Source organism: Aquicoccus porphyridii, from assembly GCF_008369105.1.
Taxonomy (GTDB): Bacteria; Pseudomonadota; Alphaproteobacteria; order Rhodobacterales; family Rhodobacteraceae; genus Aquicoccus; species Aquicoccus porphyridii.
Window position 1 is genome coordinate 171570 of sequence record NZ_VINQ01000005.1, and the last position, 42667, is coordinate 214236.

47 protein-coding genes, 1 tRNA gene and 1 riboswitch (1 of these 49 running past the window's edge) are annotated in these 42667 nt (G+C 64.6%); of the genes, 22 read left to right on the forward strand and 26 right to left on the reverse strand.

Annotated elements, in window-relative coordinates; translation table 11 throughout:
• Positions 1–663: the final stretch of a penicillin acylase family protein gene (locus FLO80_RS09535; protein ID WP_111366063.1), read on the forward strand. It extends 1662 nt beyond the left edge of the window; the window shows 663 of its 2325 coding nt (coding positions 1663–2325); the start codon falls outside the window, past its left edge; the stop codon is at positions 661–663.
• Positions 664–667: 4 nt separating this feature from the next.
• On the opposite strand, the gene FLO80_RS09540 is transcribed toward FLO80_RS09535, so the two are convergent.
• Complete coding sequence (locus FLO80_RS09540; RefSeq protein WP_111366060.1) at positions 668–1321, reverse strand: flavin reductase family protein; 654 nt, start codon at positions 1319–1321, stop codon at positions 668–670.
• A 1-nt stretch (position 1322) separates the two neighbouring features.
• A complete protein-coding gene (gene hutU / locus FLO80_RS09545; RefSeq protein WP_111366058.1) occupies positions 1323–2996 on the reverse strand; it encodes a urocanate hydratase in 1674 nt (557 codons plus the stop codon).
• Between the two features lie 241 nt (positions 2997–3237).
• Here hutU and FLO80_RS09550 point away from each other — a divergent pair, with 241 nt between their 5' ends.
• A complete protein-coding gene (locus FLO80_RS09550; protein ID WP_111366055.1) occupies positions 3238–3930 on the forward strand; it encodes an NAD-dependent deacylase in 693 nt (230 codons plus the stop codon).
• Positions 3931–3979: 49 nt separating this feature from the next.
• Here FLO80_RS09550 and FLO80_RS09555 read toward each other — a convergent pair whose 3' ends face one another.
• Positions 3980–4465, reverse strand: coding sequence for a copper chaperone PCu(A)C (locus FLO80_RS09555; protein ID WP_111366052.1), 486 nt, complete (start codon positions 4463–4465; stop codon positions 3980–3982).
• Positions 4466–4525: 60 nt separating this feature from the next.
• The gene (locus FLO80_RS09560) at positions 4526–4846 is read right to left on the reverse strand and encodes a hypothetical protein (RefSeq protein WP_111366050.1); all 321 of its coding nucleotides are present in this window, start codon (positions 4844–4846) and stop codon (positions 4526–4528) included.
• A 348-nt stretch (positions 4847–5194) separates the two neighbouring features.
• On the opposite strand from FLO80_RS09560, the gene FLO80_RS09565 reads away from it, so the two are divergent.
• The gene (locus FLO80_RS09565; RefSeq protein WP_111366047.1) at positions 5195–6019 is read left to right on the forward strand and encodes a DUF4198 domain-containing protein; all 825 of its coding nucleotides are present in this window, start codon (positions 5195–5197) and stop codon (positions 6017–6019) included.
• Here the strand turns inward: FLO80_RS09565 and gspD are convergent.
• Genes gspD through gspG form a run of 5 tightly spaced genes read right to left on the reverse strand, consistent with a single transcriptional unit; the run spans position 6013 to position 10141 of the window.
• Entirely contained in the window at positions 6013–7926 is a 1914-nt protein-coding gene (gene gspD / locus FLO80_RS09570; RefSeq protein ID WP_111366419.1) for a type II secretion system secretin GspD, read from the reverse strand. The two genes, FLO80_RS09565 and gspD, sit on opposite strands and share 7 nt — an antisense overlap.
• A gap of 20 nt (positions 7927–7946) precedes the next feature.
• Positions 7947–8831, reverse strand: coding sequence for a type II secretion system protein N (locus FLO80_RS09575; RefSeq protein ID WP_111366044.1), 885 nt, complete (start codon positions 8829–8831; stop codon positions 7947–7949).
• Positions 8828–9205 (reverse strand): type II secretion system minor pseudopilin GspI, encoded by a 378-nt coding sequence (gene gspI / locus FLO80_RS09580; protein ID WP_111366041.1) that lies wholly within the window; start codon positions 9203–9205, stop codon positions 8828–8830. Before gspI ends, FLO80_RS09575 begins: the two co-directional genes overlap by 4 nt.
• Positions 9202–9672: a prepilin-type N-terminal cleavage/methylation domain-containing protein gene (locus FLO80_RS09585; RefSeq protein ID WP_188078253.1), complete on the reverse strand. Its 471-nt coding sequence runs from the start codon at positions 9670–9672 to the stop codon at positions 9202–9204. Before FLO80_RS09585 ends, gspI begins: the two co-directional genes overlap by 4 nt.
• Positions 9665–10141 (reverse strand): type II secretion system major pseudopilin GspG, encoded by a 477-nt coding sequence (gspG, locus tag FLO80_RS09590; RefSeq protein ID WP_111366035.1) that lies wholly within the window; start codon positions 10139–10141, stop codon positions 9665–9667. The genes FLO80_RS09585 and gspG overlap by 8 nt, the downstream gene beginning before the upstream one ends.
• 143 nt (positions 10142–10284) lie before the next feature.
• Here gspG and gspL point away from each other — a divergent pair, with 143 nt between their 5' ends.
• The 4 genes from gspL to FLO80_RS09610 are packed head-to-tail and all read left to right on the forward strand — an operon-like array spanning position 10285 to position 14541.
• A complete protein-coding gene (gene gspL / locus FLO80_RS09595) occupies positions 10285–11400 on the forward strand; it encodes a type II secretion system protein GspL (RefSeq protein WP_188078254.1) in 1116 nt (371 codons plus the stop codon).
• Positions 11397–11855 carry a type II secretion system protein M gene (locus tag FLO80_RS09600; RefSeq protein ID WP_111366030.1) on the forward strand — a complete coding sequence of 153 codons (459 nt, stop codon included), beginning with the start codon at positions 11397–11399 and terminating at the stop codon, positions 11853–11855. The genes gspL and FLO80_RS09600 overlap by 4 nt, the downstream gene beginning before the upstream one ends.
• Entirely contained in the window at positions 11852–13336 is a 1485-nt protein-coding gene (locus FLO80_RS09605; protein WP_111366027.1) for a GspE/PulE family protein, read from the forward strand. Before FLO80_RS09600 ends, FLO80_RS09605 begins: the two co-directional genes overlap by 4 nt.
• A gap of 14 nt (positions 13337–13350) precedes the next feature.
• A complete protein-coding gene (locus FLO80_RS09610) occupies positions 13351–14541 on the forward strand; it encodes a type II secretion system F family protein (RefSeq protein WP_246156635.1) in 1191 nt (396 codons plus the stop codon).
• On the opposite strand, the gene gspN is transcribed toward FLO80_RS09610, so the two are convergent.
• Positions 14542–15186: a type II secretion system protein N gene (gene gspN / locus FLO80_RS09615; RefSeq protein WP_149187069.1), complete on the reverse strand. Its 645-nt coding sequence runs from the start codon at positions 15184–15186 to the stop codon at positions 14542–14544.
• Between the two features lie 56 nt (positions 15187–15242).
• Between gspN and FLO80_RS09620 the strand changes: the two genes are divergently transcribed.
• From FLO80_RS09620 to FLO80_RS09630, 3 genes are read left to right on the forward strand one after another with little or no spacing between them, the layout of a single operon-like run.
• Positions 15243–16304, forward strand: a complete 1062-nt coding sequence (locus FLO80_RS09620) for a penicillin-binding protein activator (RefSeq protein WP_281286986.1) — start codon at positions 15243–15245, stop codon at positions 16302–16304.
• Positions 16301–16852 carry a PulJ/GspJ family protein gene (locus FLO80_RS09625; RefSeq protein WP_111366018.1) on the forward strand — a complete coding sequence of 184 codons (552 nt, stop codon included), beginning with the start codon at positions 16301–16303 and terminating at the stop codon, positions 16850–16852. Before FLO80_RS09620 ends, FLO80_RS09625 begins: the two co-directional genes overlap by 4 nt.
• Positions 16849–17709, forward strand: coding sequence for a type II secretion system protein GspK (locus FLO80_RS09630; RefSeq protein WP_111366016.1), 861 nt, complete (start codon positions 16849–16851; stop codon positions 17707–17709). The genes FLO80_RS09625 and FLO80_RS09630 overlap by 4 nt, the downstream gene beginning before the upstream one ends.
• A gap of 99 nt (positions 17710–17808) precedes the next feature.
• Here the strand turns inward: FLO80_RS09630 and FLO80_RS09635 are convergent, their stop codons facing one another.
• Positions 17809–18015, reverse strand: coding sequence for a hypothetical protein (locus tag FLO80_RS09635; RefSeq protein ID WP_111366014.1), 207 nt, complete (start codon positions 18013–18015; stop codon positions 17809–17811).
• A 10-nt stretch (positions 18016–18025) separates the two neighbouring features.
• Positions 18026–19516: a DUF4331 domain-containing protein gene (locus FLO80_RS09640; protein WP_246156637.1), complete on the reverse strand. Its 1491-nt coding sequence runs from the start codon at positions 19514–19516 to the stop codon at positions 18026–18028.
• A gap of 221 nt (positions 19517–19737) precedes the next feature.
• Between FLO80_RS09640 and FLO80_RS09645 the strand changes: the two genes are divergently transcribed.
• Positions 19738–20196 (forward strand): prepilin peptidase, encoded by a 459-nt coding sequence (locus FLO80_RS09645; protein WP_111366009.1) that lies wholly within the window; start codon positions 19738–19740, stop codon positions 20194–20196.
• Positions 20197–20267: 71 nt separating this feature from the next.
• Here FLO80_RS09645 and FLO80_RS09650 read toward each other — a convergent pair whose 3' ends face one another.
• On the reverse strand, positions 20268–21452 hold the full coding sequence (locus tag FLO80_RS09650) for a HupE/UreJ family protein (protein ID WP_111366006.1): 1185 nt from the start codon (positions 21450–21452) through the stop codon (positions 20268–20270).
• A gap of 426 nt (positions 21453–21878) precedes the next feature.
• Between FLO80_RS09650 and FLO80_RS09655 the strand changes: the two genes are divergently transcribed.
• From FLO80_RS09655 to FLO80_RS09680, 6 genes are read left to right on the forward strand one after another with little or no spacing between them, the layout of a single operon-like run.
• The gene (locus FLO80_RS09655; protein WP_146611037.1) at positions 21879–22433 is read left to right on the forward strand and encodes a hypothetical protein; all 555 of its coding nucleotides are present in this window, start codon (positions 21879–21881) and stop codon (positions 22431–22433) included.
• Positions 22430–23104: an ABC transporter ATP-binding protein gene (locus tag FLO80_RS09660; protein WP_111366001.1), complete on the forward strand. Its 675-nt coding sequence runs from the start codon at positions 22430–22432 to the stop codon at positions 23102–23104. Before FLO80_RS09655 ends, FLO80_RS09660 begins: the two co-directional genes overlap by 4 nt.
• Positions 23101–24258: an ABC transporter permease gene (locus FLO80_RS09665; protein WP_111365998.1), complete on the forward strand. Its 1158-nt coding sequence runs from the start codon at positions 23101–23103 to the stop codon at positions 24256–24258. Before FLO80_RS09660 ends, FLO80_RS09665 begins: the two co-directional genes overlap by 4 nt.
• 28 nt (positions 24259–24286) lie before the next feature.
• Positions 24287–25054, forward strand: a complete 768-nt coding sequence (locus FLO80_RS09670) for a DUF4198 domain-containing protein (RefSeq protein WP_111365995.1) — start codon at positions 24287–24289, stop codon at positions 25052–25054.
• The gene (locus tag FLO80_RS09675) at positions 25054–25389 is read left to right on the forward strand and encodes a DM13 domain-containing protein (protein WP_111365993.1); all 336 of its coding nucleotides are present in this window, start codon (positions 25054–25056) and stop codon (positions 25387–25389) included. The genes FLO80_RS09670 and FLO80_RS09675 overlap by 1 nt, the downstream gene beginning before the upstream one ends.
• A gap of 3 nt (positions 25390–25392) precedes the next feature.
• Positions 25393–26298, forward strand: coding sequence for a metal ABC transporter substrate-binding protein (locus FLO80_RS09680; protein ID WP_111365990.1), 906 nt, complete (start codon positions 25393–25395; stop codon positions 26296–26298).
• A 96-nt stretch (positions 26299–26394) separates the two neighbouring features.
• Here FLO80_RS09680 and rpmB read toward each other — a convergent pair whose 3' ends face one another.
• Positions 26395–26682: a 50S ribosomal protein L28 gene (gene rpmB, locus FLO80_RS09685; protein ID WP_111365987.1), complete on the reverse strand. Its 288-nt coding sequence runs from the start codon at positions 26680–26682 to the stop codon at positions 26395–26397.
• Positions 26683–26810: 128 nt separating this feature from the next.
• Complete coding sequence (gene kce, locus FLO80_RS09690) at positions 26811–27737, reverse strand: 3,5-dioxohexanoate:acetyl-CoA acetone transferase (RefSeq protein WP_111365984.1); 927 nt, start codon at positions 27735–27737, stop codon at positions 26811–26813.
• An 80-nt stretch (positions 27738–27817) separates the two neighbouring features.
• Between kce and FLO80_RS09695 the strand changes: the two genes are divergently transcribed.
• The gene (locus FLO80_RS09695; protein WP_223145476.1) at positions 27818–28315 is read left to right on the forward strand and encodes a GNAT family N-acetyltransferase; all 498 of its coding nucleotides are present in this window, start codon (positions 27818–27820) and stop codon (positions 28313–28315) included.
• 8 nt (positions 28316–28323) lie between these two features.
• Here FLO80_RS09695 and FLO80_RS09700 read toward each other — a convergent pair whose 3' ends face one another.
• From FLO80_RS09700 to FLO80_RS09715, 4 genes are all read right to left on the reverse strand, one after another.
• A complete protein-coding gene (locus FLO80_RS09700) occupies positions 28324–30159 on the reverse strand; it encodes an ABC transporter ATP-binding protein (RefSeq protein WP_111365981.1) in 1836 nt (611 codons plus the stop codon).
• 491 nt (positions 30160–30650) lie between these two features.
• On the reverse strand, positions 30651–32450 hold the full coding sequence (locus tag FLO80_RS09705; RefSeq protein WP_111365979.1) for an ABC transporter transmembrane domain-containing protein: 1800 nt from the start codon (positions 32448–32450) through the stop codon (positions 30651–30653).
• A 95-nt stretch (positions 32451–32545) separates the two neighbouring features.
• Positions 32546–32619: transfer RNA gene (locus tag FLO80_RS09710), tRNA-Gly, on the reverse strand.
• 55 nt (positions 32620–32674) lie between these two features.
• Positions 32675–33013: a RidA family protein gene (locus FLO80_RS09715; RefSeq protein ID WP_111365977.1), complete on the reverse strand. Its 339-nt coding sequence runs from the start codon at positions 33011–33013 to the stop codon at positions 32675–32677.
• Between the two features lie 137 nt (positions 33014–33150).
• Here FLO80_RS09715 and FLO80_RS09720 point away from each other — a divergent pair, with 137 nt between their 5' ends.
• From FLO80_RS09720 to arsC, 3 genes are read left to right on the forward strand one after another with little or no spacing between them, the layout of a single operon-like run.
• A complete protein-coding gene (locus tag FLO80_RS09720) occupies positions 33151–33489 on the forward strand; it encodes a DUF952 domain-containing protein (RefSeq protein WP_111365975.1) in 339 nt (112 codons plus the stop codon).
• Positions 33486–34544 carry a quinone-dependent dihydroorotate dehydrogenase gene (locus tag FLO80_RS09725; protein ID WP_111365972.1) on the forward strand — a complete coding sequence of 353 codons (1059 nt, stop codon included), beginning with the start codon at positions 33486–33488 and terminating at the stop codon, positions 34542–34544. Before FLO80_RS09720 ends, FLO80_RS09725 begins: the two co-directional genes overlap by 4 nt.
• The gene (arsC, locus tag FLO80_RS09730; protein WP_111365969.1) at positions 34541–34885 is read left to right on the forward strand and encodes an arsenate reductase (glutaredoxin); all 345 of its coding nucleotides are present in this window, start codon (positions 34541–34543) and stop codon (positions 34883–34885) included. Before FLO80_RS09725 ends, arsC begins: the two co-directional genes overlap by 4 nt.
• A gap of 55 nt (positions 34886–34940) precedes the next feature.
• On the opposite strand, the gene FLO80_RS09735 is transcribed toward arsC, so the two are convergent.
• Positions 34941–35405, reverse strand: coding sequence for a DUF3237 family protein (locus FLO80_RS09735; protein WP_111365967.1), 465 nt, complete (start codon positions 35403–35405; stop codon positions 34941–34943).
• 479 nt (positions 35406–35884) lie between these two features.
• Here FLO80_RS09735 and FLO80_RS09740 point away from each other — a divergent pair, with 479 nt between their 5' ends.
• Complete coding sequence (locus FLO80_RS09740; RefSeq protein WP_146611036.1) at positions 35885–36676, forward strand: hypothetical protein; 792 nt, start codon at positions 35885–35887, stop codon at positions 36674–36676.
• A gap of 237 nt (positions 36677–36913) precedes the next feature.
• Here the strand turns inward: FLO80_RS09740 and FLO80_RS09745 are convergent, their stop codons facing one another.
• The 6 genes from FLO80_RS09745 to FLO80_RS09770 form a co-directional block, all read right to left on the reverse strand.
• Positions 36914–37567, reverse strand: coding sequence for an adenosylcobinamide amidohydrolase (locus FLO80_RS09745; protein WP_111365964.1), 654 nt, complete (start codon positions 37565–37567; stop codon positions 36914–36916).
• Entirely contained in the window at positions 37564–38322 is a 759-nt protein-coding gene (locus FLO80_RS09750) for an ABC transporter ATP-binding protein (RefSeq protein ID WP_111365961.1), read from the reverse strand. The genes FLO80_RS09745 and FLO80_RS09750 overlap by 4 nt, the downstream gene beginning before the upstream one ends.
• The gene (locus FLO80_RS09755) at positions 38319–39299 is read right to left on the reverse strand and encodes a FecCD family ABC transporter permease (RefSeq protein ID WP_111365958.1); all 981 of its coding nucleotides are present in this window, start codon (positions 39297–39299) and stop codon (positions 38319–38321) included. Before FLO80_RS09755 ends, FLO80_RS09750 begins: the two co-directional genes overlap by 4 nt.
• Positions 39299–40126 (reverse strand): ABC transporter substrate-binding protein, encoded by an 828-nt coding sequence (locus FLO80_RS09760; RefSeq protein ID WP_111365955.1) that lies wholly within the window; start codon positions 40124–40126, stop codon positions 39299–39301. Before FLO80_RS09760 ends, FLO80_RS09755 begins: the two co-directional genes overlap by 1 nt.
• A gap of 37 nt (positions 40127–40163) precedes the next feature.
• On the reverse strand, positions 40164–41987 hold the full coding sequence (locus FLO80_RS09765; protein ID WP_188078257.1) for a TonB-dependent receptor plug domain-containing protein: 1824 nt from the start codon (positions 41985–41987) through the stop codon (positions 40164–40166).
• 135 nt (positions 41988–42122) lie between these two features.
• Positions 42123–42339, reverse strand: a riboswitch (cobalamin riboswitch).
• Positions 42340–42387: 48 nt separating this feature from the next.
• Positions 42388–42667 (reverse strand): energy transducer TonB family protein (locus FLO80_RS09770; RefSeq protein WP_149187070.1); only part of this gene is annotated, 280 nt, incomplete at its 5' end.

The following is a 42667-nucleotide window of genomic DNA, read 5'->3' on the forward strand; positions in this document are numbered from 1 at the left end:
GCCCTGCTTGGCCACTGGAATGGCCACGCCGATGCCGACAGTGCCGCCGCCCTTTTGGCCGAGATGTGGCTCTCAAGCCACCTGCGGCCCGCGCTTCTGGCCCGTGTCGCCCCCGACCCCGCATTGCGCAAGTGGTTCGGCTCGGGCTCCATCGCCACCGTGGTGCGCATGCTGGAAGGGCGCCACCCCGGCCTCGCCCGCGTTGCCGGTCTCGACGATGACGCCGCCCGCGACACGTTCCTTGCCGAAACCCTCGCCGCCGCGTGGGAGGATGCCGTGACGCGCTTCGGGTCAGACCCCGCGACATGGCGCTGGGGTGACCTGCACAAGGGCTGGTTCGACCACGCGCTCACACCTTTGGGAACGGATTTCGATGTCGGCCCGCTCGACAAGGGCGGCAGTTCCACCACGGTCATGATGGCCCATTACGAGGCCAGTGATTACCGCGTGCGCATCGGCGCATCGGTGCGGATGGTGGTCGATGTCGGTGCATGGGACAACAGCGTCTGGATCAACGCGCCGGGCCAGTCGGGCCTGCCCGGCACGCCCCATTACGACGATCTCGCCCCGCTCTGGGCGATGGGGGATTACGTGCCGATGCCCTATTCCGAAGCGGCGGTCGAGGCCGCGACGGCCACGCGGATCGACCTGTTGCCCGGCTGACGGCTCAGGCCTTGCCTTCGAGGCCCGCCGCCGCATCGACACTCGCGCCTGGAATGCGCATCTCGAACACGTCGCGGATGACGGTGTAATCGTAATACCCCATCCGCGCGATCGGTGCGATCCGGGGGATGTCGAGCTTGCCGTCGGGGGTCAGAACCTCGTCGGCCACATGGATGCGCGCCACCTGGCCATAGACCACGTCCACCGACCCCACCGGGCTGTTGCCGGGCAGGCGATGGGTGGCGATATACCGACATTCGAAATGCGCCGGGCTTTCGGCCACGCGCATGCCGGGTGCTTCGGTCGCGGGCGCCTTGGTCACGCCCGCACGCTCGAACTCGTCCTCGCCGGGGTCCAGTGCCATGGCGCTGATATTGACCGCCTCGCGCAGGGCATATGTGGCCATGTTCCAGACGAACCAGCCGGTTTGCTCGGCATTGATCACCGTGTCCTTGCGGCGGCCATCGGGATACTGGTTGGCGGCGAACATCACCATCGGCGGATCGAATGTCAGGTTCTGCCACTGGCTATAGGGGGCAAGGTTATGCACCCCGTCGACGCTCACCGTGGAGAGCCAGCCGATCGGGCGTGGCACGGTGCAGCTCTTGAACGGTGAATACGGAAGCGGGCAGGCCTCCTTCCCCGGCGCATATTCCATGTCAGTTCCCCAATATCCCGGGCAGGCGCAGCCCGTGTTCTTTCGCGCAATCAATCGCGTCCTCATACCCCGCATCGGCATGGCGCCACACGCCCGAGGCCGGATCGTTCCACAGCACCCGCTCCAGCCGTTTCGCAGCCTCGGGTGTGCCATCGGCCACGATCACCATGCCCGCATGTTGCGAAAAGCCCATGCCGACACCGCCGCCGTGATGCAGGCTCACCCATGTCGCGCCCGACGCGGTGTTGACCAGTGCGTTCAGAAGCGGCCAGTCGGAAACCGCGTCGCTGCCATCCTTCATCGCCTCGGTCTCGCGGTTGGGGCTCGCCACCGATCCGCTGTCAAGGTGGTCGCGCCCGATCACGATGGGCGCCTTCAATTCGCCACTGGCCACCATCTCGTTGAACTTGAGGCCCGCCCGGTGCCGGTCACCCAGCCCGATCCAGCAGATCCGCGCCGGAAGGCCCTGGAAAGATATCCTCTCGCGCGCCATGTCCAGCCATTGATGCAGATGCGCGTTTTCGGGGAAAAGCTCCTTCATCGCCTGGTCGGTCTTGTAGATGTCCTCCGGGTCGCCCGACAGCGCACACCAGCGGAACGGCCCCACGCCACGGCAAAAGAGCGGCCGGATATAGGCCGGAACGAAGCCCGGAAAGGCGAATGCGTTCTCCAACCCCTCGTCCTTGGCCACCTGCCGGATGTTGTTGCCGTAATCCAGCGTCGGCACGCCATCGTTCCAGAAATCGACCATCGCCTTGACATGCACCTTCATGCTCGCCCGCGCGGCCTTTTCCACCGCCTTGGGATCGCTCTCGCGCTTGTCGCGCCACTCGGCCATGCTCCAGCCCTGCGGCAGGTAGCCATTGACCGGATCATGCGCGCTGGTCTGGTCGGTGACGATGTCGGGCCGCACACCGCGCGCGTGAATCTCGGGAAAAATATCGGCGGCATTGCCCAGAAGGCCCACCGATTTCGCCTCGCCCGCCCTGGTCCAGCGGTCGATCATCTCCAGCGCCTCGTCGAGGCTCTCGGCCTTCTCGTCGAGATATCCGGTGCGCAGGCGAAAGTCGATACTGTCGGGGTTGCACTCCACCGCGAGGCAACAGGCCCCGGCGAACACAGCGGCCAGCGGCTGCGCGCCGCCCATCCCGCCAAGCCCCCCGGTCAGAATCCAGCGCCCCTTGAGGTCGCCGCCGTAGTGCTGGCGCCCGGCCTCGGCAAAGGTCTCAAACGTGCCCTGCACGATGCCCTGCGTGCCGATGTAAATCCATGACCCGGCGGTCATCTGGCCATACATCATCAGCCCTTTCTTATCGAGTTCGCTGAAATGGTCCCAATTGGCCCAATGCGGCACGATGTTGGAATTGGCGATCAGCACACGCGGCGCATCCACATGGGTCTTCACGATGGCCACCGGCTTGCCCGATTGCACCACCAGCGTCTCGTCATCCTCCAGATCCTTGAGGCCCGCGACGATCCGGTCGAAATCCTCCCATGTGCGCGCCGCACGTCCGATGCCGCCGTAAACCACCAACTCATGCGGGTTCTCGGCCACGTCCGGGTGCAGGTTGTTCATCAGCATCCGCATCGGTGCCTCGGTGAGCCAGCTTTTGGCGGTGATCTCGGGGCCAGTGGGCGGATAGACGTCGCGCAGGTTGTGGCGGGGGTTGGTCATGCAGGCCTCCTTTGGGTGGCGAAGGATCGTTGCGAACAGGGGGCAAGGGTGGCGCATGGATTCGCCACCTTGCTTATATGTTTACAATTAGCTATTATGTATGCACATAATATGTCAAGCAGGAGTTTGCCCCTGAAAATCAGGGGGCAGCGACAGGCCCAGCGTTCGGCTCCGGCCCGGTTCCCATCCGCCGCGCCCGCCCCTAGAGTGGCCAGCAGACCAACCGTTCAAGAAGGCAGAAATGACCGACAAGATCGTGATCCTCACCGGCGCGGGCATCTCGGCGGAAAGCGGGCTTGGCACCTTTCGCGACGAGGACGGGTTGTGGACCCGCTATGACCTCGAAGAGGTGGCCACGCCCGAGGGCTTTGCCCGCAACCCCGGCTTCGTGCATGAATTCTACAACGCCCGCCGCGCCAACTGCGCGCGCGCTGAACCCAATGCCGCCCATGCCGCACTGGCCCGGCTCGAACGCGACCACCCCGGCGAGGTGGTGATCGTCACGCAGAATGTCGATGACCTGCATGAACGCGCTGGTGCTACCCGCGTGATCCACATGCACGGTGCGCTCTCAGGGGCGCTTTGTGCCGCCTGCGACCACCGCTGGCCCGCGCCGCACGTGATGCAGACCGCAGACCCCTGCCCCGCCTGCGCCACCCCCGCCACGCGCCCCGATGTCGTGTGGTTCGGCGAAATCCCCTATCATATGGACGAGATCATGAACCACCTCGCCACCTGCACCCGCTTTGCCGCCATCGGCACCAGCGGCGAGGTCTACCCGGCGGCCGGTTTCGTGCAACTGGCCAGTGACGCCGGGGCGCATACGGTCGAGTTGAACCTCGACCCTTCCTCGGTCGTGTCGTCCTTCTCCGAAACCTGGCCTGGCCCGGCCACGCAGGTCGTGCCGGACTGGGTCGCAAGCCTGCTGAGATAAGCAAGAGAATGGGCGCCCCGGCATCACCCGGGGCGCACAGTCGGGCCGTTCAATCGCCTTGCTTGTGCTCCATCTGGCCATGCATCGGCGTGCGCTCCAGATCCACGGGCACCTCGACCTGTACCTCCCCGGCCTTGTCGAACACCAGCGTGAGCGGAATGATGTCACCGTGCTCGAACGGCTCCTTGATGCCAAAGAACATCAAGTGGTGGCCACCACGTTTCAGCACGATCTCGCCATCCCTGGGCAGGGCAAAACCCTCTTCGACATGGATCATCCGCATCACCCCGTTGTCATCCTCGCGATGGGTGTGCAACTCGACCTTGTCGGCCACGTCCGACCGGACATCGACCAGGCGATCATCGGGGCCGTCATGATTGTGGATGACCATGAAGGCGGCGCCCGAACTCGACATCATCGACGACGCCCGGGCATAGGCGTCATGCACCTCGATCCCCTCGGCAAATGCAGGCAGTGCGGTCAGGCTCAGAACGGCGGCAGAGGCGGCCACCATGATACGGGTCTTGAAAGACATCGCGTCTCTCCTTTTTCAGATTTTCGAATGGATTGGAACTCTCGGTGACGCCCACCGGCGTCACACCGAACCCACGGGCGGCCCGCGCGCCCGCGCCACCGGCCCATCCAACGAGACCGCCCGCGCCATGCCTTCCGGGTGCAGCCGAACACCCTTGTCCATGTGCCGCGTGACCAACTCCGGAAGCGCCCCGCCCGCGACGAAAAGCGACACCGCGCAGTCGGGACAGATATGGCCGGGGCCGACCGGCTGGCCGTTCTCGTCCACCAGCACGCTGATCGGCCCCGCGCCCGTGCACAACACGATGTGCCCGGCGGCGTCGGGCATTCCCCGCGCCACCGCCGCACTCTGGCCCGTCAGGGCCAGCACCAGGGCCAGCATCAGGCCAAGCAAGGGTCGCAACCTGCGTTTCATGTGCCCAGATATAGGCCCCATGGCATCCCCACGAAAGCGGCAAAACGCCGCCAGACCGACGAACCACAGATGCCGCTATCCGAGCTTGCGTAGCGAACGCACCAGGCATGGCCTGGGGTAAAAATGCCAGCACCACAGCTCGCCACCGGGTCGAACCTCGTCATACCCCCGGCGTCATGGGCGCAGCAGCCATCGCACGCATTGCCCTGCGACGCGCGAAAACGGGAACGGCCTTCGGCGATCCGAAGAGATAACCACTTGGCATTTCACGATAGTCTGTCATAGTTTTGACCCAACTGAGGTTGGTATCACGCAATGGCATTTTTCTCTCGACTGTCACTGATCTTGGCGCTTGGCGTCGCATCGGCCGGGGCCAGCGCCCACGAGGTCTGGCTCGAACCGGAAAACTGGGTGGTGGCAGAACAGGAGCCTGTCACGGCCCGGTTGCGGAATGGTGAGTATTTCGAAGGTATCGAGTTGATCTGGAACGACCGCTCAGTGGTTCGGGCGGAACGTTGGGACAATCTCGGGGTCCAGCCGATTACCGGGCGGCTGGGTGACCGTCCGGCCTTGGCGACAACGGCAGAGCGGGACGGTCTCTTGACGCTCCTCTACAAATCCTCGATCAACACGGTTGATTACACGGAATATGACAAGTTCGCGGAGTTTCTCGCAGAGAAGGGATACGAGGCCATACTGCAGCAACACGCTGCACGCAGACTGCCACAGGCGCCGATCCGCGAGGCCTATTCCAGGTATGCCAAGGCGCTGGTCGCCGTAGGGTCGGGCCAGGGGGCAGACGCGCCTCGCGGCCTGGAGATCGAACTCGTCGCGCTGAGCAATCCCTATACCACCGACCCCGACGCAGAGATGCGGTTTCAGGCCGTCTATCAGGGCAAGCCGCTGGCCGACAATCAAGTGACCATTTTTGCCAAGGCTCCGGACGGCACCGTCGAGACATCGTACCGGACCACGGACGACGCGGGCACCGTGTCGATCGACACCGTGCCGGGGCACGCCTACCTGATCGATACAGTGCTGGTTCGCGAACCGAACCGCGCCGTTGTGGCGCGAACGCGCGGCGCTGTCTGGGAATCGCTCTGGGCGTCGCTGACGTTTCGTGTACCGCCCCGTCAATAAAGCCCGTTGATCTCCAACGGCAGCCGATCAACCTTGCGTTCCTTCAGCAAGTTGCGCGGAGGTTCGGCCGCATCGGCCTTGCGAACCCGCCGGAATTGACGCTCCGCCAACGCATTGGCCTTTTGCTGGCTGTCGATCACGGTCGGGCGCATGAACACGAACAGCGTGCGGCGGGTCTGGTCCTTGCTGCGCGACCGGAACAGCGCGCCGATGATGGGCGCATCGCCGAGACCCGGCACCTTCGCGTTGATCGAACGATTGTCGTCGGTGATCAGGCCGCCCAGCACAACTGTCCCGCCATCCTGGGCCTGCACCGTCGTTTCGATCACGCGGCGGTTGGTGACCAGATCGGCGGCACCTTCGACATTTGCATTGACCAGGCTGGACACTTCCTGAACGATCTCCAGCCGCACGACCCCATTCGATGTCACACGCGGCAGCACCTGCATGGTGATGCCGACATCGCGCCGTTCGATCGTGGTGAATGGCTCCACGGTATTCCCATCCGTCGCGAACGATCCGGTACGGAACGGCACATTCTGACCAACGACGATGGTGGCCGGTTTGTTGTCGGTGGTGGTGATTGAGGGTGTGGACAGAAGATTGGCCTGGGTCGATTGCGCCAGGGCCTGGACCAGGATGCCGAAATTGTCGGACGCCCCACCCAGGGTAAGGCCGCTGGCCAGGCCAGAAGCCTGACTGACGCCCAGGGCACTCAGCAGAGCACCGAGCGAATTACCGCCATTGCCAAAGGATGTCGCGCCGAACCCTCCGTTCGGCAGATTTTCACCCAGTCCCAGTTGGATACCCAACCGTTCGGCAACTTCGCCGGAGACTTCGACGATCGCGGCTTCGATCATGACCTGCCTGGGGCGCTGGTCCAGCGCGTTAATCAGGCTGGTGGCTTCCTGGATCTGACTCGGCGTACCGCGGATGACGATGGAATTGGTTTCCGTCGAGGCTTGCACCGAAACCTCGGGCGCGGGGTCCGCCGGGGCTTCCCCTTCGATGTCTTCGGCCACCGGATTGACGATATCGGTGCCCCCCTGCAGCGTGTTGGCGACGATTTCGGCCACAACCTCGGCATCGCCGAATTTCAACGAATAAATGTGGGTGCGTTTCCGAACCTGCGGGTTCGTGCGGGGTGCCACGTCCATTTGGCGTGCCAGCTCGCGAATCTCGCTGATATCGCGCTCACTGCCCCGCACCAGCAGAATGTTCGACCCTTCATCGACCGAGATCCGCGCACCGCTTCCGGACGTGCCCAACACATCGGACATCGCCTGCGCCACGGCCTGCGCCTCGGCAAAAGCAAAGCGGATGATCTCGGTGCGCTGTTCCTCGGGCAGGTCGAAGGTACGGGCGATGTTGACGATCCGGTCCACGTTGGCCTGGCTGTCGGTGACGATGATCGCGTTCGGAGCCGTCAACGCCTCGATATAACCGGTATCGGCCACCAGCGGACGCAGGACCCGCACGGCTTCGGTCGACGGCAGACGGTCAAGCGGGACGAGCTTGGTGATCACGTCCTGATCGCCGGCACGCCCGCCAAGCGATGCCGTGCCGCCCTTGGAAACCGATTGAGTCTCGGGCACGACCTCCCAGATCACTCCCGCCTCGACCGCCACGAAGCCTCGCACGCGCAGCAGGGATTGAAACAGGGACCAGACACCTGCCTGGGTCAGCGGCTTGGCGGAAACGACGGTGACATCACCGGACAGCGCGGGATCGATCACCAGGGTGCGCTCGGTGATTTCCGACACCTGTTCGGCCAGAACCGAGATTTCCGCGTTACGCAGGTTGAACACGAATTCGGCATCCGTGTCATCCAGCACGGTGCGTTGGGCCAGGAGCGGGCCAGGGACAAGCACGAAGAGCAACATCAGAAGGCCGACGGTTTTTGCCATGCAGTTCTCCATTATGATCGTCATCTGAGCGGGAAAGTCAGCAGCAATGCCTGACCGTCTCGTTCGACTTCCAGCCGCGCAATCCCCGATGCGGCAACTTGATCGTAAAGCTCTCTGTCACTGCTCAGGTCGCCCACAGGCTGACCATTCAATCGCGTTACCACATCACCGGGCCTCAGCCCAGCCAAAGTCACGCCGATATCGGGATCGTTCTTGATCCGATACCCATTCTCCACAAGTTCCACGCCCACGCTGTCCATCGCGGCCTGGGGATTGCGGGTAATTCTGTCGCGCCAGAGCTTGATATAGTCGTCGGTCGTTTCGGGCGGCGGCCCTTCGCGCAGATCAATCGACCCCGGACCGGAGACAATCGCCGCCGCCAATCTCGCAAACGGATCACTCGGTGCCTGTTCCGCGGGGGTGTCGAATTTCTCCGCGCTTTCCTGCCCGACAAGGATGCCACCGAAGCCGACGACCTGCAGCCGGTCCCCGGTCTGCAAGGTGATCGTATCGGTGTTGATCGCCACCAGCTCCGCCGCCTGCACCTCGTCACCGACCCGCAGGACCGACATTTTTCCACCCGCCAGAATATAGGCCCGCGATTGGCCCGGATCGGGATCGACCAGGACCCCGCGCAGTGCCAGATCAAGCTTTGTCATGTTTTCAGGGGCTTGCCTCGTCTGCGCCGCGGGCTCCACCTGCCCGAAGGGCGCCAGCGCGGTAATGACATCAAGATCCCGTTGCGGTGCCGTGCCTTCGGTGGCGGGCTGCCGGGCAACGGACATCGGCAGCACCTCGGTATGCCCGCCCATGTGCCACCACAACCGCACCCCGGCGAACACCAGGCTTGCGATCAACAGGCCCGCCACCAGTGCGGTCAGTATCCACAGGCGCGCGGCGGTCATGGTGAAACCCCGCCAAGCGCAAGATATCCGGTCAGGGCCACAAGAGACGCATCGGGCCCGTCAGCCGCATCGGCAACATTGACCGTCACGGCGTGCAGGGACGATCCCGGCAGAGGGCGCGCGGTTTGTCTGACGGCCCAATCGACGCCCCATGCGCGAGTCCATTCGGCCCGGAGCGGAACACCGAGGGCCGTCGCAGCAAGGGCGTTTTCGGCGACCCAGCGCGCCACGATCCTGTCGGACAGCCCGCGCGTTGCTGCTGCATGCCGCTCGACCCCACCCAGCAGCGTGACTGCTCCCACCGCAAGAACCGCAAGCGCCACCAGCGTTTCGATCAGGGTAAACCCATTCTGTCCGGCATCGGGGCGGGTCATGGCGCGACTCCCGCCGCCGCACCGTCGAAAAAAACCCTGCGACGCAGCGCACCCGCCTCGAGCCTCAAATGCGAGACACCCTCTTTGCCGGGCAGGAGGTCGGGCGATATCTGCACAACGCCCCGGCGCGCACCGTCACGATCGGACAAGACGATCCCGCGCTCGAGGTCATGCCGCTCGGACAGCGGCGCGCCCGTGGCCGAACGCCATGCGCCGTCCTGCCATTCCTGAAACGCGTATCCTCCACCCTGCCAGTCCAACACGTAATGGCGTCCTTTCATCAGGCTTCGCTCGCTAGCGAGATTCAGCCGCGCAGCCAGCAACGCCGCCTCCTGATCAAGTGTGCGCGCAGGCGAGGCCGAAGGCAGTGCATAGCTCACGACACCGGCGCTGACGCCGATCAGGGTCAGGACCACGAGGATTTCGATCAGCGTGACTCCGGCATCGACCCTGCGCATCTCAGCCATCTGCCGCCTGCAGCGTCCCGAACTCGATGTCGGCATTCACGCCATCCCCGCCGGGCTGCCCGTCGGCGCCCAGGCTGATCAGGTCGAACCGACCGTCTTGCCCCGGTGAGCGATAGATATAATCCGAGCCCCAGGGATCTTTCGGCATCGCCGACAGATATCCGCCCGTGGCCCAGTTCACCGGCTCCGGCGCCACTGTCGGGCGCTCGACCAGCGCCGCGAGGCCCTGCCCCGTGCTGGGGTAAGTGCGGTTGTCGAGGCGGTATAATTCCAGCGCGCCGGCGATAGCGCGAAGATCGGTCTTCGCGACGGTTACCCGGGCCTCATCGGGGCGGCCGATGACGTTGGGCACGACCATGGCCGCGACAACGGCGATGATGACCAGAACGACCATCATCTCGATCAGCGTCACGCCCGCCTGCCGGTCCCGCCTGCGGCGTTTTCCATAGCGCGTTTCATCGAACAGCATGAAACTTTTTTCCTTTCTGCACCGTGTAATGGCTATGGTTGGCACCACCTGACGTCGCCAAAGACAGAACAGCGATGAGGAAACATATAGCACAGATTCACCCCTTGGAAAACAAAAAAACCGTTATATCTCAGAACCTTGACGTGCCCCCGCCTGTGTCGGACGCGGCCCGTTCGGGTACGAGCGACCCACCGTTGAACGGATCGCCGGGGACGCCGCTCGAAACTCTCGCCGACCTTTTGCCTGACGATGTGAAAACGGGCACAACCTTGATTCCCGCCGAACTGGTTGCCCTGCATGTCGTCGATCTTCCCGTTCGCACGACCCGGCAGCGGCGCGAAGCGCTGCCTTACGCGCTGGAGGAAGCCGTGGGGCGCCCCCTGGAACACACCCATTTCGCGCTTTGCGGCCCGGGCGAGGATGGCAGGGTGCTGGCCGCCGCCATGGACGAAGACACGCTGGCGGCCTATCTGGCCAGCGCGCCGGGCACGGCGCTGGTGCCGGAACAGATGGTTCTGCGTCGGCCGGATCGCACCATCGACGGAAAGGAAACATGGCGCGCATATCGCCGCGACGATCGCGTGCTGGTGCGCGTATCCGACGGCACCGGTTTCGCCGTGCGCAACGACATGTTGCACGCATTGTGGCTTTCGGCCGAACGACCGGCGATAGAAAGCGTTGGCGCGCCGCTGGGAACGGATCTGGTCTGGAGTGACCATGCGGACACCGATTTGCCACATCCCGGGGATCTGGCCGATGCCGATCTGCGCCAGGGCGCGTATCTCCCCGCGCGCGGGCTCAAACGGCCGCTCAAATGGCTCGCGGCCGCCGTTGCCGTCGCGGCCCTCGGGCATCTGGCGATCGCCGCCTTCGACCTGCGCGCACAGCGCGCGATCGCCGAGGATCTGCGCGCCGATGCCCGTGCGGCGCTTGCCACCCATCTGCCCGATGCGTCGATCGACGACGCGCCCGAGCTTATCCTGCGCCGATTGGCTGCGCGGAACCAGCCGCAGGTCGGCTCGACCTTCCTGCCGATACTCGAGCGGGTGGCGCAAGCATTGTCGCGCACGGGCGTTGCCGTGCAGTTTCGCCAACTGACCTGGAGCGATAATGCAATGCGCCTGACCATCGAGGCGCCGGATCTGGACATGTTACAACGGGCCGAGGCCAGCCTGAGAGCGGCCAACCTGCAGGTTTCCAGCGGAACGACCACGGCCGATTCCGGTGCGGCACGGGCCGAATTGACGGTGCGGCCATGAGTATTCTGGCACGACTCAACCCGCGCGAACGGGTCATTGTTCTGGGCGGGGGCGCATTTCTGATCGCGCTGGCGGCGTGGTTTTATGTCTGGCAGCCGCTGGCCAGCGAACGCGCCGAACAGGCCGAACGCATCGCGCGCTACCTTGCCGTGATCGAAATTACCCGAATGGTGGACAACCGGGCGCCGACGGTCGAACCCGCGCCGGTCAACGACGCGCCCCTCACCCCCCGCATCACCCAAAGCGCCGAGGCCGCCGGCATTCCCCTGGCCAGGCTCGATCCCGATGGTTCGCGCCTGCGCATCACCGTGGCGTCGGCGGGGTTTGCGGAACTGACCAGGTGGATCGCCGCACTTGAATCGGTCGAGGGCGTGCGCGCGCTGTCGGTGGAAATGTCGCGCCTGACCCAGCCGGGTCAGGTGTCGATGCGCCTGACATTGGAGGACGCACAATGAGCACAACAACCCTGAGCTATGGCTTTGCCAAGGCCCACGGCGTGCTTCTGGATCAGTCCGAGGGCATGCCGATGATCTGTCGCCACCTGCCCGGTACGCCCCTGTCATCCCTGATCGAGGCGCAGCGCATCGCCGGCCAGTTGGTCACCTTTGAACCGGTCGATCCCGAAACCTTCGACAAGGCATTGTCCGCCGTCTATCGCGACAGCGCCTCGGAGGCCGCGCAGATGGCCGATGCAGACAGCGACGATCTGAGCGCACTTGCCGAATCCGCGGCGTCGGTTGACGATCTGCTGGACCAGAAAGACGACGCTCCGGTCGTTCGCCTGATCAACGCGCTGCTTCTGGAGGCGGTGAAGGACGGCGCGTCCGATATCCATATCGAGGTCGAGGAAAAGCGCCTGGTCGTGCGGTTTCGCGTCGACGGTGTGCTGCGCGAAGTGCTCGAGCCCCGCCGCGCGCTGGCGCCGCAACTCTCCAGCCGTCTCAAGGTGATGGGCAAGCTGGACATCTCCGAAAAGAGATTGCCCCAGGATGGCCGAGTCAGCCTGCGGGTGGGCAGCTATGAGTTGGATGTGCGCATCTCCACCCTGCCCTCGCAATTCGGCGAACGGGTTGTGTTGCGCCTGCTGGACCGTGGCCAGACCCAGCTTGGCATCGCGCATCTCGGCATGACCACGCGCGACAGCGATGCGTTTCGAACAATCATCACCGCGCCGGAGGGGCTGGTTCTGGTCACGGGTCCGACGGGATCGGGCAAGACGACCTCGCTCTATGCGGCGCTGCACGCGCTCAACGACCGACAGCGCAACATCCTGACCGTGGAAGACCCGATCGAATATTCGATGGACGGGGTGGGACAGATTCAAGTCAACGCCAAGACCGAAATGACCTTCGCCCGGGGGCTGCGCGCCATCCTGCGTCAGGACCCCGACGTCATCATGGTTGGCGAGATCCGCGATGGCGAAACCGCGCGAATTGCGGTAGAAAGCGCCATGACCGGGCATCTCGTCCTGTCCACGCTGCACACCAACACGGCCATCGGTGCGGTCTCACGCCTTATCGACATGGGGGTGGAACGGTTCCTGCTGGCCCCGATGGTGCGCGGTCTCATGGCTCAGCGGCTGGTGCGCAGACTGTGTACGGCCTGCCGGGTGCCAACCCGTTTGTCCGAGGCCGAGGCGACGCTTTTGTCCCGGACTCTCGATCCGGGCACCGAGATATTCGAGGCCAAAGGATGCGAGGACTGCGGCGGCACGGGCTATCGCGGGCGGCTGGCAATTTACGAGATCGTCGTGGCCACCCCGCAACTGCAATCCATGATCCACGAAGGCGCGTCCGAGGCCGCGATGACACAAGAGGCGCGCAAGACGTCGCCCGGCATCCCGCAAGACGGGGCCGACAAGATCCGCGACGGGCTGACAACGGTGCAGGAAGTCGCCCGCGCGGTGCGCGAAGACGCCACGGCCGGGGCGCGCTGACCGTGCCGGCCTTCATGTACCGTGCCGTCGACCCGTCGGGCAAGAAATCAAAGGGCTTGCTGGACGCGGCGAACGAGGCGTCGGCCCGCTCCGACCTGCGCCGGCGCGGCCTGTTGCCGTTGTCGATCGAGCCGACGCGACACGCGGCGGGCAGCGCTTTTCGTCCGCACCGGATGAGCTTGAAAAAGCAGGTGCTCGTCACCCGGCAACTGGCCACCCTGGCCGGGGCGCAGGTGCGCATCGAGGACGCGATCAAGATCGTTGCGGACCAGATCAAGGGCCCGCGTGACGTTTCGCTGCTGCTGAACCTGCGCAGTGCCATCGTCGATGGCCGCAGTTTCGCCGAAGCACTTGAGGACGCGCCGGGCAGTTTCGATGAATATTACCGGGCCTCTGTTCGGGCCGGGGAAAGCGCCGGCAAGCTGAGCGAGGTGATGGAGCATCTGGCCAACCACATGGAGGACCGCGCGCGCAATCGGCAAAGCCTGCAACTGGCGCTGATCTATCCCGCTTTGCTGGCGCTGGTGTCGATCGGGGTCATCGTGGCACTGCTGACGCTCGTGGTGCCCGATATCGTGCGTGTCTTCACGGCGCGCGGGGCCGAATTGCCAGCACTCACCCGCGGGTTGATCGCGGTCTCGGACTGGATCGCGCGTTGGGGGTTGATTGCCGCGGGTGTGGGCGTGGCGGCGATCGTCGCTGGTCTGGCCCTGTTGCGGCAGCCCGCCATCCGGTTGGCCTGGGACCGTTGGCTGACCCGCGCGCCGGTCGTGCGCGGGCTGGTGCTGCGGGTAAATGCGGCGCAGTTCACCGGCACGTTGGCAACGCTGGTTCAATCCGGCGTTCCACTGGCCGAAGCCCTGGCTGCGGCGGCCCGGACAGTTCCAAACCGGTTCATGCGCGCGCGCATCGCTGAGGTGACGCAGAACGTGCAGGATGGCGCCAGCCTGTCGAAATCGATCCAGGCGACAGAGGTATTCCCCCCGATGCTGATCGCGATGATCGCCAGTGGCGAGGCCGGCGGGCGACTGGGCGACAGCCTGGAACGCGCCGCGAATGATCAGGCGGCAACGCTCAAGGCCACCGTCACGACCATCGTCGCGCTGGTCGAACCTGCGGTGCTGCTGGTGATGGGCGGGATCGTGATGCTGTTGGTGATGTCGATCCTGATGCCGATCGTGGGGCTGAATGCGCTGGCCGGGTGATCAGAACGGCAATTGCAGGCTGATCGGGCCGCCGCGCGGAAGCTGTGGAAAGACATCGGCGGCGTCGGGTTGGATCGCGATGTCCAATAGGCGGTCCCGATGGACGCGGACGGTCGCAAGGGGCTCGGTCTGCTCCGCCCTGAGCGTGAGCAGCGCAGCATCACGCTCACTGGATAGCGTGAGCGTGAGGGGCGGCATGGTGATGGTCTGCCCGGTCTTGCGACAATCGCCCTCGGGGGTCGTGATCTCGCCCGAAGCGGCGGTGCGCCGCCACCCCCACCGGAACGACACATCGGCAACCCGGGCGGTCATGTCACATGCCCACGCCCCCGGAACGAGCTGCGCCAGCCCCGGCCCCGCCCGACCCGACATTTCGTGCAGGACAACCCCGCGCGCACCGGTCTGCAGCTGGCCGACAATGCGTGTGTCGTTGCCCTCGATCGTGAAATCGGTCGCCAGATGAGGCAATCCGAACACTTCCGCATGGCTGTTCCAGTTCAGTTGATACCCGCCCTGAAGCTCGGCCCGGCCGGTTCTCAACGACCCGTGGACCGCCACCACCGCTGGTGTGGAATCGAGGTTTCGTGTAACAATACTGACCGGTGCGACGACAACGCACAGCACGGCCAATGAGAGAAGGATCACACATGTCGCAGCCACTCCCAACGCCCAGAATCCGAGACGGCGAAACGGCTTCCGGGATGTCACGGCGGCGGATTCTGACCGGGCTTTCATGTGCGTCTCTGGTCTCCCTGGTTCCAGGCTGCGGGCAGATCTCTCTGCCATTCGGGGGCGAGGCACGCGGCGCGGGCAGGAGCGAAAAATCGGCCTTGCTGCTGCCGCTTTCGGGAGCCTCGGCTCCGTTAGGCCAGAGATTGCAGATTGCCGCAACCCTCGGCGGCGGACCGGGCATCGGGATTGATATCATCGACAGCGGGTCTACCCCTGAAACGGCGGTCGCGGCGGCCAAGCGGGCCGTCGACGGGGGCGCACGGATGATCGTCGGGCCGGTGTTCAGCGCCCAGGCCCAGGCGGTCGCCGACGCCGTGCGCGTGCCGGTCGTGACATTGTCGAACGACGAGTCGCTGGCAGGTGGGGGAACCTATGTCCTGGGTGTCACACCAACACAATCGACCCGGGCGATCCTGTCGATCGCGGCCCAGCGCAACCTGCGAAACGTGGCGGTCGTGGTGCCGCCCGGTGCGTTCGGCGAGCGGTCGGCAGCAGCGGCGGAAAGCGTCGGGCGCACACTGGGCCTGTCAATGCGCCCTGCCTTGGTGAAATCGAACGCCGACGGGTTGCTGGACGCCCTGCGTGCCGGGGGGCAACTGCCCGACGCGGTCTATCTTCCGGCGGCCGACGGCACCTTGCTGCCATTCGCCCAGGCGTTGCGCGGACAGGGGATGCAACTGCTGGGCTCGACCCAGTGGTCCGCGCTTGACCTTTCGGACCGTCCGGCCTTTCGCGGGGCGTGGTATGCCGCGCCGGACCCGTTGCGCTTTGCCGCATTCGATGAAGCCTACACGCAAGCCGCGGGATCGGCGGGCGGGATCATCAGCGGGCTGGCCTTCGATGGGGTCGAACTGTTGCGCGTTCTGGGTCAGACCGGTCAACTGTCCGCCAAGGGACTGACCCGGCAAGAGGGGTTCACCGGCGTCGTCGGGCCCTACCGGTTCCTCAAGTCCGGTTTGTGCGAACGTGGCCTTGGTGTGGTCAGCATCGCCGACGGGGAATTCAACCTGATCGGAAGCACCTCGGTATGACCCGGGCGCGCACCGGTGACGCGGGGCTGAGCCTCGTCGAAGTTCTGGTGTCGCTGGCGATCTTTGCCGTTATCGGCGTCGCGGGGCTCGCCATCCTGAACACGGTGGCGCGCACTGGCGAGCGGACCGAGGGGCGGCTCGAGCGTCTCGCCGAGATCGACCGGGCCTTTCTGATCATCCGTCGCGATCTGGCACAGATCGCCCCGAGCGAAATCACGCTCGATGGCGATGTGCTGGTCTTTCGCCGCGCCAATGCAGACGGCCGGGTCGCGCTGGCGTTTCGGATCGAGGATACGACCCTGACACGCCGCGTCGGCGATACGGGGTCGGGGCCCGTCGATCAGCACCTGTTGTCGCAAACCACCGCGGCGCAATGGCGTCTCCTCGATGGATCGCAAGACTGGCACACGCTCTGGCCGCCGGCCGATGGAAGCACCACAGGTCGGCCTCTGGCCGCTGAGCTGACACTTAAGCTGCGGCGCGCCGATGCAGACATGCCCGAGGTCGTGACGCGCCTCTTTCCCCTTCCCGCGGGCCAGGGCAGATGATCGCGCGCGATGCTCAGGGCGGTGTCGTTCTGGTGAACGTCCTCGTGGTGCTCGCCATCGCGGGCGGGCTGATGCTTCTGCTGGTCTCAAGCCAGGAAGCCGCGTTTGACCGTGTCGCCCGCGCGGCGGATGCGGCGGTGGTGGAACAGATCGCCATGGGCGCCGAAGCATCGGTCGTGGACGCGCTACGCCGCGATCTGGACGACGCCCCCGAAACCGATCACTTGGCCGAGCCCTGGGCACAGGGCGTGATACAGGACGAAGTGTCACTGCCCACCGGGCGATTTTCGGTGCGAGTCACCGATCTGCAAGCAAAGTTCGACATCAATCAAATGGCCGAGCCCAGCGCGGGACTGCTGGATTTCCTCCGTCGATTGCTGCTTGCCCTGGATCAGCCACCCGAAACCGCGAACCAGATTTCACGCATCATGAGGGTCGTGGGGCAAATCGCGCGGCTCGACGATCTCTCCACCTTCGGCGTCGCGCCCGAAACGCTCGCGGCCATGGCCCCCCATGTGACCGCCCTGCCGATCGCGGGGACCGTGAACCTCAACACGGTCGATCCCTTGCTGCTGCGGGTCATGCTGCAGAACCGGAGCCATGCCGCGCAACTGATCCGCACACGCGAAAGCCGCGGTTTCCTGACCCTCGACGATCTGCGCTCGGTCGGGGCGCAGCGCCCGCAGAACAGCGGGTTCACGTCGAATGCTTACCGGGTCGATATCCTTGCCGAGGCAGGAACCGCCGCCATCGAGATGCAAACCATCCTGACCCGGCGTAACGCCCGGGGAGTCCAGGCTGTCGATATCCTCGAGCGGCAATTCACATACGACACACCGATCCCCCCCTCAAACTAGGACGGCCCCCACATCGGGGGGCCGCCTGCCGTTTTTTCAAGCGTTTCAACGCTCAAGGTGTCATGACCGCGGGCAGGGTTCGCCCGGGATTTCGACCACCTAGGGGTTGAACGGGTCAGTGGTATAGCTGACCTGGAGCGGCACCGACTGGGCGTCTACAGGCTCGGAGTTCGGCGCCTGGTTGAACATGGCGACGAACGCCTCGCCCAGGCTCTCGATGCCAGCAAGACCGACAGCGGAACTGCCACAGGCCGCCACAAAGAGCACACTGCCAATGACAAAGGCTTTGGATCTCAGTTCCATCATCTCGACCTCCTTAATTCATCGCGCCGGGCAGAGGCGTGTTCAGATAGGGGAACGCGTTCTGCAACTCGGCTGCCGAAATCGGTGCGCCGTCGATGAAGGGCTGATCGCCAACAGGGGCATCTTCCGGGTCGCAGTAGCCCAGGTTGATCAGGTCGCTTGCTTCGTCTTCGACCGCGCCTTCAACGCCCAGTTCCGCACCCAGCGGCACAGGATGACACAGGGCGCCCATCACCACACGCAGTGCGATGTCGACCACATCATCACCGGGACGACGGCCATTCGGGAAACCCGCAAGATCCTCGGCAACCACACCATAGGGATGCTGGCTGCCGCGCGGCGTCGCAGGAACGGCAGTGTTAAGCCGCATCATTTCCGAAGCGGTCACGGTCGCCTGCTGATTGAAGCCGGGGAACCCGGTCAGGAACGCCGCCACCAGGTCCGTGCGCGGCAGGTTCGACGGAGCGATATTGCTGTCCGCACCCAAGGCGTCGCGGAACAGGATGTCGATCAGTGCCGGCAGCGTCGGGTTGGTGACATAGGTTGCCAGCGCGCTGTCCTGCATGGGTTCTGCCGCGTTGAACAGATCCTTGTCGGGCAGACCGATCACGACTTCGTTGACCAGCGGATTGGACAGGCGTGACTGCTGCACGAAGGCCCCGCCGTAGACGGACGTCTCGGCATAGGTCGGCGACGGGTCCTCGACCTCGCCTTGCGGCAGGCTGGCGGTGGTCCATGCGCCGATGACGCCGTTGCCGCTGCCGGTGACGCAGTCGATCGGCACTTCCAGCGCCAGCGAAGTGACATTGAACCGGTCCACCAGATCGTCGTTGGAGCGGTCGTTGGCAATCGCCCCTTCGAGGGGCACAAGGTTCACGAGATCAAAGATCTCGCCCAGGTTCACGGCAAACGCTTCGGCGCGCTGGCCCACGAATACCCGGCCCCCGGTGTCGCATCCCGGGATGTTGACGCTGTGGATCGTGCTGTTGGCATAGCTTTCATAATCCGGCAAAGTCTTTTCGCCGACATTATCCAGCGGTTTGACAAAGGTGTCGCTCCCGCCCGAACCTGTCACTGGCGTGCGCGTTCCCGAGCGGCGGTCGCCAGTGATGTGGGTCAGCGTGTAGCTTTCCATCTCGTTCAGCGGGTCATCGCTCGCGCCGGTGATCGGACCTGCGGTGCGCAGCGGAATCGGCACTGTTTCTTCGCCGATCTGCAGGGCAATACCTGCACCGTCCATGGCCAGTTCATTTTTGAAATCGAACTGGAACGTCACGTCTTCGATGGCATCGCCGTCATTGTCGATATGGATCTCGTAAATCGCGTTGGGATCCATGGTGAAATAGTTCGGGCCACCATAGGGCGCCTGAAGCGGAATGTAGTTGGCAATGAACGTCACATAGTCCGTGCGGCCCGGCTCATAGCTCCGGAACATGTAGAAATCCGTCGCATCCACTTTCGGCTGTTCGGTGATTCCCGGCGCTTCGCGATGCGAAGAAGCCATTGCCGTTGAGGCCGTGAGGGCAGCAACGCTCGCCATCGTGGCAAACTTTAAGCTTGATCTTGGAATCGGCATCGGTCTCTCCTGTTGTATCGACATGTCGGATCATCCGACATTTCCCGGGCCTGAACGGATGTCATTTCAACGGCCCTCTGGAGACACGGGGTGGGAAGCAGGAAAGTTCCGGTACGCTGCGAAATTTCTCCTGAAAATATCGCAAGGATTTGATTTTGCTAGATATTTTTTTGACCGCAGGACTGGCATTGACCTTGGCACGGCTCACATGGATCGACTTTCGCACCCTGCGCATACCTGACCTCTACACGTTTCCGCTGATTGCTGCGGGCCTTGCACTGGCAACCACGGAAGGTGGAGTCGGGCTGCCCGCATCCGCGATCGGTGGTCTCGCCGGATTCGCGCTTTTCTGGGTCGTGGGCCACCTGCATTTCTTGCGACGTGGCGTCGACGGACTGGGTTTGGGCGATGCAAAGCTGTTCGCGGCATGCGGCACATGGCTTGGCTACATGTTGCTGCCCCATGTCCTGCTGGTGGCAAGCTTGAGCGGCCTTGCGTTCGCAATTGCCTGCAGGCATGCATCTGACCCACGAATCCCGTTCGGCCCCTTCCTCTCGCTCGGGTTCCTGCTCGTCTGGCTGGGCACCCGGTTCCAACTCGTTGGATGAAAGGGCTTACAGTCTTTTGCGAATGACCGGGGTCAGGGCGCGAAGCAGGGCCCGGGCGGGGCCAGCCTGACCTAGAGCAAAACCCGCTCGAAAAACCACCACGCGCCGATCAGCCCGCCCCCCGCCGACGCGGGGATCGCGATGACAGGACGATACCATGACTTGTCGCGAAACCAGAGCCCGACCAGCAGGAAAGCCGTCAGGATCACCGCAAGCTGCCCCAGCTCCACGCCCGCGTTGAACCCCAGCAGCGCGGGCAAGACATTGCGCTCGGGCATCCCGAACTCTTCCAGCACCGACGCAAGGCCCAGCCCGTGCACCAGGCCAAACCCGAACACCAGCGGCAGGCGCCAGCGGCTCGATCCACCGGCAAAGATGTTCTCCGCGGCCACATAGACGATCGACACGGCAATGAGCGGCTCGACGATCGCACTCGGCACGGCCAGGTATCCAAGAGATCCCAGCACCAGCGTTGCCGAATGCGCAAGCGTGAACGCCGCGACCTGCCACAGCAACGGGCGTATTTGCCTCGCCAGCAAGAGCAGCCCCAGCACGAAAAGGACATGATCCAGCCCCAATGGCACCATCTGCCGAAAGCCGATCGGAACGAAGTCTGCAAAAGCCTGCCACGACGCCGCCCGGCTGCCGGTCGGCAGCTCGATCGGCGGGCTGATCGTGCCCCCTTCGAGATAACCGCTATAGGGTTCTTCGACCCCCTGCTGGCGCAGCACCAGCACGCCCAGCGGCGCGGCCCAGCCGACCTGCACCGTCGTCGCGCCCGCAGGCAGCGCGGCGCGAAACCGCAGGACAGACGGGCGGGCAAGCTCGGTATTCTCGATCGAGGGAATCTCCACCCCCGTCAGTTCGGGTTCCAGGTCGCCTTGATCCGAGCGGATCGTGATCTGCGCGGCCATTTGGGGCCAGAAGGCGCGAAACCGGGCCTCAAGGTCTTCGGGCGGCATCGCCCGCAAGGCGTCATAGGCCGAGGTATCGGCGGCCTCGCCGGTGTCGTGGACACCCGACAGATCTATCCCCGCGACAAAGCTTTCAAGGTTCGCCTGCACATCGAACGCCAAGGCCCCGTCGACCAGCGTCATGTCGGCGACCGACGGCACCACCTCGTGACCCCGTGCCGCCGGGCCGAAGGATACCAGCGCCAGAACAAAGGCGATCGCGTTCACGGCGGCAACTCGGCGCAGCCCGAAAAATTGCCCCCGCCTGTCGTTCTTGTCTTGCTTGCCCCACTGCTTGACCATTCGGTTCGGCTTGCCCCCTGCCATGAAGGTATTCAATGCGTTGGCCCGGTCCCGGCACATGATTTACAGCCATTGTCGGGCCGATAACCGGTCTTGACCACGCCGAGTGTAGCGCAGCTTTCCACAAGGTCCACCGCCACGACAAATGCCAATGACGTGAACGACACAGGCCACAACGCCAAGCATGATCGAGCGCATCGCGCCCTGCTCGTCCTGTGGCTGTGCCCGGGCACATGGTATTCCCTGCGGGTCGTGCAACCAGGTGGACGACCGGCTTTATCCTCCGCGATCAGGGCTTTGCAACTACGCCCCTGCATTGACATTAACCTCTCGCCGACCAGAAATAAGTTATCGGAGAAACTTTTTCGTCCTCGCCGCCGTGACTGTTCCCAAGGCCGGATCAAAGGGAATGACGTGCACAACGAGATGACAACCGGACTTCTTGTGGCAGGAGGCTTGGCTGTGCTTGCCGTGGTCGTCACGTTTGCACATCCCAAGGCCACCGGTGATCAGGGATTTGCAGCATTGGAATTCGGCGAATTGTCGGCCGAGGAATTCTCGAACACATCCTACGAGATCCTGCCCGAGATGCTCGCCGTGATTTACCGCGCGTTCTCCGAAACCGAGGAAGAACAGATCTACGACAGTCTCGCACAGGTGTCGGCGGATGAGGCGCTGGAAACACTCTACCTCGAACGTATGGGGGCGATGGTCGGCGGCGGGCTGGACGAAGGCAATCAGGAGTTGCACGCGATGGAGCTGGAGGGGCTCGCGTCACATCGAACCGGAACGACGTTCAAGATGAATGCCACGTGGCGCGTTGTCGGCACCGTGGGTCACGCGACCCATTTGCACGTGCGCGGCAACACCTACGCAGCCGACCTGACGGTCGAGCCTGTCGGGGGGAAATGGCGCATGACCAGCTTTGACCTGACGGATGTGGACCGGAGCGATGCGGGCACCATGGTGGTGGCGGAATGATCAGGATCGAGAACCTGTCGTTTTCCTATCCGGGCGGCGATTTCCGGCTGGAGATTCCGCGCCTCACACTGGAGCCGGGTGAAAAGGTCGCGGTCGTCGGACCCAGCGGCACCGGCAAGACGACGCTGCTCAATCTCATCGCGGGGATATCAGTGCCGACCTCCGGATCGGTTCGCGTCGACGATCAGACCGTTTCCGACATGAACGATGCGGCGCGGCGCGCACTGCGGGCCGCGAAGATCGGTTTTGTCTTCCAGGATTTCGCCCTGCTCGAATACCTGAGTGCCCGCGAGAACATCCTGTTCCCCTACCGGATCGCAGCCGGCATCAGGATCGACGCGCGCGCCCGTACCCGTGCCGAGCAACTGGCCCTGTCCTGCGGTCTCGAGGGCAAGCTCGACCGCCGCCCCGGCGCGCTGAGCCAGGGGGAACAGCAGCGCGTCGCACTTTGCCGCGCGCTCGTGATGAACCCACGGCTCGTTCTGGCGGACGAGGCCACGGGCAATCTCGACCCTGCCAACAAGACAGCCATTCTTGACCTGATGTTCGCGCGCAGCTCCGATCACGGGGCGACATTGCTGGCCGTGACCCATGACCACGCATTGCTGCCCCGTTTTGACCGCGTCATCGACTTCTCGGACTTTCGCCAATCGCAAGGCGGTGCCGCATGAACGCGTTTTTCCTCGCCTTTGCCTATCTGCGGTTTCATTGGGGGCGCTCACTGGTGCTGGTGCTGGTTGCGGCCCTCATCCTGTCGGTGCCGATCATCAGCCAGGTCTTGCTCAACGGATCGCAAAAGGCACTGACCGAACGGGCCGAAGAGACCCCGCTTGTTCTGGGCCGTCGCGGCAGCCAGCTCGATCTGGCAATGAACGCGCTCTATTTTTCAGATGACCGGGCCGAACCGGTGACGATGGCCGATGCCGACGCGATCTGGGACAGCGGCCTCGCCCTGCCGATCCCGCTCAACACCGCGTTCGAGACAAACGGCGCCCGGATCGTGGGCACAACGCTGGAATACTTCGATTTTCGCGACCTCGAAGTGACCCGGGGCCGCCAGATGGCCCTGCTCGGCGAGGCGGTGCTGGGGGCAAGGGTCGCTGCCCGGCTCGATCTCGAACCGGGCGATACCGTGGTCTCCGCCCCGCAGAACCTGTTCGATCTCGATGGCGTATATCCGCTTGAGCTGAACATCGTGGGCGTCCTCGCCGGAACCGGCACCGCCGATGACGAGGCGGTCTTTGTCGATATCAAGACCTCCTGGGTGATTGCCGGCATCGGGCACGGCCATGACAGTGTGCTGTCCCCGGGCGCGACACAGGGGGACATCGTCGCGGCCGCCGATATCGTCGAGTTCAACCGGATCACGCAGGAGAATATCGACAGCTTTCACTTCCACGGTGATCCGGCCAGCTATCCCGTCTCGGCGATCCTTCTCGTGCCGAACGATACCCGCGATGCGACGATTCTGCGGGGCCGCTACCTGGACCCGGAAAATGCCGTGCAGATGATCGTGCCGAAGGATGTAATCGGTGAACTGGTCGGACGGATCTTCCGGATCAAGTCCTTGCTCGATGCGGTGACGCTGATCGTGGGCGCGGCGGCGCTGGCCGCGGTCGGCCTGGCCGTGTTCCTGACCTACCGCTTGCGGGCCCGGGAAATCCAGACCGCGTTCAAGATCGGGGCCCGGCGCGGCATGATCCTGCGCCTGCTCGCAGCCGAAACCGTCATATTGCTGTGCTTTGCCGGAATGATCGCGTCTGGCATCGCGCTAGCCGTGAAGAGCAACGGCAGCGCCCTCGTGTCCTGGCTTCTCGCGGGATGACCACAAATTCGAAAAAGGGAAAGAGACCATGAAATCGATTTTTTCCACCACGATTGCAATTGCCGCCCTCAGCGGCACAACGGCCCTCGCCCATTACGGGATGATCATTCCCAGCGATCCGATGATCAGCCAGGAAGACGGGCGATCGGTGCAATTGTCGGTCTCGTTTTCCCACCCTTTCGAACTCGACGGCATGGTGCTCGAACAGCCGGTTTCGTTCAATGTCACCCATGACGGCGAAACCACCGATCTGCTGGGCGCCCTGAACAGTTCCGATATCATGGGTCAGCCGGGTTTCACGCTGGAGTATCCGCTTGAAAGACCCGGCACATATGTTTTCTCGATGGAGCCGAAACCCTATTGGGAGCCCGCCGAAGACAGCTTCATCGTGCATCATACCAAGACCTATGTCAGCGCCTTTGACGATGACGAAGGCTGGGACACGGAACTTGGCCTGCGCACCGAAATCGTGCCCCTGAGCAAGCCCTTCGGGCTGTGGGCGGGCAACGTGTTTCAGGGTGTCGTGATGCTCGAAGGCGAACCCGTGCCGAATGCCGAAGTCGAAGTCGAATACTACAACGAAGACGTCAATGCCTCGGTTCCCAGCGACCTGATGATCACCCAGACCGTCAAGGCCGACGCAAACGGCGTTTTCACCTATGCGACCCCGACGGACGGTTGGTGGGGGTTTGCGGCGCTCAACACGGCACCGGAAACGATGCAGCATGACGGCGTGGAAAAGGCGGTCGAACTCGGCGCCGTGATCTGGGTCCATTTCGAAAGGTGGAAAGACTGATGCCCCGGCTTCTTGCCATCCTCGCGGTCGTGGCGCTTGCCACCACCGCCCAAGCCCACCAGTTGAATGTCTTTGCCTTCGTCGAGGATAAGACGGTCGTGGTAGAAACCAGGTTCTCGAACGGCAATCATCCGGTGTCGGGAACGGTGCGGATCTTGAACGAGAAACAAGAGACCGTTCTGACCCTCTCGCTCGAGACGGACGGCACCGTGCGGTTCCCGCTCGATCGGGATGCCGCGGCGAGCGGGCTGACCATCGAGGTCAAGACCGGTGAGGGCCATGACGATTACTGGATACTGACGCCCGAAGACATAGCACGCGGATCGGGAGACTAAGCCATGATACCGAATTGTTTCACCCGCCGCACGGCACTGATCCTGCTGTCATCGACAGCTGCCCTGCCGCTCGCCGCGCAGGATCGGCCCGTGGTGGCCGCCGGCAATTACCCGCTCGCCTATTTCGCCGAACGTCTGGGCGGCGGCAATGTAGAGGTGCTGTTCCTGGTGCCGACCGAAACCGACCCGCCTCTCTGGCGACCCGGGATTTCCGACATCGCCGCCATTCAGGGCGCCGATGTCATCGCGCTGAACGGGGCCGATTTTTCAACATGGCCGACCAAGGCATCGCTGCCCAGATCGCGAACGGTCGACACCTCGGCCGGGTTTGCCGATCGGATGATCACGACCGAAACGCTCACCCATTCCCATGGCGAGAGCGGCGAGCATTCCCACTTGGCGACCGCAAGCTACACCTGGCTCGATTTCTCGCTGGCGATGGAACAGGCAAAGGTGCTTGCTGCGGCCATGGCACGGCAGATTCCCGAGCAGGCATCGGCAATCGCGGCCCGACGCGACGACCTGCTATCCGATCTTGCCGCGCTTGACGCCCGTGCCGCGGCGCTGGCGGGCAACGCCGGTGTCGGCCCGATCATTGCCTCGCACCCGCGCTACCAGTATTTCGGAGCCGCCTACGATCTGGCCATTTCCGCGGTGGAATGGGATGCCCGAGAAGCGCCGTCCGAGGCACAGTGGGCCGCCCTGGAAAGGCTGATCACCGAGACCGGCGCGAACCTGTTCATCTGGGAAGCAGAGCCATCGCCCGCCGCACGTGAACGCATGTCGGCCCTCGGCGTGATCGACGTGGTCTTTCCGCCGCTCGCCAATGCGCCCGCCGATGGCTCGTTCGTCGAACTGATGGACGCATCTCTGGACCGGCTCGAGGATGCATTCCAGCAAGCGCGCTAGGCCGGTGGCGCCCGCGTCCCGGTGGGCCACCGCGCGCAAACGCAAACGGCCCCGCCAGTGAGGCGGGGCCGTGATTCTCTGTCCCTCGGAATGGAATCAGGCCGTTGCCAGCGCCTTCACGACTTCCTTCTTCACCTTCAGCGCATTGGCCGAAAGCTCGCCATCCTTGGCCTTGATCAGATAGGCATCAAGCCCGCCACGGTGATCGACCGAACGCAGCGCGGCAGCCGAGATACGCAGCTTGATACCACGGCTCAACGCCTCCGATTGCAGGGTCACGTCGTTCAGGTTGGGCAGGAAACGCCGCCTGGTCTTGTTGTTGGCGTGGCTGACATTGTTGCCAGTCATCGGGCCTTTACCGGTCAGTTCGCAGACACGCGACATGGGTTCATCCTCATCTTGTCTCGGGGCCGAGGCGGCAGCCCCGACAATACAAACGGGCGCCGACCACGCAGCGCCCCGAAATCCGTTCGCGGTCTTTAGGCGGAATCGGCGGATGCGTCAAGCGGGTTTCAGAACGCCACCTTGTCCCCGCCCTTGAGATCCAGCATCGCCCGCGCCTCCTCGGGCGAGGCAATGTCGAGCCCCAGCCCCTCGACGATGCCGCGCGCGATTCGCACCTGCTCGGCATTCGACTGCGCCAGAACACCCGGCCCAGCCCAAAGCGAATCCTCCAGTCCCACGCGCAGGTTGCCCCCCATGGCGACCGACAGCGCGGCCACCCGCATCTGGTTCTTCCCCGCACCCAGCACCGACCATTGATACTGATCCCCGAACAGCCGGTCGGCGGTGCGCTTCATGTGGATCACGTCCTCTTCATGCGCGCCGATACCGCCCAGGATACCGAACACCGACTGCACGAACAGCGGCGGCCTGACCAGCCCCCGGTCAAGGAAATGCGCCAGATTGTAGAGATGCGCGATATCGTAACATTCGAACTCGAACCGGGTGCCCTTGTCCGTGAGCGTGCGCAACACGTATTCGATCTCCTTGAACGAGTTGCGGAACACCAGGTCACGGCTGTTTTTCAGGTGTTCACGCTCCCAGTCATGGTCGAACTCGGTGAACCGCTCCAGCATCGGGTAAAGCCCGAAATTGATCGACCCCATGTTGAGCGAGGCCACTTCCGGCGCGAAAACCTCGGCTGGCCGCACCCGTTCCTCGACGCGCATGAAGGGCGAGCCGCCGGTGGTGATGTTGATCACCGCATCGCTGCGCTGCTTGATCACCTTCAGGAACGGCTCGAACGCCTCGGGCGTCTGGTCTGGCTTGCCGGTCTCGGGATCGCGGGCATGCAGATGCACCACCGCCGCGCCCGCCTCGGCCGCGCCCACCGCCGCCTCGGCTATCTCCTCGGGCGTGACCGGCAGGTGCGGCGACATGCTCGGCGTGTGAATGGCGCCGGTCACGGCGCAGGTGATGATGATCTTGCGGGCCATGGGCTCCTCCCTCGCTGATCCCGATGATGCCCGGATGGCGGCCAAAGGCAATCCCCGGCTTATGGGTTTTCAACCCGCGCGTGGCCCGCTACATCCGCGCCATGACTGTCATCTTCCGCCCCATGACCAAGGCCGACCTCGCCGCCGCAGCCACGCTCTGGCATGCGGGCTGGCATGACGGTCACGCCGCGATCTGCCCGCCCGCACTCACGCGGCAGCGCACCGCCCAAAGCTTCCACGACCGCCTTGCCCGCGACATCGCAAACGCCCGCGTCGCCCTGCGCGCCGATCGCGTGGCGGGCTTTCACATCCTCAAGGGCAACGAGCTCTACCAGTTCTTCGTCGCCCCCGCCGAACGCGGCTCGGGCCTCGCCACGCAGCTCATGCACGACGCCGAAACCCATCTTCGCGCGGCGGGCCATCACCGCGCCTGGCTGGCCTGCACCGTCGGCAATGCACGTGCGGCGCGATTCTACGAAAGATCCGGCTGGACCCGCGCCGCGACCGAGCGGATGGAATTCGAAACCGCCGACGGCCCCTTCGCGCTCGATGCGTGGCGCTACGAGAAAACGCTCTAGAACGCCCCCTATTCCGCCGCCTCGCCCAGGAACCCGCCCGATTGCCGCGCCCAGAACCGGGCATAAAGCCCACCCCGGGCCAACAGGTCCTCGTGACTGCCCTCTTCCACGATCCGGCCCTCGTCCAGCACCACGATCCGGTCCATATGCGCGATGGTCGAAAGCCGGTGCGCGATGGCGATCACCGTCTTGCCCTCCATCATCCCATAAAGCGTTTCCTGGATCGCCGCCTCGACCTCGCTGTCAAGCGCGCTGGTCGCCTCGTCAAGCAGCAGGATCGGCGCATCCTTGAGGATCACCCGCGCCAGCGTGATCCGCTGGCGCTGCCCGCCGCTGAGCTTGACGCCCCGCTCGCCCACATGCGCGTCATAGCCCCGCCGACCCAGCGAATCCTCGAGATCCCCGATGAACTCATGCGCCTCGGCCTGCCGCGCCGCTGCCACGATCTCGGCCTCGCTGGCACCGGGGCGGCCATAGCGGATATTGTCGCGCACCGAACGGTGCAAGAGGCTGCTGTCCTGCTGCACCATGCCGATCTGCGCACGCAGGCTGTCCTGCGTCACATCGCGCAGATCCTGCCCGTCGATCCGGATCGCGCCATCCTCGACATCGTAGAACCGCAGCAAGAGCTTCACCAGCGTCGACTTGCCCGCACCCGAGCGCCCGACAAGCCCCACCTTCTCGCCCGGCGCAACCGCCAGGCTCACCCGGTCGAGCCCGCCCATGCCGCGCCCGTAATGATGGCTCACATTGTCGATCTCGATCCGCCCCTCGGCAAGGCGCAGCGGCCGCGCATCCGGCGCATCGACCAGGTCGATCGGCTGGGCGATGGTCTCCATCCCCTCGGCCACCACCCCCAGTTGCTGAAAGAAACTCGTGAGCGCCCACATGATCCACCCGGTCATCGCATTGAGCCTGAGCGTCAGCGCCGCCGCCACCGCGACCACGCCCACGCTCGCCTGCCCCGTCATCCAGAGCGCGATGGCCCAGCCGACCACCCCCACGATCAGCACGCCGTTGAGGAACACAAGCCCCACATCCATGATCGTGTAGATTCGCATTTCCGCCTGGAAGGTGCGGCGCGCATGCTCGATCGCCTCGCGGGCATGCTCCATCTCGCCATTGGTGTGGGCGAACATCTTGACCGAATGGATGTTGGTATAGGCATCGACCACCCGCCCCGTCACCGCGCTTCTCGCGTCCGACGCGCGCTTTGACGCGGGCCCCACCCGGCGCACGGTCCAGCGCATCAAGGCACCGTAAGCGATCAGCCACAGGACCAGCGGGATCGCCAGCCGCGCATCGGCCTGCCCCATGAGGATCACCGCGCCCACCACGTAAGCCAGCGCATAGGTCAGCGCATCGAAAATCTGGAACACCGCCTCGCCCGCGGCGGGGGGCGTCTGCATGATCCGGTTGGCGATGCGCCCCGCGAAATCGCTCTCGAACCAGCCGACCGACTGACGCATCACGTGACCATGCGCGCGAAACCGGATCAACGTGCCGAAATTCGGCAGGATCGCGTTGTTCAAAAGCAGCACATCCAGCCCCTGAATCACCGGGCGCAGCACCAGGATGAACACGGCCAGCGCGATCATCACCGTGCCATGCGCCTCCCAGACCGCAGCCGGATCGCCCGTGAGCGCATCGACGATCCAGCCCGTGGCCTGGATCAACCCGATCTCGACCGCCGCCACCACCACCGACAACAGGCCGGCGATCCAGAACACCCGCGTAAACGGCTTGGCATAGCGCAACATGAAGGGAGTGAGCTTGCGCGGCGGCACGTCCTCGCGCGGGTAGTCGCAATAGGGATCGACCAGGTTTTCAAAGAAACGAAACATCGTGAAGGGTCCTTGCAGGAAATGGCTACATGCAACGGCGCACCGGGGATGAGGTCGCCCTCCCCCCGGGACATGCGCAGTCGAGTCCGCTCGCCCCGTGGGTCACCCCCGGGGCAACAGCTCAGATGAGGCTCAACCAGATCCCGCGATACATCCTGCACCCTCCTTTTCGTCGATGGGGCGAGCCTAGCGCGCGGCGCAAGGCTTGTCACCCTGCCCGGACAACAGAAATCCCGCATCGTGTACAACACGCTCGGCATCAAGGATTCGCTCATGATTTCAATGCCATGCTTGCCGGACTCGTCGGATATTGAGTATTTTTCCCAAGAAAGAGACAGGCGGGCCATTTTGCTCGCCTTGTTCTTTCCAGGTTCTTTCTTGGTGAAAATACTCAGATTCCGACATTCCGGAACCGGGCCGCGATTCCAGAATGTGCCCCGCCCCCTGATGCGTCGGGGTGGGTGGGTGGGCGGCGCATCAGGGGGCGGCCCCTACACCGCGACCGCCCCGTCGGTAAATTGCAGCCGCGCCAGCCGCGCATAAAGCCCGTCCTCGGCCACCAGGTCTTCGTGACGCCCCACCGAGACGATCCGCCCCGCCTCCATCACCACGATCCGGTCGGCCTTTTTCACCGTGGCCAGGCGGTGCGCCACGACGATCGTGGTGCGGCCCTCGGCAAGGATGTCCACCGCCTCCTGCACCGCGCGTTCGCTTTCCGCGTCAAGCGCGCTCGTCGCCTCGTCGAGAAGCAGCACCGGTGCGTCGCGCAGGATCGCGCGGGCGATGGCGATCCGCTGTTTCTGCCCGCCCGACAAAAGCACACCACGCTCGCCCAGCGGGCTGTCATAGCCCTGCGGCAACGCGGCGATGAACTCATGCGCGGCGGCGGCCCGGGCGGCGGCCTCGACCTCGGCATCGCTCGCATCCTCGCGGCCAAAGCGGATATTGTCGCGCGCCGAGGCGGCAAAGATCACCGGGTCTTGCGGCACCAGCGCGATCTCCTGCCGGAAATCGGCCCGCGCCAGCGTTTTCAGATCCTGCCCGTCGAGCAGCACCCGCCCCGCCTGCGGATCATAAAAGCGCTGGATCATCTGGATGATCGTCGTCTTGCCCGCCCCCGACGGCCCGACAAACGCCACCGTCTCACCCGGCGCGATCACCAGGTCGACGGCATCGAGCGCCGCGATATCCGGCCGCGACGGATAGGTGAAACGCACGCCCTCAAAGGTGATCTCGCCCCGCACCGGGCGCGCGAGCGGCTCCGGCGCCTCCGGGTCGCGCACCGCGTCCTCGGCCTCGAGCAACTCGACCAAGCGCTCGGTCGCCCCCGCGGCGCGCTGCAACTCGCCCCAGATCTCGCTCAACGCGGCGACCGCGCCTGCAACCATCACCGCGTAGATCACGAACTGCACCAGCGCGCCGGTGCTCATCGCCCCGCCACGCACATCATGGGCCCCGATCCACAGCACGCCGACAACGCCGGCAAAGACCAGGAACATCACCAGCACGGTCATCACCGCGCGCACCTTGATCCGCCGCCGCGCGGCGTCGAAACTTTTCTCGGTGACATCGGCAAACCCCGCGCGGCTCGGTCCTTCATGGGTGAAGGCCTGCACCGTCTGCACCGCGCCCAGCGTCTCGCTCGCGTTGCCGGAACTCGCCGCGATCCAGTCCTGGTTCTCGCGGCTCAGGCTGCGCAGCTTGCGCCCCATGGTCAGGATCGGCACGATCACCAGCGGCACGATCAGCAGCACCAACCCGGTAAGCTTGGCCGAGGTGATGAGCATCAAGACCAGCCCGCCCGTGAAAATCAGCACATTGCGCAGCGCGATCGACACCGACGAGCCGATCACCGACAGGATCAGCGTGGTGTCGGTGGTGATCCGGCTCAGCACCTCGCCGGTCATGACGGTTTCGTAGAACCCCGGGCTCAGCCCGACCACCCGGTCAAAGACCGCCTTGCGAATGTCGGCCACCACCCGTTCGCCCAGCCGCGAAACCAGCGCATAACGCAGCCCCGTGCCCAGCGCCAGAAGCCCCGCGATCAGGATCGCCGCGCCGAAATAAAGGTCGAGAAGCGCGTCGCTCTCGGCGCCGAAATTGTCCACCACCCGGCGCACCGCCATCGGCAGCGCCAGCGACAGCCCCGCGGTCAGCATCAGCGCCAGACCCGCCAGAATGACCAGACCGCGATAGGGCGCAAGGAACGGCGCCAGCCGCCTGAGCGCCCCCACACGTTTCGATTTGTCGCGTTCCGCCTCGCTCACTGGCGGTGTGGTGCCCCTCGCCATGCGCGGCTCCCGTTTCCCGTTATGCATTCGGGGCTTCATGGCGGCGCCCGCCCACGGGGTCAAGCCGCGATCTGACGCAGGCGCGTTGGGGGAACTGGAGCGGGTAGACGGAATCGAACCGACATAGCCTGCTTGGAAGGCAGGGGCTTTACCATTAAGCTATACCCGCTCAGGTGCGCGCTGCTTAGGACAAGCCCGCGCGCCGGTCAAGGGGTTGATCGGCCTCAGCAGGCGGCGATGACGATCACCTCGACCTTGAATTTCGGCAGCGCCAGCTTCGCCTCGCCACAGGCCCGCGCCGGCGCATGCCCCTCGGGCACCCAGGCGTCCCAGACCGCGTTCATCTCGGCGAAATCGTCCATGTCGGCCAGCCAGATCACCGCCTGAAGGATATTCTCAACCTTTGATCCCGCCTCCTCAAGCAGGGTTTCGACGTTCTTGAGGCAATCGCGCGTCTGCTCGGCCACCGTGTCGCCCTCGCCGACCTGCCCGGCCAGGTAGACCACCCCGTTATGCTTGACGATCTGGCTCATCCTCTGGCCCACATGGCTGCGTTCGATCATGGTCTTTCCTTTTCCTCTTGGGCTGAATGTTCGGCCTTACCAAGCACTTTGAGGCGGGCTTTGCAACGCTCCGGCGCGATTTTCGCACAACGCCAATGCGACTTGACCACGGGCCATGACCGGGGCATGCAGTCGCCATGCCGACGATCTACAAAATATTCCGCGATAGCGAGTTTCAGCCCCTCCTGGCCAAGGGCCGGACCGACGGCGCGCCGGTCGATCTGGCCGACGGGTTCATCCACCTCTCGACCGGCGATCAGGTCCGCGAAACCGCCGCCAAGCATTTCAACGGCGAGGACGGGCTGCACCTGCTGGCGCTCGACGCCGACAGCCTCGGTGATGCGCTCGAATGGGAACCCTCACGCGGCGGCGCGCTCTTCCCGCATCTCTATCGCGCGCTACATCTCGATGACCTGCTCTGGCACAAACCCCTGCCGTTGGAAGAAGGCACCCACAACTTTTCCGGCCTCCTATGACCCCGCTTGAACGCCTCGGCCTCGGCCTGTTGCACCGGATCGACCCTGAAACCGCGCACGGGCTGGCCATCCGCGCCCTGCGCGCGGGGCTCGCACCGCAGCCGGGCAATGTCGCATCGCCGCGCCTGCGCACCACGCTGGCCTCGCTGTCATTGCCCAACCCGGTGGGGCTGGCGGCGGGCTTTGACAAGAACGCCACCGCGCTCGATCCGCTGGCCCGCGCGGGCTTTGGCTTTGTCGAGGTCGGCGCCGTCACCCCGCGCGCCCAGCCCGGCAACCCGCGCCCGCGCCTCTTTCGCCTGACCGAGGACCGTGCCGCGATCAACCGTTTCGGCTTCAACAATGACGGGATGGAGGCCGTCGCCCCCCGCCTTGCCGCGCGGCGCGAACGCTCCGTTCTCGGGCTCAATCTCGGCGCGGGCAAGGACAGCCCCGACCGGTCCGAGGATTATGCCCGCGTGCTGGCCCATTGCGGCCCGATGATCGACTTTGCCACCGTCAACGTCTCCTCGCCCAACACCGAGAAACTGCGCGATCTCCAGGGCGCCGCGGCGCTGCGCGACCTGCTCACCCGGGTGATCGAGACGCGCAACTGGCTCAAACGCCCGATCCCGGTCTTTCTCAAGATCGCGCCCGACCTCACCGATGCCGAACTGGCCGACCTCGCCACCGTGGCGATGGACACCGGCGTCGATGCGATCATCGCCACCAACACCACGCTTTCGCGCGACGGGCTGGCCTCGCGTCATCGCATCGAGACCGGCGGCCTCTCCGGTGCGCCGCTGTTCGAGCGATCCACCCGCGTGCTGGCCCGGCTCTACGATCTGACCGGCGGCGACATGCCGCTCGTCGGGGTCGGCGGCATCGGATCGGCCGAAGATGCCTATGCCAAGATCCGCGCCGGCGCTACCGCGGTGCAGCTTTACACCGCGATGATCTTCAAGGGCCTCTCGCTCGCCGGTGACATCGTGCGCGGCCTCGACGCGCTGGTGGAACGCGACGGCTATTCCAACGTGTCCGAGGCCGTCGGCACAGGCTACAAGGATTGGCTATGACCCTCACCATCTGGCACAACCCGCGCTGCACCAAGTCCCGCCAGACGCTCGCCCTGCTCGAAGAGCACGGCCACGCCCCGCATGTGCGCCGCTATCTCGACGATCCCCCGTCCGAGGCCGATCTGCGCGCCGCCGCCACGGCACTGGGCGTCGGCCCCATCGACATGATGCGCGCGAAGGAACCCGAGTTCAAAACCGCGGGCCTCGGCAAGAACAGCCCCGACGACGCGCTCTTCGCCGCCATGGCACGCTTCCCGAAGCTCATCGAACGCCCCATCGTGTTCGTCGGCGACAAGGCCGCCATCGGCCGCCCGCCCGAAGCGGTGCTGGCGCTCCTGTAAGGACGGCACCGCCTCAGCTACCGATTTTTCTGCGAAAAACCATCGCCCCTCCCCCTCAAAGCAGCGCCTCCCACAGCTCGATGAACACAGTGTGATCGTCGCCCCGCTCGGATTGCGCCGTGCCAAAGAACACCGCCTCCGAGAGCCACGCATAAGGCCCCGCAGGGGTCTCGAACGCGGCCCTTGTCCGGCCCTGGAACCCGCCCGAGGCGTGCGGAAACATCCGCCCGGCATTGGTGATCATCACCGTCACCCCATCCGCAAGGCGCACGCAATAGCGCGCCTCGATCGCGTAGGAACCATCCGGCAAGAGCTGCGCGAAATCCGCGCCCCCCGGGATGATCATCCCATCGAGCCCCTCACCCCGCATCACGCCCCCGGTGATCGGACAGACCGACCTTGTCCAGCCATGGGTGGTTTCGAACTCGACCGCCGGCCCGATCTCGGCCCGGATCGCCGCCCGAAGCGCAATTTCCGGCTTGGGCAGCGCCGCCTTCGCCCCGATATCCGTCACCCGCATGGCATTCTCCCTGTTAACGTGAAAAGGGCACGAGACCCGATTCCCGGTCGAACCGCAATCGCAGCGCGCTTGCGCGCAAGGCCAAAACCACAGCCCGAGGGGCGAACGGCTATTTACACAGCGTGAGACAGGGCAGCACACGGCCGCGGTCGGGTGCTCACACCATCGGCGTGGAGCAATTTATCTTGCAACGTCATCCCCAGTTCGAAGTGATGCGCAACCCATCAAAAGCACCCGGCCGGGGGGCGGCCGTGTGCCGTCCGGGCGGCTACGCCGCTGTTCCGGGCAGGGAGAATTCGATCAAAGGGGACATGTCATGGATTGCGGGACCGAAGTCCGAAGGTCAGCCATGCGGGACGGAGCGGACAGTCGCAGCGATTGATGAAAGCATTGTTTGCAAGTCGAATTAGCTTGCTGTAGATCACTAAGCAGTTGATGTCATTTGCGTTTGAGGAATCGAAAAGGGTTAAGGGCTGACCTTGCGACTTTATTTTTCCAAAGACGGGCTGAATATTTTAAGAGCAATCCTTGCGATTTTTGGGATTGGGACGTTGTATCTGTATGGTTCAATTCAAATTATACCGAGCGAGCTACACTCTTTCATTGATGCTCATTTCATATTTTATCAGACATCTACGCTCACTTTTTCCATTGCCACTTCCGCTCTCATAGCAAGTGTTTTAGTAGAAACTCTCGGACCAGCAAAAATTAAGTGGATATTGTTTTTCTCAAGCAAAGAGCGGGCTTCATCCAGTTTTCTTAAGAAGTTCTACCGGAGTATTCGGATTGTGTGTTTTCTGACCAGGCGCAGGAAATTCGCCTTACAAGGATTTATCTTCGTTTTATCATTTGGCCTAATTTACTTGGGCTTCCCCTACTTCTACTTTGTATTGGTGATTGGTGGCGTCGGTTTAGTTACCGCGATGGTCATCTTTGCTCGTACTGGGAAGCACGAAAGGCCAGAAATCGACAGCGTTGACCACACGAAATTGATTTTCGCGTCAATTTTAGGAGCGGGAATCACTGCTTTTGCTTTAGGGAATTTTCATTCTGTAGCCAAAATCAAAAATTATGTGGAGGTTGTTAGTGACTTTGAGAGAACATCAGGAGCGGTTCTAGGAACCACGTCATCAGGAATCTTCCTACTTGAAAACTTTAATTGGAAAACTTCTTTGCTATCGGACACTTACGCGGTTGTTTTCATTCCATATGGCAGTTTCGATTATATTCAAGCTTCGCCCATTAAGGTTTCCACTCATTTAGCGCAATGAGTTTTTTTGATTGAATTCACGCCCATCGTGCTTGACCTGGTGACAATTCACTGCACGATGATGACGCTTCTTTAATTTTGTGAGTGGGGGCCGCGTTTGCAGCCTCTAGAATGGGCTTGTGAGTCCGCTTTGGCTCCAACCCGCCATATGACAATTGCTTTCAGAGACAACGGCCTCTTCCCCGACACCCCCCCACCGGGCATCCTGTGCAAGAAACGCACCCTACCCCACCGCCCTCTATCTCGCCTTCCACGCCAGTGCACCCTCCAGCACCGCGCCGTAAACCGCGCGGCCCGTGGCCTCGCCCAAATCGGTGTGCAGCCCGGCATAGGGCAGATCGCCCGCAGGTGCGGCCAGTGCCACGCAATCGGTGCCCGTGCCCGTCGCCGGGCCGGGGCCAAGCGGCAGGTCGGCCGCTATCACCGCCGCGGTGCGCGCCTCTACCGCGATGCTCATCGCCTCGATCAGCGCCGCCTCGCTCAGACCGCCCGCCACACCCGGGTCAAGCCGCAGCGCCACGTTGATCGTGCCCCAGTCATGGCCCGTGCGGTCGATCCTGTGTCCCACCCGCTCGGCATTGGAAAGCCCCACGGTCGCCACCGCATGGGCGCTTGCCTCGCCCGCGCGGGCCTCGCCTTGCGTGAAACGCTCCACGTTGCGCGAGGTCAGGAACGTCACCGCATCGAGCGCGTCGCGCGCCCGCAATTCGCCTTGCAGCCACTCTACCGCGTCGAGATCCTCGGGCAGGTCGGCATTGCGCACCTCGCGCCACAGGATGCGCCGGGCGCGCACCCGTCCGGGGCGATTCACCGCCCAGCTCAGCACCTCCATCTCGGCCCCAAGGTCGAACTCCAGCCATGGCCGCGCCAGACGCACGGAGGCGCCGCTCATCGCAGCACCTCCAGCGGCTGGTAAACCGGCCCCTCTTCGGTCACCTTGTACCAGGCCGAAATGCCGAACACCCGTGCCAGCCGCTCGGGCGTCAGAACCTCGCCCGGCGGCCCGTCGGCGATCATCCGCCCCTCGCCCAAAAGGACAAGCCGCGTGCAATGGCGCACCGCAAGGCCAAGGTCATGCATCGACACCAGCACCGACTTGCCCACGTCGGCCAGCGCGGCGAAGCTCTGCATCGTGGAAATCTGGTGCGCCGGGTCGAGTCCGGCAATCGGCTCGTCCGCGATCAGCAGCGGCGTGTCCTGCGCCAGTGCGCGCGCAATGAGAACCCGCGCCTGCTCGCCCCCCGAAAGCTGCGTCGCCGGGCGGTCGCGCATCTCCGCAAGCTCCATCCGCTCCAGCGCCGCCGCGACGCGGGCGCGATCCTCTTCTCCGGGCCGCTGCAACGTGCCGAGATGCGGCACCCGGCCCAGCATCACCACCGTCTCCACGCTCACCGGCCAGGCGATCTCGCGCGATTGCGGCATCCACGCCGCCAGCCGCGCGCGCTCTGCCGCGGGCAATGCGGCCAGCGTGCTTTGCCCCTCGAACGGCAACAGGCCCAGCAGCGCGCGCATCAGCGTGGTCTTGCCAGCCCCGTTCGGCCCGATCAGGCCCACAACCTCGCCCGCCCCGATCTCGAAGCTGACGTCCGAGAACACCGCGCGCCCCCCCATGCGCACCCCAAGATCCGTGACCGACACAAGGCTCATATCCGCTCCCTCCGCAGCCGCAGGATGAGATGCAGGAACAGGGGCGCCCCGACCAGCGCGGTCAGCACCCCGAGCTTCAGGTCACGCTCGGGCAGGACCACCCGCACCGCGATATCGGCCAGCAAAACCATCGCCGCCCCGCCGAGCGCCGAGGCCCACAACAACCGCCCGGGATGCGCCCCGACCAGCGGGCGCAGCATATGCGGCACCACCAGCCCGACAAAGCCGATCGCCCCCGCCACCGCCGTCCCCGCGCCCACCACGCAGGCCGTGCCGATCACCAGCATCAGCCGCAACCGCACCATGTCGATCCCCATCGCCTGCGCCGCATCCTCGCCCAGCGTGAGCGCATCGAGCCCGCGCCCCAGCCCCGCCAGCAACGCAAGGCCCAGCACCATGAACGGCAGCGCCAGCCAGACATGGGTCATCGACCGGTCGGCCAGCGACCCCATCATCCAGAACACGATCTCGCTCGCGGCAAAGGGATTGGGCGACAGGTTCAGCACCAGCGCGGTCAAGGCCCCCGCCAGCGACGACACCGCGATCCCGCCAAGGATGAGGGTGAGCGACGTGCCCCGCGGCCCCGCGAGCGCCATCACCAACAGAACCCCGCCCAGCGCGCCCGCCAATGCCGCCAACGGCAGGCCGAGCGCAAAGCTTGCCGCCAACCCCGTCTGGATCGCCAACACCGCGCCCAAGGCGGCGGACCCCGACACCCCGATCAGCCCCGGCTCGGCCAGCGGGTTGCGCAGATAGCCCTGCATCGCCGCCCCCGACAACCCGAGGCTCGCCCCGATCATCACCGCCAGAAGCGCCCGGGGCAGCCGGATCTCTCGCATCACCAGCGCCAGCGGCCCGTCCCCGCCCGACAAAAGCGCGGCAAGGCTCTCACCGATGCCGATATCCGCCGGGCCGGTCAGCAGCGACACCATGAAAAGCGCCGCCACCACGGCCAGCAAGGGCAGCGCGATCCGCATCACTCGCCCGCCCCCGCCATGATGCGCCGCCGCGCCTCGGCCAACTGCTCGACCGCGTCGAGCACGAAGGGCGTGCCACAGACCCAGCTCTGATCCGAGATGACCGCGCTTTCACGCCCGGCCCGGAACGCGCGCACCACCGGATGCGACAGCACCTCTTCCGAGCGCGACCCGCCGGGATATGTGCGCGCCGTGACGACAATATCCGGGTCGCTCAGCGCCAGAACCTCAAGCGGCATGACCTGCCCCGATCCATAACCCGCCGCATGGGCGGCATTGGCAAACCCGGCCCGTTCGAGAATATCACCCGAAAGGCTCCCGCGCCCCGAAACATACCCATTGGCGTGATAGATCACCGCGCGCGGGCGCGGCCCCTGATCCGTGCCCAGCGCCGCCAGCCGCGCATCGAACCGCGCCAGCACCGCACGCGCCGCCGCCTCGCGCCCCAGAACCCGGCCCATGTCAATGACCCGGTCGCGCACATCCTCCAGCGTGCTGGCCGGGGCAAATTGCGCCACCTCGATCCCCAGCCGCTCCAGCATCAGAACCGTGCTGCGCGGCGACAGGGTGCTGGCCAGCACAAGGTCGGGCCGCATCAGGTAAATCTCCTCGGCCCGGCTGTGGTTGATCACATGATCCCGCGCCTCATCGGCCAGCGGCGACACCATCGGATCGAGCGCGATCCGCGACACCGACCAAAGCTGCCCCTCGCCCGCCAGCAACATGGCCAGAAGATCGGTGCAGAGATTCATCGACACGACACGCGCAGGCGCCGCATCGGGCGGTGGCGGCAAAGCGATCTGCTCCGCCGCCGCCATGCGCGCCATCCCCCCCAGAATGAGGGCAATGGCCGCGGATATGATCCTAGAACTCCGCACGAATCCCGAAAAACACCGAGCGGCCGGGCTGATTATAGCCGCCCACCGTCTCGTAATCCTCGTCGGTCAGGTTCTCGACCCGCAGATAGGCCTTGGCGTTGTCCATCACGGCATATTCCACCCCGGCATTCACCAGCGTGTACTCCCCGACCTTGTGACCTGCCGGGGCAAAGGCACTCGCCTCGGCGCCGTTCGCGTGCTTGACCTCGATATTGCCCGAAAGCTTCGGCGTGAACTCCGCGTCAAGCCCGAGGACCAGCGTGTTGCGCGGCACCCGAACCCGGCGCATGCCGTTGCCATCCTTGGCGTCGACATAGGTATAGGCGCCATAGACCGTGTATTGATCGCTCAGCGCATAGCGCCCCGACATCTCGAATCCCTTGCTGACCGACGTGCCCGGCACCTGCACATAACCCGTGGGAAAGTTATAATCGATCAGGTCATCGACCTCGGTATAAAACAGCGTCCCGCGGATCGACCCGACGCCGCCGAACCGATGCTCGATACCGAGTTCGGCATTACGGCTTTGCTCCGGGTCAAGGTTGGGGTTGCCGCCGAACGGCCCGTAAAGCTCGTTGAGCGACGGCGCGCGAAACCCGGTGGCCAGCGCGGCGCGAATATCGGTCGAGCCGGTCACATGCCAGACCCCGGCAATACGCCCGCTCGCATGGCCGCCGAACTGCGAATGCTCGTCATGACGCAGGGCAAGCGACAGGTCGACATCGCCGGGCTGAAGCAGCAATTCGGCAAAGGCCGAGCGCGTATCCGCGCTGCCCACGGTCTTGTAACGCTCCTCGGTATAGTCGAGCCCGAAATTCAGCACCGCGTTCGCCGCCCCGCCCAGCGACGCGCTCCCGAGATAGGCGATCTGGTCGCGCGTGCTGTCATAGGTCGCGGTATAGGTCGACGTCGCGAGGTCGCGCTTGGAGTCGAAATGGCTATAGCTCAACTTGTGCGTGACCCGCCCGGTGGTCACCTCGGCAAAGACGCGCGCACCGCGCTGCCGGGTCTGGCCGGTGCCGCTCGGATCGCCTGCCATGTTGTCGAAATCGAAATCGAGATCGCGGTAAAGAACCGCACCCCCCACGGTGACATTGTCGCTCAACGCATATCGCAGGGTGAGGCTGGCAAGGCTCTGCTCGGCGCCATCCTTCTCGGTATTGTCCGACAGGGCCGAGAATCCATCGCTCTCGATCCGCGAAACATTCAACGCAACCTCGCCGCGATCATCCTTGTAACCCAGCATCAGGTTACCGGAATAGGTGCCATAGCTGCCCGCCTCGGCGCTCAGTCGCGTGGAAAAGCCCAGTTTCGATGGCCGCGCCGTCGAGATATCGACAACGCCCCCGATCGCCTCCGAGCCGTAAAGCGCCGATTGCGACCCCTTGAGCAATTCGACCCGCCCAAGCCCCGCATTGGTCATGCCGCCGAAATCGAACTGCGCCTGCGTGCCCGCGGCGTCGGTCACGTCGATCCCGTCGATGCGCACGCCGATATAGCGCGCGGGCAGGCCCCGGATGGACAGGCTGCTCGTCGTCCCGAGCGGCCCGCTTTGCGCGAAACTCAGACCGGGCTTGCGCGACAGCGTATCGGCCAGCGGCCGCGTGTCGCCGTCAAGGTCATCCTCTTCGAGAACATCGACGGTGGCCCCGGTCCGGCTCATCGGTTGCGGGATCAGGCTGCCCGAAAGGACGATCGTGCCGAGATCGGTCACATCCTCGTCCTGGGCATGGGCAACCGGCGCCTGCACGATCAGCGCCGCGATGGCGCAAGAGGCCATGAGGCCGGTTCTGGTAACGGGTCGGGTCATGTCTTCGTCTTCCTTCCGTTCGCGCATCCCGCGCGAAGCTTCGAGTTCGGTGCCTGCGGAAGTGAATGCGAGACCGCGGGCGGTGAGGGTGCCACCACTACGGAAGGTCCGTTGCCCATGCGCGCCCCGCGCCCGGACAGGGTGATCACTCCGGCAGGTCTCCTGACTCGCGGGTCGTCGCTTGGCCGGGTCTTCCCATCACGCTGGCTGCGCAACAGTGACATGGTCCGGCTTCACTCACCGCTTACAGTTGCGGGGGCAGTCACGGAGTTGCCCGGCCTTTGGCCATGGCGCACCGTGTTCCCTTTTCACCGGACGATTTCCCGCCCGGACCGAAGCATCCCGGGCTTTAGCGCAGCTTGCCGCGCGACGAAAGGAAAAATTCGCACGAGGCCGCGCCTCAGCGCCCCCTGATGCGGATCGAGAACCGCCGCTCCGCGCCCCTTGGCGGCTTCGGGAAAGGCGCGGCCCCGCGCACGATCCCCAATGCCGCCCGGTCGAGCGCCGCCGACCCCGAACTGCGCGCGATGCCCAGCGCCGCCAGCCCGCCATTGTCGGCGATGGTGAACCCCACCACCGCCTCGCCCCGCGCATTGACCCGTGGCCGCCCGGCACGCGACAGCCTGCGCATCACGAGACCGGGGTAATTGCTGGCCGCCGCGCTGCCCGCCGCGTCCGCC

Coding starts and splice junctions, on each gene's coding strand:
- FLO80_RS09585 (WP_188078253.1), bottom strand. CDS start 9,672: ATGGCTGAGATGCGCAGGGTCGATGCCGGAGTCACGCTGATCGAAATC.
- gspD (WP_111366419.1), bottom strand. CDS start 7,926: ATGGCAAAAACCGTCGGCCTTCTGATGTTGCTCTTCGTGCTTGTCCCT.
- FLO80_RS09745 (WP_111365964.1), bottom strand. CDS start 37,567: ATGAGCGGCGCCTCCGTGCGTCTGGCGCGGCCATGGCTGGAGTTCGAC.
- kce (WP_111365984.1), bottom strand. CDS start 27,737: ATGGCCCGCAAGATCATCATCACCTGCGCCGTGACCGGCGCCATTCAC.
- FLO80_RS09560 (WP_111366050.1), bottom strand. CDS start 4,846: ATGCTGGCCCTGGTGCTGGCCCTGACGGGCCAGAGTGCGGCGGTGGCG.
- FLO80_RS09750 (WP_111365961.1), bottom strand. CDS start 38,322: ATGAGCCTTGTGTCGGTCACGGATCTTGGGGTGCGCATGGGGGGGCGC.
- FLO80_RS09640 (WP_246156637.1), bottom strand. CDS start 19,516: ATGGCTTCTTCGCATCGCGAAGCGCCGGGAATCACCGAACAGCCGAAA.
- FLO80_RS09655 (WP_146611037.1), top strand. CDS start 21,879: ATGACAACCGGACTTCTTGTGGCAGGAGGCTTGGCTGTGCTTGCCGTG.
- FLO80_RS09760 (WP_111365955.1), bottom strand. CDS start 40,126: ATGGCGCGCATGGCGGCGGCGGAGCAGATCGCTTTGCCGCCACCGCCC.
- FLO80_RS09565 (WP_111366047.1), top strand. CDS start 5,195: ATGGCATTTTTCTCTCGACTGTCACTGATCTTGGCGCTTGGCGTCGCA.
- FLO80_RS09675 (WP_111365993.1), top strand. CDS start 25,054: ATGCCCCGGCTTCTTGCCATCCTCGCGGTCGTGGCGCTTGCCACCACC.
- FLO80_RS09610 (WP_246156635.1), top strand. CDS start 13,351: ATGTACCGTGCCGTCGACCCGTCGGGCAAGAAATCAAAGGGCTTGCTG.
- hutU (WP_111366058.1), bottom strand. CDS start 2,996: ATGACCAACCCCCGCCACAACCTGCGCGACGTCTATCCGCCCACTGGC.
- FLO80_RS09765 (WP_188078257.1), bottom strand. CDS start 41,987: ATGACCCGACCCGTTACCAGAACCGGCCTCATGGCCTCTTGCGCCATC.
- FLO80_RS09755 (WP_111365958.1), bottom strand. CDS start 39,299: ATGCGGATCGCGCTGCCCTTGCTGGCCGTGGTGGCGGCGCTTTTCATG.
- FLO80_RS09555 (WP_111366052.1), bottom strand. CDS start 4,465: ATGTCTTTCAAGACCCGTATCATGGTGGCCGCCTCTGCCGCCGTTCTG.
- FLO80_RS09620 (WP_281286986.1), top strand. CDS start 15,243: ATGTCACGGCGGCGGATTCTGACCGGGCTTTCATGTGCGTCTCTGGTC.
- FLO80_RS09635 (WP_111366014.1), bottom strand. CDS start 18,015: ATGATGGAACTGAGATCCAAAGCCTTTGTCATTGGCAGTGTGCTCTTT.
- FLO80_RS09720 (WP_111365975.1), top strand. CDS start 33,151: ATGCCGACGATCTACAAAATATTCCGCGATAGCGAGTTTCAGCCCCTC.
- FLO80_RS09540 (WP_111366060.1), bottom strand. CDS start 1,321: ATGGAATATGCGCCGGGGAAGGAGGCCTGCCCGCTTCCGTATTCACCG.
- FLO80_RS09715 (WP_111365977.1), bottom strand. CDS start 33,013: ATGATCGAACGCAGCCATGTGGGCCAGAGGATGAGCCAGATCGTCAAG.
- arsC (WP_111365969.1), top strand. CDS start 34,541: ATGACCCTCACCATCTGGCACAACCCGCGCTGCACCAAGTCCCGCCAG.
- FLO80_RS09665 (WP_111365998.1), top strand. CDS start 23,101: ATGAACGCGTTTTTCCTCGCCTTTGCCTATCTGCGGTTTCATTGGGGG.
- FLO80_RS09735 (WP_111365967.1), bottom strand. CDS start 35,405: ATGCGGGTGACGGATATCGGGGCGAAGGCGGCGCTGCCCAAGCCGGAA.
- FLO80_RS09705 (WP_111365979.1), bottom strand. CDS start 32,450: ATGGCGAGGGGCACCACACCGCCAGTGAGCGAGGCGGAACGCGACAAA.
- gspG (WP_111366035.1), bottom strand. CDS start 10,141: ATGCTGTTCGATGAAACGCGCTATGGAAAACGCCGCAGGCGGGACCGG.
- gspI (WP_111366041.1), bottom strand. CDS start 9,205: ATGACCCGCCCCGATGCCGGACAGAATGGGTTTACCCTGATCGAAACG.
- FLO80_RS09605 (WP_111366027.1), top strand. CDS start 11,852: ATGAGCACAACAACCCTGAGCTATGGCTTTGCCAAGGCCCACGGCGTG.
- FLO80_RS09660 (WP_111366001.1), top strand. CDS start 22,430: ATGATCAGGATCGAGAACCTGTCGTTTTCCTATCCGGGCGGCGATTTC.
- FLO80_RS09550 (WP_111366055.1), top strand. CDS start 3,238: ATGACCGACAAGATCGTGATCCTCACCGGCGCGGGCATCTCGGCGGAA.
- rpmB (WP_111365987.1), bottom strand. CDS start 26,682: ATGTCGCGTGTCTGCGAACTGACCGGTAAAGGCCCGATGACTGGCAAC.
- FLO80_RS09670 (WP_111365995.1), top strand. CDS start 24,287: ATGAAATCGATTTTTTCCACCACGATTGCAATTGCCGCCCTCAGCGGC.
- FLO80_RS09650 (WP_111366006.1), bottom strand. CDS start 21,452: ATGGTCAAGCAGTGGGGCAAGCAAGACAAGAACGACAGGCGGGGGCAA.
- FLO80_RS09680 (WP_111365990.1), top strand. CDS start 25,393: ATGATACCGAATTGTTTCACCCGCCGCACGGCACTGATCCTGCTGTCA.
- FLO80_RS09725 (WP_111365972.1), top strand. CDS start 33,486: ATGACCCCGCTTGAACGCCTCGGCCTCGGCCTGTTGCACCGGATCGAC.
- FLO80_RS09600 (WP_111366030.1), top strand. CDS start 11,397: ATGAGTATTCTGGCACGACTCAACCCGCGCGAACGGGTCATTGTTCTG.
- FLO80_RS09700 (WP_111365981.1), bottom strand. CDS start 30,159: ATGTTTCGTTTCTTTGAAAACCTGGTCGATCCCTATTGCGACTACCCG.
- FLO80_RS09630 (WP_111366016.1), top strand. CDS start 16,849: ATGATCGCGCGCGATGCTCAGGGCGGTGTCGTTCTGGTGAACGTCCTC.
- FLO80_RS09625 (WP_111366018.1), top strand. CDS start 16,301: ATGACCCGGGCGCGCACCGGTGACGCGGGGCTGAGCCTCGTCGAAGTT.
- FLO80_RS09575 (WP_111366044.1), bottom strand. CDS start 8,831: ATGACCGCCGCGCGCCTGTGGATACTGACCGCACTGGTGGCGGGCCTG.